The 54485-nt window shown below is 73.9% G+C and carries 55 protein-coding genes (2 of these 55 only partly in view); 22 read left to right on the top strand and 33 right to left on the bottom strand.

Going from position 1 to position 54485, the window contains the following annotated elements; genetic code table 11:
- Window positions 1–1254: the 3' portion of a sensor histidine kinase gene (locus ACIP5K_RS29870; RefSeq protein ID WP_401414502.1), read on the top strand. Its footprint begins 57 nt before the window's first position; 1254 of the gene's 1311 nt are visible here — the last part of the coding sequence; its start codon lies off the left edge, out of view; its stop codon occupies window positions 1252–1254.
- Window positions 1251–1907: a response regulator gene (locus ACIP5K_RS29865; protein WP_401414500.1), complete on the top strand. Its 657-nt coding sequence runs from the start codon at window positions 1251–1253 to the stop codon at window positions 1905–1907. Before ACIP5K_RS29870 ends, ACIP5K_RS29865 begins: the two co-directional genes overlap by 4 nt.
- A gap of 46 nt (window positions 1908–1953) precedes the next feature.
- On the opposite strand, the gene ACIP5K_RS29860 is transcribed toward ACIP5K_RS29865, so the two are convergent.
- Window positions 1954–2502: a TetR/AcrR family transcriptional regulator gene (locus ACIP5K_RS29860; RefSeq protein ID WP_401414498.1), complete on the bottom strand. Its 549-nt coding sequence runs from the start codon at window positions 2500–2502 to the stop codon at window positions 1954–1956.
- A 112-nt stretch (window positions 2503–2614) separates the two neighbouring features.
- Here ACIP5K_RS29860 and ACIP5K_RS29855 point away from each other — a divergent pair, with 112 nt between their 5' ends.
- The gene (locus ACIP5K_RS29855; RefSeq protein WP_401414497.1) at window positions 2615–3025 is read left to right on the top strand and encodes a nuclear transport factor 2 family protein; all 411 of its coding nucleotides are present in this window, start codon (window positions 2615–2617) and stop codon (window positions 3023–3025) included.
- Window positions 3025–3921, top strand: a complete 897-nt coding sequence (locus tag ACIP5K_RS29850; protein WP_401414495.1) for an SDR family oxidoreductase — start codon at window positions 3025–3027, stop codon at window positions 3919–3921. Before ACIP5K_RS29855 ends, ACIP5K_RS29850 begins: the two co-directional genes overlap by 1 nt.
- Before the next feature lie 52 nt (window positions 3922–3973).
- On the opposite strand, the gene ACIP5K_RS29845 is transcribed toward ACIP5K_RS29850, so the two are convergent.
- The 4 genes from ACIP5K_RS29845 to ACIP5K_RS29830 all read right to left on the bottom strand — a co-directional run bounded on the left by ACIP5K_RS29845 (window position 3974) and on the right by ACIP5K_RS29830 (window position 7434).
- Entirely contained in the window at window positions 3974–4969 is a 996-nt protein-coding gene (locus ACIP5K_RS29845) for an aldo/keto reductase (protein WP_401414494.1), read from the bottom strand.
- A gap of 155 nt (window positions 4970–5124) precedes the next feature.
- On the bottom strand, window positions 5125–6000 hold the full coding sequence (locus ACIP5K_RS29840) for a class I SAM-dependent methyltransferase (RefSeq protein ID WP_401414492.1): 876 nt from the start codon (window positions 5998–6000) through the stop codon (window positions 5125–5127).
- Between the two features lie 146 nt (window positions 6001–6146).
- Entirely contained in the window at window positions 6147–6752 is a 606-nt protein-coding gene (locus ACIP5K_RS29835) for a helix-turn-helix domain-containing protein (protein ID WP_401414490.1), read from the bottom strand.
- 64 nt (window positions 6753–6816) lie between these two features.
- Window positions 6817–7434, bottom strand: a complete 618-nt coding sequence (locus ACIP5K_RS29830; RefSeq protein ID WP_401414489.1) for a TetR/AcrR family transcriptional regulator — start codon at window positions 7432–7434, stop codon at window positions 6817–6819.
- Window positions 7435–7652: 218 nt separating this feature from the next.
- On the opposite strand from ACIP5K_RS29830, the gene ACIP5K_RS29825 reads away from it, so the two are divergent.
- The 3 genes from ACIP5K_RS29825 (at window position 7653) to ACIP5K_RS29815 (ending at window position 11658) form a co-directional block, all read left to right on the top strand.
- A complete protein-coding gene (locus ACIP5K_RS29825) occupies window positions 7653–9149 on the top strand; it encodes an APC family permease (RefSeq protein ID WP_401414488.1) in 1497 nt (498 codons plus the stop codon).
- Window positions 9149–10249: an alcohol dehydrogenase catalytic domain-containing protein gene (locus ACIP5K_RS29820; protein WP_401414486.1), complete on the top strand. Its 1101-nt coding sequence runs from the start codon at window positions 9149–9151 to the stop codon at window positions 10247–10249. The genes ACIP5K_RS29825 and ACIP5K_RS29820 overlap by 1 nt, the downstream gene beginning before the upstream one ends.
- 74 nt (window positions 10250–10323) lie before the next feature.
- Window positions 10324–11658, top strand: coding sequence for an NAD-dependent succinate-semialdehyde dehydrogenase (locus ACIP5K_RS29815; RefSeq protein ID WP_401414485.1), 1335 nt, complete (start codon window positions 10324–10326; stop codon window positions 11656–11658).
- Between the two features lie 109 nt (window positions 11659–11767).
- On the opposite strand, the gene ACIP5K_RS29810 is transcribed toward ACIP5K_RS29815, so the two are convergent.
- Both ACIP5K_RS29810 and ACIP5K_RS29805 read right to left on the bottom strand, forming a co-directional pair.
- Window positions 11768–12382, bottom strand: a complete 615-nt coding sequence (locus tag ACIP5K_RS29810) for a GNAT family N-acetyltransferase (protein ID WP_401414484.1) — start codon at window positions 12380–12382, stop codon at window positions 11768–11770.
- Window positions 12375–14453 (bottom strand): penicillin acylase family protein, encoded by a 2079-nt coding sequence (locus tag ACIP5K_RS29805; RefSeq protein WP_401414482.1) that lies wholly within the window; start codon window positions 14451–14453, stop codon window positions 12375–12377. Before ACIP5K_RS29805 ends, ACIP5K_RS29810 begins: the two co-directional genes overlap by 8 nt.
- A gap of 80 nt (window positions 14454–14533) precedes the next feature.
- Here ACIP5K_RS29805 and ACIP5K_RS29800 point away from each other — a divergent pair, with 80 nt between their 5' ends.
- Together ACIP5K_RS29800 and ACIP5K_RS29795 are read left to right on the top strand one after the other, a co-directional pair.
- Window positions 14534–15256: a siderophore-interacting protein gene (locus ACIP5K_RS29800; protein ID WP_401414481.1), complete on the top strand. Its 723-nt coding sequence runs from the start codon at window positions 14534–14536 to the stop codon at window positions 15254–15256.
- 45 nt (window positions 15257–15301) lie between these two features.
- Window positions 15302–15742, top strand: a complete 441-nt coding sequence (locus tag ACIP5K_RS29795) for a PPOX class F420-dependent oxidoreductase (protein ID WP_401414479.1) — start codon at window positions 15302–15304, stop codon at window positions 15740–15742.
- Window positions 15743–15775: 33 nt separating this feature from the next.
- On the opposite strand, the gene ACIP5K_RS29790 is transcribed toward ACIP5K_RS29795, so the two are convergent.
- On the bottom strand, window positions 15776–17608 hold the full coding sequence (locus ACIP5K_RS29790) for an ABC transporter ATP-binding protein (RefSeq protein ID WP_401414478.1): 1833 nt from the start codon (window positions 17606–17608) through the stop codon (window positions 15776–15778).
- Window positions 17605–19299: an ABC transporter transmembrane domain-containing protein gene (locus tag ACIP5K_RS29785; RefSeq protein WP_401414476.1), complete on the bottom strand. Its 1695-nt coding sequence runs from the start codon at window positions 19297–19299 to the stop codon at window positions 17605–17607. Before ACIP5K_RS29785 ends, ACIP5K_RS29790 begins: the two co-directional genes overlap by 4 nt.
- 130 nt (window positions 19300–19429) lie before the next feature.
- Between ACIP5K_RS29785 and ACIP5K_RS29780 the strand changes: the two genes are divergently transcribed.
- Window positions 19430–20014 (top strand): DUF6328 family protein, encoded by a 585-nt coding sequence (locus tag ACIP5K_RS29780; RefSeq protein WP_401414548.1) that lies wholly within the window; start codon window positions 19430–19432, stop codon window positions 20012–20014.
- Between the two features lie 110 nt (window positions 20015–20124).
- Window positions 20125–20388, top strand: a complete 264-nt coding sequence (locus ACIP5K_RS29775; protein WP_401414474.1) for a GlsB/YeaQ/YmgE family stress response membrane protein — start codon at window positions 20125–20127, stop codon at window positions 20386–20388.
- A 432-nt stretch (window positions 20389–20820) separates the two neighbouring features.
- On the opposite strand, the gene ACIP5K_RS29770 is transcribed toward ACIP5K_RS29775, so the two are convergent.
- Window positions 20821–21417 carry a TetR/AcrR family transcriptional regulator gene (locus tag ACIP5K_RS29770; RefSeq protein ID WP_401414473.1) on the bottom strand — a complete coding sequence of 199 codons (597 nt, stop codon included), beginning with the start codon at window positions 21415–21417 and terminating at the stop codon, window positions 20821–20823.
- A gap of 357 nt (window positions 21418–21774) precedes the next feature.
- Here ACIP5K_RS29770 and ACIP5K_RS29765 point away from each other — a divergent pair, with 357 nt between their 5' ends.
- The 4 genes from ACIP5K_RS29765 to ACIP5K_RS29750 all read left to right on the top strand — a co-directional run bounded on the left by ACIP5K_RS29765 (window position 21775) and on the right by ACIP5K_RS29750 (window position 26096).
- Window positions 21775–23364, top strand: coding sequence for an MDR family MFS transporter (locus ACIP5K_RS29765; protein WP_401414546.1), 1590 nt, complete (start codon window positions 21775–21777; stop codon window positions 23362–23364).
- A 205-nt stretch (window positions 23365–23569) separates the two neighbouring features.
- A complete protein-coding gene (locus tag ACIP5K_RS29760) occupies window positions 23570–24028 on the top strand; it encodes a MarR family winged helix-turn-helix transcriptional regulator (protein ID WP_401414471.1) in 459 nt (152 codons plus the stop codon).
- Window positions 24025–25464: an MFS transporter gene (locus ACIP5K_RS29755; RefSeq protein WP_401414470.1), complete on the top strand. Its 1440-nt coding sequence runs from the start codon at window positions 24025–24027 to the stop codon at window positions 25462–25464. Before ACIP5K_RS29760 ends, ACIP5K_RS29755 begins: the two co-directional genes overlap by 4 nt.
- 62 nt (window positions 25465–25526) lie before the next feature.
- The gene (locus ACIP5K_RS29750; RefSeq protein ID WP_401414468.1) at window positions 25527–26096 is read left to right on the top strand and encodes a cysteine hydrolase family protein; all 570 of its coding nucleotides are present in this window, start codon (window positions 25527–25529) and stop codon (window positions 26094–26096) included.
- Between the two features lie 112 nt (window positions 26097–26208).
- Here ACIP5K_RS29750 and ACIP5K_RS29745 read toward each other — a convergent pair whose 3' ends face one another.
- Window positions 26209–26949, bottom strand: a complete 741-nt coding sequence (locus ACIP5K_RS29745; RefSeq protein ID WP_401414466.1) for an alpha/beta hydrolase — start codon at window positions 26947–26949, stop codon at window positions 26209–26211.
- Between the two features lie 251 nt (window positions 26950–27200).
- Between ACIP5K_RS29745 and ACIP5K_RS29740 the strand changes: the two genes are divergently transcribed.
- A complete protein-coding gene (locus ACIP5K_RS29740) occupies window positions 27201–28418 on the top strand; it encodes a metallophosphoesterase (protein ID WP_401414465.1) in 1218 nt (405 codons plus the stop codon).
- A gap of 11 nt (window positions 28419–28429) precedes the next feature.
- On the opposite strand, the gene ACIP5K_RS29735 is transcribed toward ACIP5K_RS29740, so the two are convergent.
- The 7 genes from ACIP5K_RS29735 to ACIP5K_RS29705 all read right to left on the bottom strand — a co-directional run bounded on the left by ACIP5K_RS29735 (window position 28430) and on the right by ACIP5K_RS29705 (window position 34305).
- On the bottom strand, window positions 28430–29566 hold the full coding sequence (locus tag ACIP5K_RS29735; protein ID WP_401414463.1) for an LCP family protein: 1137 nt from the start codon (window positions 29564–29566) through the stop codon (window positions 28430–28432).
- Between the two features lie 43 nt (window positions 29567–29609).
- Window positions 29610–30170, bottom strand: a complete 561-nt coding sequence (locus ACIP5K_RS29730; protein WP_401414461.1) for a transglycosylase SLT domain-containing protein — start codon at window positions 30168–30170, stop codon at window positions 29610–29612.
- A gap of 496 nt (window positions 30171–30666) precedes the next feature.
- Window positions 30667–31356, bottom strand: a complete 690-nt coding sequence (locus tag ACIP5K_RS29725) for a GAF and ANTAR domain-containing protein (RefSeq protein WP_401414460.1) — start codon at window positions 31354–31356, stop codon at window positions 30667–30669.
- A gap of 55 nt (window positions 31357–31411) precedes the next feature.
- Complete coding sequence (locus ACIP5K_RS29720; protein WP_401414458.1) at window positions 31412–31762, bottom strand: PRC-barrel domain-containing protein; 351 nt, start codon at window positions 31760–31762, stop codon at window positions 31412–31414.
- Between the two features lie 68 nt (window positions 31763–31830).
- Window positions 31831–32754: a sucrase ferredoxin gene (locus ACIP5K_RS29715; RefSeq protein WP_401414457.1), complete on the bottom strand. Its 924-nt coding sequence runs from the start codon at window positions 32752–32754 to the stop codon at window positions 31831–31833.
- Window positions 32755–32764: 10 nt separating this feature from the next.
- Entirely contained in the window at window positions 32765–33976 is a 1212-nt protein-coding gene (locus tag ACIP5K_RS29710) for a cupin domain-containing protein (RefSeq protein WP_401414455.1), read from the bottom strand.
- On the bottom strand, window positions 33973–34305 hold the full coding sequence (locus ACIP5K_RS29705; protein WP_401414453.1) for a hypothetical protein: 333 nt from the start codon (window positions 34303–34305) through the stop codon (window positions 33973–33975). The genes ACIP5K_RS29710 and ACIP5K_RS29705 overlap by 4 nt, the downstream gene beginning before the upstream one ends.
- Before the next feature lie 430 nt (window positions 34306–34735).
- Here ACIP5K_RS29705 and ACIP5K_RS29700 point away from each other — a divergent pair, with 430 nt between their 5' ends.
- The 4 genes from ACIP5K_RS29700 to ACIP5K_RS29685 all read left to right on the top strand — a co-directional run bounded on the left by ACIP5K_RS29700 (window position 34736) and on the right by ACIP5K_RS29685 (window position 37242).
- The gene (locus ACIP5K_RS29700) at window positions 34736–34939 is read left to right on the top strand and encodes a cold-shock protein (RefSeq protein ID WP_401414451.1); all 204 of its coding nucleotides are present in this window, start codon (window positions 34736–34738) and stop codon (window positions 34937–34939) included.
- Between the two features lie 124 nt (window positions 34940–35063).
- Window positions 35064–36518 (top strand): DEAD/DEAH box helicase, encoded by a 1455-nt coding sequence (locus tag ACIP5K_RS29695; protein WP_401414449.1) that lies wholly within the window; start codon window positions 35064–35066, stop codon window positions 36516–36518.
- A gap of 105 nt (window positions 36519–36623) precedes the next feature.
- A complete protein-coding gene (locus ACIP5K_RS29690) occupies window positions 36624–36854 on the top strand; it encodes a hypothetical protein (RefSeq protein ID WP_401414447.1) in 231 nt (76 codons plus the stop codon).
- Between the two features lie 79 nt (window positions 36855–36933).
- Window positions 36934–37242, top strand: a complete 309-nt coding sequence (locus ACIP5K_RS29685) for an SCO5918 family protein (RefSeq protein WP_401414445.1) — start codon at window positions 36934–36936, stop codon at window positions 37240–37242.
- A gap of 90 nt (window positions 37243–37332) precedes the next feature.
- On the opposite strand, the gene ACIP5K_RS29680 is transcribed toward ACIP5K_RS29685, so the two are convergent.
- On the bottom strand, window positions 37333–37716 hold the full coding sequence (locus tag ACIP5K_RS29680) for a hypothetical protein (protein ID WP_401414443.1): 384 nt from the start codon (window positions 37714–37716) through the stop codon (window positions 37333–37335).
- 160 nt (window positions 37717–37876) lie between these two features.
- Between ACIP5K_RS29680 and ACIP5K_RS29675 the strand changes: the two genes are divergently transcribed.
- The gene (locus ACIP5K_RS29675) at window positions 37877–38209 is read left to right on the top strand and encodes a MerR family transcriptional regulator (protein WP_401414441.1); all 333 of its coding nucleotides are present in this window, start codon (window positions 37877–37879) and stop codon (window positions 38207–38209) included.
- 15 nt (window positions 38210–38224) lie between these two features.
- Here the strand turns inward: ACIP5K_RS29675 and ACIP5K_RS29670 are convergent, their stop codons facing one another.
- Entirely contained in the window at window positions 38225–40006 is a 1782-nt protein-coding gene (locus tag ACIP5K_RS29670) for a serine/threonine-protein kinase (protein ID WP_401414439.1), read from the bottom strand.
- A gap of 340 nt (window positions 40007–40346) precedes the next feature.
- On the opposite strand from ACIP5K_RS29670, the gene ACIP5K_RS29665 reads away from it, so the two are divergent.
- A complete protein-coding gene (locus ACIP5K_RS29665; RefSeq protein WP_401414544.1) occupies window positions 40347–40994 on the top strand; it encodes a phosphatase PAP2 family protein in 648 nt (215 codons plus the stop codon).
- Window positions 40995–41001: 7 nt separating this feature from the next.
- On the opposite strand, the gene ACIP5K_RS29660 is transcribed toward ACIP5K_RS29665, so the two are convergent.
- The 13 genes in view from ACIP5K_RS29660 to ACIP5K_RS29600 are tightly spaced (at most 7 nt apart) and all read right to left on the bottom strand, a layout consistent with a single transcriptional unit that may run on beyond the window.
- On the bottom strand, window positions 41002–42327 hold the full coding sequence (locus ACIP5K_RS29660; RefSeq protein WP_401414437.1) for a glutamate-1-semialdehyde 2,1-aminomutase: 1326 nt from the start codon (window positions 42325–42327) through the stop codon (window positions 41002–41004).
- A 7-nt stretch (window positions 42328–42334) separates the two neighbouring features.
- Window positions 42335–42886, bottom strand: a complete 552-nt coding sequence (locus tag ACIP5K_RS29655) for a dTDP-4-dehydrorhamnose 3,5-epimerase family protein (RefSeq protein ID WP_401414436.1) — start codon at window positions 42884–42886, stop codon at window positions 42335–42337.
- Window positions 42883–44115, bottom strand: coding sequence for a polysaccharide pyruvyl transferase family protein (locus ACIP5K_RS29650; protein ID WP_401414434.1), 1233 nt, complete (start codon window positions 44113–44115; stop codon window positions 42883–42885). The genes ACIP5K_RS29655 and ACIP5K_RS29650 overlap by 4 nt, the downstream gene beginning before the upstream one ends.
- On the bottom strand, window positions 44112–45059 hold the full coding sequence (locus ACIP5K_RS29645) for a glycosyltransferase family 2 protein (RefSeq protein ID WP_401414433.1): 948 nt from the start codon (window positions 45057–45059) through the stop codon (window positions 44112–44114). Before ACIP5K_RS29645 ends, ACIP5K_RS29650 begins: the two co-directional genes overlap by 4 nt.
- Window positions 45056–46348 (bottom strand): hypothetical protein, encoded by a 1293-nt coding sequence (locus ACIP5K_RS29640; protein ID WP_401414431.1) that lies wholly within the window; start codon window positions 46346–46348, stop codon window positions 45056–45058. The genes ACIP5K_RS29645 and ACIP5K_RS29640 overlap by 4 nt, the downstream gene beginning before the upstream one ends.
- Window positions 46349–46353: 5 nt before the next feature.
- Window positions 46354–47628, bottom strand: a complete 1275-nt coding sequence (locus ACIP5K_RS29635) for a DUF4910 domain-containing protein (RefSeq protein WP_401414429.1) — start codon at window positions 47626–47628, stop codon at window positions 46354–46356.
- Entirely contained in the window at window positions 47625–48650 is a 1026-nt protein-coding gene (locus tag ACIP5K_RS29630; protein WP_401414428.1) for an NAD-dependent epimerase/dehydratase family protein, read from the bottom strand. Before ACIP5K_RS29630 ends, ACIP5K_RS29635 begins: the two co-directional genes overlap by 4 nt.
- Window positions 48651–48653: 3 nt before the next feature.
- The gene (locus tag ACIP5K_RS29625; protein WP_401414426.1) at window positions 48654–49301 is read right to left on the bottom strand and encodes a PIG-L deacetylase family protein; all 648 of its coding nucleotides are present in this window, start codon (window positions 49299–49301) and stop codon (window positions 48654–48656) included.
- Window positions 49298–50092 carry a glucose-1-phosphate cytidylyltransferase gene (locus tag ACIP5K_RS29620; protein ID WP_401414424.1) on the bottom strand — a complete coding sequence of 265 codons (795 nt, stop codon included), beginning with the start codon at window positions 50090–50092 and terminating at the stop codon, window positions 49298–49300. Before ACIP5K_RS29620 ends, ACIP5K_RS29625 begins: the two co-directional genes overlap by 4 nt.
- Window positions 50089–51342 (bottom strand): class I SAM-dependent methyltransferase, encoded by a 1254-nt coding sequence (locus tag ACIP5K_RS29615; RefSeq protein WP_401414422.1) that lies wholly within the window; start codon window positions 51340–51342, stop codon window positions 50089–50091. Before ACIP5K_RS29615 ends, ACIP5K_RS29620 begins: the two co-directional genes overlap by 4 nt.
- Window positions 51339–52580 (bottom strand): glycosyltransferase, encoded by a 1242-nt coding sequence (locus tag ACIP5K_RS29610; protein ID WP_401414420.1) that lies wholly within the window; start codon window positions 52578–52580, stop codon window positions 51339–51341. Before ACIP5K_RS29610 ends, ACIP5K_RS29615 begins: the two co-directional genes overlap by 4 nt.
- Window positions 52581–52582: 2 nt before the next feature.
- Window positions 52583–53878 (bottom strand): O-antigen ligase domain-containing protein, encoded by a 1296-nt coding sequence (locus tag ACIP5K_RS29605; RefSeq protein ID WP_401414418.1) that lies wholly within the window; start codon window positions 53876–53878, stop codon window positions 52583–52585.
- Window position 53879: 1 nt separating this feature from the next.
- A protein-coding gene (locus ACIP5K_RS29600) for a right-handed parallel beta-helix repeat-containing protein (RefSeq protein ID WP_401414416.1) crosses the window boundary here: on the bottom strand, window positions 53880–54485 show its end. Its footprint extends 939 nt past the window's final position; only the last 606 of its 1545 coding nucleotides appear in the window; its start codon lies beyond the right edge, outside the window; its stop codon occupies window positions 53880–53882.

The raw sequence follows: 54485 nt of genomic DNA, 5'->3' as shown, positions 1-54485 counted from the left end.
CTGGGCGGGGCGGAGCGGCCCTCGGACGTGATGGTGATGCGCGCGCTGAGACGGCTCATGGAGGCGGACCGGAGCCACGCGTGGGTCAGGGGCTGGGGGGTGCCGCTGCTCTGCCTGCTCTTCGGCATCCCGGCCCTCCAGAACGCGGACTCCGGCCCGGGACCCGGCGCACCCGTGCTGCTCGCCCTGATGGCCGCCTTCTGCGTCCCGCTGCTGTGGCGGCAGCGGCGGCCCATCCTGGTCTTCGCCCTCACCACGGCCGTCGCCGTGGTGAGCAGCGTCCTGGACGCCAACACCGGGTCCGCGGCGGCGCCGGTGGTGGCGCTGCTCAACGTGGGGCGCGTGGTGCGGCCCGGTTCGCTCGCGGTCTGTGTGGCGATCGCCGCGGCGCAGACCGCCCTGTCCACGGTGGTCCGCGGCGACGTGGACGACATCGGCCTCCAGACCTGGGTGGTGGCGCTCATCCAGGCCGCCCTCGTGGTGGCCGTCGCCGCGGCGGGCCTGGTGGCCCGGGTCGTGAACGCGTACATCAGCGCCCTGCACGAGCGCGCCGTGCAGCTGGAGGTCGAGCGCGACCAGCGGGTCCGGCTCGCCGCCGCCACCGAACGGGCCCGGATCGCCCGGGAGATGCACGACATCCTCGGCCACACCCTCGCCGTCATCGTCGGGCTCGCGAACGGCGCCGCCGGGCTGACCGAGGCGAAGCCCAAGCGGGGCGCCGACACGCTGCGCCTCATCGCCGAGAGCGGGCGCGGCGCGCTGGCCGAACTGCGCCGCCTGCTCGCCGTCATCGGCGACGACGACCGGGTCACCCAGGAGGGCACCCCGCTCGCGCCCCAGCCCGGTCTCGGCGATCTGGAGCCGCTCCTCGACCGGGTCAGGGCCGCAGGACCCACGGTCACCCTGCACACCGAGGGGCCGCTGCCCGACCTGTCGCCCGGCCTGCAACTCGCCGTCTACCGCGTCGTCCAGGAAGCACTGACGAACACCCTCAAGCACGCGGCACCCGACACCACCGTCCACATCACGCTCCACCACGACGACACGGCCCTGCGCCTCGCGGTCGAGGACAGCGGGCCGGCGCTCACGGCGCGCGCCAACGACGACGGCCGCGGCCTGGTCGGCGTGCGCGAGCGGGCCGCGCTGTACGGCGGGACCGTGACGGCCGGCCCCAACGACCGGGGAGGATGGAGCGTGCGGGTCCGCTTCCAGACCGCGACCACCTCTGCACCCACGGAGAAGCACTCCTCATGACCACCGTCCTCATCGTCGACGACCAGGCGCTGCAACGGCTCGGCTTCAGCATGCTCATGGAGCAGCACCCCGACGTGACGGTGGTCGGCGAGGCCACCCACGGCGCCGAGGCGGTGCGGATGGCAGCCGAACTCCGCCCCGACGTCGTCCTGATGGACGTGCGGATGCCCGGCATGGACGGCATCGAGGCCACCCGGCGCATCGTGCGCTCCGGGGGCCGTTCCCGGGTCCTGGTGCTGACCACCTTCGACCTCGACGAGTACGCCTACGCGGCGCTGCGCGCCGGAGCGAGCGGGTTCCTGCTCAAGGACGCCCGGCCGGACGAACTGATCGCGGGGGTACGGGCGGTGGCCGGCGGCGACGCCGTCATCGCCCCCGGTCTGACCCGCAAACTCCTCGACGCCTTCGCCGACCGGATCCCGGGCCGCAGCGCCGAGCAGGAGGCCCGTCTCGCCGCGCTGACGGACCGCGAGCGCGAGGTGCTGACCGCGATGGCGGGAGGCTGGAGCAACACCGAGATCGCGGACCGGTTCTCGCTGGCCGAGTCCACGGTCAAGTCCCACGTGAGCCGGGTGCTCGCGAAGATCGGCGCGCGGGACCGCGTGCAGGCGGTGATCTTCGCCTACGACGCGGGGCTCGTGAAGCCGTCCTGACGGCGCCCGGTGACCGGCGCGCGGCGGGCCGCCCGCCGTCGCCGGGTCAGCGCGGCCGTGCGGCCGGGTCGAGGAGGCGGCGGGCGAGCGCTTCCAGGTCGCGGCGGATCGCGTCGCCCGACCGGCCGGCGGCGAGCAGTTCGTCGATCAGGTCCACCCGCAGGGCGCCGAGCAGGACGTGCGCCCAGTAGGCGGCGCTCTCGGCGGCCTCGGCGCCGATCGGTGCGATCAGCGCGACCAGCGTCTCGTGGGTCCACACGTAGTGCGGTGAGCGCAGGAGGCGGGTGCCGGGCTGCTCCCGCGCCGCGGCGAGGTGGCGGTTGTCGAGCTTGAACAGCGCGAGTTCGTCGAGGACGGCCAGGACCCGGTCCAGCGGCGGCACCGAGGGGCCGACCCGGGATCCTTCGCGGGCGAGTTCGGCCCGCAAGGGGGCGGCGCGGGACAGGAAGAGGGCGTCGAGCAGGCCGTCCCGGCTGCCGAAGGCGCGGAACAGGGTGCCTTTGCCCACCCCGGCCGCCGCCGCGATGTCGTCCATGGTCACGGCCTTGGGCGCCGGGGACTCGGCGAACAGGCCGTCGGCCGCCGCGAGGACCACCGCACGCGGGAACGGGGGGCGTCCCGGACGCCTCTTCCCTTTTTCGGACTGCTGGTCCGTAATGCTGTTACCGTGTTCAGGACTCACGGTCCGAATTCTACGGGAGATCCTTGTGCCGACTGATGTGACCACGGACGACGTCCCTTCCTGGCTGGTCGACGCCCTGACCGGGCTGGCCGCGGGCGACATCGACGCCTGGCTGGGGGCGTTCGCCGAGGACGGCGTCCACGAGTTCCCGTTCGCCACGGCGCGGGAGGTGCGGCGCCTGGAGGGCAAGGAGGCGATGCGGGCCCATCTCACCCGGGTCGCGGGAGGCGTGCGCTTCGGCAGCCTCGACGACCTCCGGGTGCACGCGACGCGGGGCGGCCTGGTCGTCGAGGCGGAGGGGCATCACGAGGACGCGGCGACGGGCGCGCCCTTCGACCTGCGGTATGTCTGGATCATCACCCACCGCGCGGGCCGGATCACCCTCCTGCGGGACTACATGGGCCCGCGGCGGCCGCGCCGGACGGAGGAGGTCTGATGCGCGTCTTCCTCACCGGTGGCACCGGGTTCATCGGCTCCGCCGTCGTCGCCGATCTGCTCGGCGCGGGCCACACGGTGCTCGGCCTTGCACGCTCCGCCGCCTCCGCGAAGGCCCTGGAGGCGGCGGGGGCCACACCGCACCGCGGCAGCCTGGAGGACGTCGAGAGCCTGCGCGCCGGGGCGGCCCGGAGCGACGGCGTGATCCACACGGCGTTCGGCACCACGGATCTCGCGGCCTTCGTCGAGAACAGCCGCATCGAGCGGGCCGCGCTGGAGGCGATCGGGGACACCTTGGCGGGCAGCGACAGACCGCTGGTCGTCACGGCCGGATTCGCCTTCCTGACCCCCGGCTCCGTCGCCACCGAGGACGACAGGGGGCCCGTCCCGGCGAACCCGGTGGGCCGCGCCGCCGAGGCGCTGGCCACCTCGCTGGCCGAGGAGGCGGGCGTCCGCACGTCCGTGGTCCGCCTGCCGTGCGTGCACGGCACCGGTGACCGGTTCACCGTGCCCCGGTACATCGCCGTCGCCCGCCGCACCGGAGTGTCGGCGTACATCGGCGACGGCCTCAACCGCTGGTCCGCCGTCCACCACACCGACGCGGCGCGCGTGTACCGGCTGGCCCTGGAGCGGGCCGCGCCCGGCGCCCGCTATCACGCCGTGGCGGAGGAGGGCGTGCCCTTCCGGCGGGTCGCCGAGGTCATCGGCCGCCGCCTGGGGCTGCCGGTGCTCAGCAGGACGCCGGAGGAAGCGGACGCCCACTTCGGCATCGACGCCTACTTCGCCGGGGCCGACGTCCCCGCCTCCAGCACGCTCACCCGGCGTCGCCTCGGCTGGCGGCCGCTCGGCCCCTCGCTCCTGGCCGACCTCGACCGGGACGGCTACTACACCGCCTGAACCCGCGTGACGCGGGTCCGGGCGGTGTGCGGGACCGGATCGGGGTGCGGGACTACTGGTCCACGGCGGACATGCCCCGCTCGTCGTAGCGCTCGCCGGCGGCCTCGGGCACCTCGGCGTCGATCCGGGCGAGGTCGTCCGCGGTGAGCTCGACGTCGAGGGCGCCGACGTTCTGTTCGAGGTAGGTCCGGCGCTTGGTGCCCGGGATCGGGACCAGGTGCTCGCCCTGCGCCAGCACCCAGGCGATGGCGAGCTGGGCGGGCGTGACCTCCTTCTCGGCGGCGATCTCCTTCACCTTCCCGGCGAGCCGGAGGTTCGCCCGGAGGTTGTCGCCGGTGAAGCGGGGACCGGTGCGCCGGAAGTCGCCCTCGTCGAGCTCCTCGGGGGAGGAGAAGCGCCCGGCGAGGAACCCGCGGCCCAGCGGGGAGTACGGGACGAAGCCGATGCCCAGCTCACGGCACGTGGGCAGGATCTCGGCCTCGGGGTCCCGGCTCCACAGCGAGTACTCCGTCTGGACGGCCGTGATCGGGTGCACGGCGTGCGCGCGGCGGATGGTCTCCGCGCTCGCCTCGCTCAGCCCGATGTGGCGCACCTTGCCCTGCGCGACGAGTTCGGCCAGCGCTCCGACGGTCTCCTCGATCGGCACCCGGGGGTCGACGCGGTGCTGGTAGTAGAGGTCCACGTGGTCGGTGCCGAGCCGCTGGAGGGAGCCGTCGATCGAGCTGCGGACGTGCTCCGGCGAACCGTCCTGCCGGCCGACGGTGCCCGGGTCGCCGGGGACGGCGTCGTCCATGCGCAGGTTGAACTTCGTGGCGATCACGTACTCGTCGCGATGTCCCCGCACCGCGCGGCCGACCAGCGACTCGTTCGTCAGCGGGCCGTATATCTGAGCGGTGTCCAGGAAGTTCACCCCCAGTTCGAGAGCGCGCCGGACGGTCCTGATGCCCTCGTCCTCGTCGGCGGTGCCGTAGAAGGCCGACATCCCCATGCAGCCGAGCCCGAGCGCCGACACCGGAAGGTCCCGGAGGGTGCGTGTCGTGTGCGTCATCTTGATGTGCCGCCTTTCCGCGTGCGTGTGACCGGTCGCCCTCCCATGACACAACGGCCGCGGCCGCGCCGCCTCCCTGCGGGCGGTCGCGGCACGGGCCGTGACCGCGGGCGGGCTTCTCCGCCCCGACGCCCCGTCTGGGCCGCACGCACGCGTCACACGCGGCGCGCGGCCCAGACGTGGCGTTCGGTGCGCACCGCGAGGTCGTCGCGGCGGGTGATGCCGTGCGGGCCCCCGGTGTCGAGGAGTTCGTCGAGCGCGGCCAGGTCCTCGGCGCCGAGCGCCGGGGCGGCGGTGTCGCGGAGCCGCGACAGGCTGCCGTACGCGTACCGGCCGATGGCCGGGCTGCGGGAGCCCTCGATGGCGACGGTGACGGTGCGCCGGTCCTCCACGGTGAATCCGGCGGCGGCCAGCATCGGCCCCCAGTCGGCGCCGCGGTGCGGCACGTGCTCGGCGTGGAAGCTGTCGGACGCGGCGTGCACGCGCTCTTCGAGTCCGGGCCGGCCGGCGGGCGCGTCGGCGGGCAGGAAGCGGGGGAAGCCGTCCAGTTCGACGACGGCGAACAGAGCGCCCGGGGCGAGGAGGCGGTGTACGGCGGCCAGGGCCCGGTCGGGGCGGGCCATGTGGTGCATGGAGGCGGAGGCCCACACGAGGTCCGGCGCGCCGAGGTCGGGCCAGTCGTCGGCGTCGAGGTCGGCCTGCACGGTGCGCACCCGGTCCTGCACGCCGCGGGCGCACGCCTTCTCCCGCAGCAGCCGGAGATGGCCGGCCGAGGCGTCGACGGCGGTGACGCGGGCCTCGGGGAAGCGGTCGAGGAGGGCGAAGGTGCCCGCGCCGGTGCCGCTCCCCAGGTCCACGACGTGGCGCGGCGCGTTCGTCAGCGGCAGCCGGTCGGTGATGGAGGCGATGTGCTCGGCGAGGACCTCGGCGTCGAGGTCGAGGATCTCCGCCTGCGCGGCGTCGTCGTGCGCGGAGTGGCGGTGGTCGTGCGGGTCGCCGTGGTGGGGGGTGTGCTGATGCGCTGAGGTCATGGCGTCACCGTAGAACCCTCATGCCTCGATCGCACGATCGGTTGCGTATGAGGCAAGAAGGTGGTGCTCCGCGCTGCTCCGGGCGCAAGATCGGCGGGTGCCGCAGCCGCCCCGGGCCGCGCGCCGGGACCGTCCGCACCCGTCGCTCACCCGGCTCCCCGCGCGTCGTCGCAGTCGCCTTCCGTGCCGTCGGCGCCCTCTTGGTGCCCGCGGCGCGCGTCACGGTCGAAGATCCCCAGGATCTCGCACGGCCCGCCCTCGGCGCCGATGGCGTGCGGCATCATCGTCGGGAACTCCGCGGCCTGGTTGGTCTCGATGCGGAAGCGCCGGTGCCCGAGCATCAGGATCGCCGTGCCGGACAGGACGACGAGCCATTCGCGGCCGGGGTGGGCGCGCATGCGGGCGGGGTTGTCGGGGGGCGGCTGCGTCATCCGCTGGCGCATGACGCTCATGCCGGGCTCGTTCTTGATCGGCCAGCGCATCAGGCCGTGCCGCACGTCGATCAGCGGGCTGATGACGACGTCCTCGGCCGCGTTCTCCACCAGCTGGTCCAGGGTGGTGTCCAGGGCGCGGGCGAGCGTGACGAGCTGGTCGAGGGCGAGGCGGCGCTGCCCGTTCTCGATGCGGCTCAGGGAGGACTGGCTGAGGTTGGCCCGGCGGGCCAGCTCTTCCAGGGAACAGCCCTGAGCGACGCGCAGGGCCCGGATCCGTCTGCGTACGAGGCTGTCGAGCTGCCCGTCTTCTTGCGTCATGGGCACGAGCGTATGCCCCGACCGCAAACCAGGCCCGCCGTCCCCCGGGAGCACGGGCGCCGCGTCAGGCGCGAGGCGCCCGCAGGCCGCCCGCGGGGAGCTCCAGTTCGGCCTCCGCGAGCGTGCGGGCCAGGTCCGCCAGGGGATCCGTGCGCCGGTCCGCGGTGGTGTTGATGTAGGCGCCGGCGCCGTCGACCACGGCGAGGATGCGCACGGCCGCCCCCCACGGGTCGCCGCAGGCGAAGTCCCCCGCGCGGACGCCTTCGGCGACGATCTCCTCCAGCCGGTGGCACCAGCGCAGCTCCTGGCCGACGACCTGCTCGTGCAGCACCGGACGGTAGCGGGCCAGGTGGCGCGCGTTCAGCCAGAGCCTGCTGATGTCGTCGAACTCGGCGCCGGAGATGAGGGTGAAGAAGCGTCGCAGGGCGTCCAGGGCGCCGGGCCCTTCGCGGCCGGGGGCCGGTTCGGGCAGCAGGCCGTCCAGCTCGGCCAGCGTGGCCGCGGCGAACGCCTCCGCCACGAGTTCCTCGACCACCGGGAAGTAGTGGTGGATGAGGCCGGGCTGCACCCCGAGGTCGTCCGCGATGCGCTGCCGGGTGACGCACTCGAGACCTTCCTGGAGCGCGACCCGGGTCGCCGCCGTGACGATCTCGTGGCGGCGCTCCGCCGCGGACTTGCGCACGCGTTTCCCTGGACCCCTTGACGTCATGGCGATGATGCTATTGGCTAAGCAGCCAATGATCAATTGGCTGTACAGCCAATTAGCGGCCGGTCCTCAGGACGACCGCCGTCGCCCGGCCCGCAGCGGGATGCGACGGCGCACCGGAGGCCGACTCCCCTCTCTGTGCGAGCGGCGCCGTACGGCGCACGCCACGCCCGTAGCGATGCCAGGAGAAGAACGTGGACCACACCCGCGCCGACGCCGGTGAGCTGGCGGAATACGGCTATGAGCAGGAGCTGAGACGCACCCTGTCCCCGTGGGCCGTCTTCGCGCTCGGCTTCGCGACGATCTCGCCCGTCGTCGGCATCTACGCCGTCGTCCAGCTCGGGTTCGTCTCCGCGGGGCCCGCCTGGATCTGGGCGGTCGTCGTGGCCTTCCTGGGGCAGCTGCTGGTGGCCACCGTCTATGCGGAGCTGTCCTCGCAGTTCCCCGTCACCGGGGGCGTCTACCAGTGGGTCCGGCGACTCGCCGGGCCACGCCTCGGCTGGCTGGTGGGCTGGATCTACCTCGCCTCCGCCATCGCGTCCCTGACCACCGTGGCCTACCTCGGCGCGTCCTGGCTGCACCTGCTCGTCAGCGACGCGGCCCTGTCGCCGGGCACCCACGTCCTGCTCGGCGTGGTCTTCATCGCCGTCGCCCTCGGCATCAATCTGCTGGGGGTCGAGCCGGTCAAGCACTTCCTCAACGCGGGCATCGTCGCCGAGGGCGTCGCGTCGATCGCCGTCAGCGTGGTGCTGCTGCTGTTCGCCCGCAACAACGGGTTCGGCATCCTCTTCGACACCCTGGGCGCCGGGTCGGGCGGCTCCGCCGCGGCCGGGTTCGTGACCTGTCTGGCGGTGGCGGGCTGGGCCTTCCTCGGCTTCGACGCGACCACGCAGGTCGCCGAGGAGACCCGCCGGCCGCGCCGCAGCGTGCCCCGGGCCCTGCTGCGCTCCTACCTGTTCGTGGCCTTCACGGTCCTGCTCACCTCGATCGCCGTGACCCTCTCGCTGCGCAGCCCCGGGGACGCCGTCTCGGGGAAGACCGCCGACCCCGTCTTCGAGGCGGTGACGCGAGGGCTCGGCGACTGGAGCGAGAAGCCCTTCATCGTCGTCGTCCTGATCGCGTTCTTCGCCTGCGCCATCTCGATCCAGACCTACATCGGCCGGGCCGTGTACGCCTTCGCCCGGGACCGGCAGCTGCCCTTCTCCGCCCGGCTCGCCGTCGTCGGGCGCCGCCAGATCCCCTGGGTCTCGCTCACCGCGACGGCCGTCCTCGCGGGCCTCGGCCTGGTGCTCGGCCTCAACGGCAACGCGGCGGCCACCCTGATCTCCTTCGGCTCCGGCGGCTTCTACCTCATCTTCCTCACGGTGGCCCTCGTCGCGCTCGTCGCCCGCCTGCGCGGCCGCTGGGACCCGTCGGCGGGCGAGCTGCGCCTGGGCCGGACCGGGCTGGTGGTGAACGTGCTCGCCGTCGTGTGGCTGCTGTTCGAAGCGGTCAACATCGCCTGGCCCCGCGCCGAGCTCGCCCCGCCGGGCGGCAGCTGGGTACAGGTCTGGGCCGTGATCGTGGTCTTCTCCGTCCTGCTCGTCCTCGGCCTGGCGTATGTCCTGACCGCCAAGCCGCACACCCGGCCGCCCGGCCGCACCACCCCCTCCGTCACCGTCCCTGCCACCGAAGAAGTCGAGGCGTCCTGATGTCCGCGCACACCTCCCCCGCCGTCACCTACGACCCCGTGGCGGGGCTGCACACCCGGCAGGTCACCGTGCGGCCCCCCGGGCCGGGCGAGGTCGGGATCGACGTCCGGGCCGCCGGGGTCTGCCACTCCGACCTGCACATCCTCACCGGCGACTGGCCCAGCGACCGTCCGCTGGTCCTCGGCCACGAGGCGGCCGGGGTGGTCTCGTCCGTCGGGGCGGGGGTCACCGGGCTGGCCGTGGGCGACCACGTGGTGCTGTCCTGGTTCGCGCCGTGCCGCCGCTGCCGCAAGTGCCTGGCCGGGATGGCGTGGCTGTGCACCGGCACCCGGGCCGTCGCCAACACCCTGCCCGACGGCACGACGCCGTTCACGGACGAGCGGGGCGAGGAGATCTGGCCGTATCTGGGGCTCGGCGCCTTCACGAGCCGGCTGGTCGTCCCCGAGTCGGCGGCGGTCAAGGTCCCCGACGAGCTGCCGTTCGGCATCGGGGCCCTGCTGGGCTGCTCCATCTCGACCGGCGTCGGCGCGGCCATGAACACCGCGCAGGTGCGGCCCGGCGAGTCCGCGGTCGTCATCGGCGCCGGCGGGGTCGGCCTGTCCGTGGTGATGGGCCTGCGCCTGGTGGGCGCCGACCCCGTCATCGCCGTGGACCTCTCCCCCGAGCGCCGCGCCGCGGCCGAGCGGTTCGGGGCCACCCACACCCTCGACGGCGCCGCGACCGACGTCGCGGCCTGGTGCCAGGAGAACCTCGGCGGGGTCGACTACGCCTTCGAGGCCATCGGCAGCCCGAAGGTCATCGAGACGCTTCCGGGCATGCTCACCTCCGGCGGGGCGGCCGTGCTGGTCGGGATGGCCGCCACCGGCGCGACCGGCGCCTTCGACCTCTTCGACCTCGCCGACCAGGGCAAGCGCATCCTCGGCTGCAACTACGGCTCCAGCGTCGGCGCCCTCGACATCCCCAGGCTGGCCCGCCTCTACCTGGCCGGCCGGCTGCCCCTCGACGAGCTGATCGGCAGCGTGCGTCCCCTGGCGGAGGCAGCCGCCGCCTTCGAGGACCTGAGGTCGGCCGTCGGGACCCGCACCATCCTCGAACCGTAGGCTTTCCGCAGAGCCGGTCCGCGGCGCGGACCGGCCCGGCACCTCCCCCACCCGCTGCTTTTTCTGGAGACACGATGTACGCCGTCACCGACCCGACCACCGGCACGACCACGCAGACCTACCCCACCGCCACCGACGCCGAGGTCACCGCCGCCGTCGAGGCGGCCCACGCGGCCACCGCCTGGGGCCGCGACAGCACGGTGGGCGAGCGCGCGGCGCTGCTGCGCCGCCTCGGAGACCTGCACGCCGAGCACCGCGACGAGCTGGCGGCCGGGATCGTGCGGGAGATGGGCAAGCCGCTCCCGGAGGCGGAGGGCGAGGTCGACTTCTGCGTCGACATCTACCACTACTACGCCGACCACGCCGAGGAGTTCCTGGCCGACGAGGAGCTCGACGTCGTCTCCGGCCCGGGCCGCGCCGTGATCCGGCGCCGGCCGGTCGGCGTGCTGCTCGGGATCATGCCGTGGAACTTCCCCGCGTACCAGGTCGCGCGGTTCGCCGCCCCGAACCTCGCCCTGGGCAACACCATCGTGCTCAAGCACGCCCCGCAGTGCCCCGGCACGGCGGCGCTGCTGGAGAAGCTGTGCGCCGAGGCGGGCTTCCCCGCCGGCGCCTACGTGAACGTCTACGCCACCAACGAGCAGATCGCCGACGTGATCGCCGACCCGCGCGTCCAGGGCGTCTCCCTCACCGGCTCGGAGCGGGCCGGTGCGGCCGTCGCGGAGATCGCCGGCCGCCACCTGAAGAAGGCCGTCCTGGAGCTCGGCGGCTCCGACCCGTTCATCGTGCTGTCCACCGACGACCTGGACTCCGTCGTGGAGTCCGCCGTGGCGGCCCGCCTGGACAACACGGGTCAGGCCTGCAACGCGGCGAAGCGTTTCGTCGTCGTCGCCGACCTGTATGACGCGTTCGTGGAGAAGTTCACCGCCCAGCTCCTCGCCGGACAGTCCGGGGCCCCGCTGTCGTCGGTCACCGCCGCCGAGACGCTGGCCCGGCAGGTGGACGCCGCCGTCGCGGAGGGGGCGACGCTGCACACCGAGGGCGAGCGCAAGGGCGCCCACTTCCCCGCGGGCGTCCTCACCGGCCTGACCACCGAGCACGCCGCCGCACGCCAGGAACTCTTCGGGCCGGTCGCCATGGTCTTCTCCGCGGCCGACGAGGACGACGCCCTGCGGATCGCCAACGACACGCCGTACGGCCTCGGTTCGTACGTCTTCACCACGGACCCCGCGCAGGCCGAGCGGGTCGCCGCCGGCATCGAGGCCGGGATGGTCTTCGTCAACGGCGTCGGGGCCGAGGGCGCGGAGCTGCCCTTCGGCGGCATCAAGCGCTCCGGCTTCGGCCGGGAGCTGGGCCGCCCGGGCATCGAGGAGTTCGTCAACAAGAAGCTCGTCCGCACCGTCAAGTAGACGTAGCGGGCGCGGGACACGCACCGGGCGGGCGGGTGCGCGCGGGCTCCGGCCCCGGCCGTGGATCACGGTCGGGGCCGGAGCCCGTCGTGGCGGTCGTTCCCGGCCGTCAGACCAGCAGGTCGGCGACGGCCTCGCGGCGCAGGAAGGCGAGTTGCGCCCGCTTCTGCGGGAGGAAGACCTCCGGCAGGTCGATCTCGGGCAGGACCACAGCGGGCCCGGCGGTGAAGCCCAGGCGGAGGAACCGCTGGACGGCCTTGTCGTTGCGGACGTCCGGGTCCACGACGATGCGGCTGCGGCCGGGCAGGCCCAGGACGTACCGCAGGAGGGCCCGGGTCAGGGCCGCCGTCCAGCCGGCCCGGCTGCCCGCCGCGTCCGCGGGGGCGAGCAGCAGATGGATGCCGATGTCACCCGGTTCGACGTCGTAGCACTCGCTCACCCGGTCGGCCTCGGGCTCGTAGGTCTGGAGCAGCGCGACGGGGGTGCCGTCCTTGAGCACCAGGAACGCGTGGTGGGTGTCCAGGGTCGCCATGTGCGCGTACACGTCGGCGACCTGATCGCGCGTCAGGCCGGTCATGCCCCAGAAGACAGCGCGTTCCTCGCTCACCCAGCCGTGGACGACGTCGGCGTCGCGGGCGGCGTCCAGGGCGAGGATCCGGACGGTGCCGAAGCCGTCGAGGGTGTGCTCGGAGAGGGTGGTGCGGGAGGCGTACGGGTCAGACATCGGTTTCCTTGGTCAGTAGGGCGAAGTCGGTGACGACGGGGACGAGTGCGCCGGTGAGCCACAGGGCCTGCTGGTCGGCGCGGTGCGGCGAGTCGGTGGGGCCGCCGGCGCCGTGCGGCACCACCCATCCGCTGTGGCGCCGGTCGGCCAGGTCCCACACGTAGCGGGCGGCCGGTCCGCGCGCGGCGCGGTCGGTGAGGCCGGGCACGGCGGAGGTGCACAGCACGCAGTCGTGGTCGCCCGCCAGGCCGGGTTCCGCCGCGTCGGGGGTCCGCGGGTCGGGCAGGGCCCGCCAGGGGGCGAGCCGGTGGCTCTCGCCCCAGGCCCGCGGGGTGGTGGCGGCGACGTCCGCCAGTGCCTCGCGGACGAGCGCGGCGCGGTCGATGCCGTACAGGTCGTCGGCGCGCAGCAGGTGTTCGAGGGCGTAGCCGACCCGGACGACGAAGGCGAGCCACGGCTGGAACACCTCGGGGTGGGGCGGCGGTTCGGCCACCGCGGCGAACGCCGGGTGCGCGGCCAGTCGGCGTACGACCGCGCCGCGCAACGCCGAGTAGGCGGCGGCGTCCGCGCTCTGGGCGTCCATGTGGCGGTCCCAGGCCAGGAGGCGGTCGCGCAGTGCGGCGGCCGCGGGGTCCGGCGCGGTGACGGAGGCGACCAGGTCGAGGAGGGGGCCGGCGGAGCCCAGGAGGGTGTCCATGTGGATCGCCGCCATGTCCGCCGCCGTCCACCGGTCCTTCCGTGCGAGCAGGGCGGTGATGCGGTCGGCGCGGTGCGGCGGGGCGAACTCCACACCGAGCGGGGCGGACGGTCCGCGCTGGTTGGCCATGACGGCGACGCCGTCGGTGAGTCCGGCGCGGGCCGGGGTGTGCCAGCCGCGCCAGGTGTACCGCTGGTCCCAGGCCGGGACGGGGCCCTGGCCGTTGGCGGCGGCCCGTACCGGAACCCGGCCCGCGACCCGGTGCAGGAGGCCGCCCCCGGTGTCGGCGGCCTGGACCACGTTGACCGGCTCGACCCAGCCGTCCAGGGCCCGGTCGACGTCGGCGACCCGGCGGGCCCGCAGCAGCGGCAGCAGGGCGCCGAAGCCGAGGTCGCCGGTGACGCGGGGCGGGTGGCGCAGGCTGAGCGCGGCCGGGGACGGGTCGTCCGCGCCGTCGGGCCCGCCGGCGACGACGGGGCCCCGGTCGGTCTCGACGACCTCGACCTCGACGGTGTCGCCGCCCGCGACGTGGATCAGCTCGGTGTGCCGCTCGGCGCGGTGCCAGGCGCCGTCCGGGCCGAGTGCCTCGACGCCGTCCCCGGTGCGGCGCAGCCGCTCCTCGTACAGGTCCTGGTAGTCGGCCATGGCGTTGGTGATCGACCAGGCGACGGTGCCGGTGTGGCCGAAGTGGGCGATGCCGGGGACCCCGGGGACGGCGAGGCCGACGACGTCGAACTCCGGGCAGGACAGGTGGATCTGCTGGTAGACGCCGGGGTCCTCGATCCAGCGGTGCGGGTCGCCGGCGAGCACGGCGTGGCCGGTGGTGGTGCGTTCACCGGCGACCAGCCAGCCGTTGCTGCCCGCGGTGCCCGGTCCGTCGGCGGCGAACAGGCCGACGGCGTCCGGACCGAGGTGCGCGCTGACGTGGGCGCGCCAGAGCTTGGCGGGGAATCCGGCGAAGAGGATGTGGGTGGCGAGCCACACGGCGAGCGGTGTCCAGGGTTCCCAGCGGCCGGGGGCGAGGCCGACGCGGGCGAACTCGGCGCTCGGCGCGGTCTCTTCGGCCAGCCCCTCGTTGACCCCGTCGACGTAGGCGCGCACCCAGTCGGCCGTCGCGGGGTCGGTCTTCTCCAGGTCGGCGAAGCAGCGGCGGGCGGTGTCCGCCAGCCGTGCGCGGCGGGCGAGCCGGTCCCAGGCCAGGGCCTCGGGTCCGAGGAAGGAGGCGGAGGTGCCCGCCGCCCGGTGCCGCTCGACCTCCAGCTGCCAGGCGCGGTCGCGGGCGGTGACCCGGCCCTGGGCGCGGGCGAGTTCGTCCACGTCGTCCGCCCGCAGATGGGGGATTCCCCAGGCGTCGCGGTATATCTCGGCGCTCACCCCTGCGTCCCTACTTTCTTTAGGTTAGGCTCACCTAACTATTGTCCGTGTCGAGATCGTACGCGAAAGGTGAAGAAGTGATGGCGCAGGGGCGGGGCTGGGAGGGCGCGGTACTCAAGTTGATGCGCGCCAAGGACTTCTCCTTCACGGTGACGGAGGCCGAGGACGTCACGCCGGACTTCCGGCGGCTCCGGCTGACCGACGGCGGCATGCTCGCCGCGACCGGGGTGCATCCCACGATGTGGGTGCGGCTCTGGTTCCAGAACGGGGGCAGGCCGCACCAGCGGGCCTACACGCTGGTCGACCCCGATCCGCGGACGGGGACCTTCGGCCTGGAGTTCGCCCTGCACGAGGGGTGCGCGAGCGACTGGGCGCGGGCCGCGCGGCCCGGCGACACCATCGAGGCGACCGTCCAGGGAACCGGGTTCGAGGCACCAGCGCCCGCGCCCGGCCGGCTCTTCGCCGTCGCCGACCCCGCCTCGCTCCCGGCGCTCAACTCCCTGCTCGACACGCTGGGCCCGGTCCCCGCGACCATCTGGTTCGAGGGCGATCCCGCCGGCCTCCCGCTGCGCGCCGATCCCGCACGGCACGAGGTCCGCGCCGTGCCGCGCCGCGAGGCCGGCCGGCACCTGGTCGAGGAGGTGCGGACCGCCCTGCCCGCGCTGCTGCGCCGGGCGCCGGAGCCGTATCTGTGGATCGCCTGCGACACCGCGACGACCCGCGCGCTGTCCTCGGCGGCCCGCAAGGACCTCGGCCTGCCCAGGCAGCGGGTGCACGCGCTGGGCTACTGGCGCGCGAGCTGAGCGGCGCCGGGGAATCCCCGGTGCCGCGGGGGCGTTGGGCTGGGCATGACTGATCCTCAGGCGCACGAAGACGCCCTGCTCCAGCTCGCCGTCGACATCGAGGAGGGCGTTCTGGTCACCCTGAAGCGCGACGGCCGCCCGCAGCTGTCCAATGTGTGGCACGTCTACGACCCCGCCGCCAGGACCCTGCGCGTCTCCGTCACCGAGGACCGCGCCAAGACGAAGAACCTCCGTCGAGATCCCCGCGCGTCCTATCACGTCACCAGCGCGGACCGCTGGGCCTGGACGGTCGCCGAGGGCACCGCGGAGCTGTCGCCCGTCGCGGCGGATCCGCACGACGACACCGTGGAGGGCCTCGTCGCCCTGTACCGCGACCGCAACGGCGAGCACGAGGACTGGGACGACTTCCGCCGCGCGATGGTCCGGGACCGGCGCGTCCTCCTCACGCTCCATGTGGAGCGCGCGTACGGGCAGTCGGCGAGCTGACCGGCCGCTCGACGGAGCCGGCGACCGGGTCGGTCACGGTTCCCGGGCGGGCCGTTCGCCGGACCAGGCGGCCCAGAGTTCGGCGTAGCGGCCGCCGGCGTGGGCGAGGACCGCGTGCGGGCCGCTCTCCACGACCCGGCCGCGCTCCAGGACGACGACCCGGTCCGCGGTGACGGCCTGGGTGAGGCGGTGGGCGACGATCAGCGCGGTGCGGCCGTGCAGCGCCCGGCGGGCGGAGCGTTCCAGGACGCGGGCGCCCGCGCTGCCGGCCTCGGCCGTCGCCTCGTCGAGCACGGCGACGGCGGGGTCGGCCAGGACCAGGCGGGCCAGGGCGAGTTGCTGGGCCCGCACGGCGTCGAGGGCGTGGCCGCCGTCGCCGACGACGGTGCCGAGTCCGTCGGGCAGTTCCCGCGCCCAGTCGAGGGCGCCCACCGCCGCCAGGGCGGCGTGCAGCGCGGCGTCGTCGGCGTCCGGGCGCGCCAGCCGGAGGTCGTCCGCGAGCGGCCCGGCGAACACGTGCAGTTCCTGGGAGACGAGGACGGCCGCAGGCCCGGCGCCGGGGCGGGCGGCGACACGGGTGACCGTGCCGTCGGTGGGGTCCTGGACCCCGGCGACGATGCGGGCGAGGGTGGACTTGCCGGCGCCGCTGGCCCCGACGAGCGCCACGTGCTCGCCGCGGCGCAGCGTCAGGGAGACGTCGGCGAGGACGGGTGAGCCGGTGCCGTAGCGGTGGCCGACGCCTTCCGCGCGCAGGACGGTCTCCCCCGGTCCGGCCGCGTCGCCGCCACCGCCAGGACCGGCGGCCGGGGCACCGGCGAGGTCGGTGACGCCGACCAGCCGGGCGAGGCCCGCCAGGGCGGACTGCGCGTCGTCGAGCAGGACGAGGGCGGCGTTGACGGGGCCGAACAGGTTGTGGAAGTAGAGGGCGGCGGCGGTGGCGGTGCCGATCGACACGGCGTCGGCGCGCACCAGGACGAATCCCGCGTACAGCACGGCGACGAGCCCGATGTACTCGGCGATGTGCAGGCGGCCGTAGAAGCCGAGCACGAGGCGGGTGCCGCGCAGGCTCAGGGCGACGGCCGCGCGGGAGCGCCGCGCGATCTGCTCGGTGTGGGCCGCCTCCAGCCGGTGGGCGCGGACGGTGTCGGCGCCGCCGAGCGTTTCGAGGAGTTGCTGCTGCTGCGCTCCGTCGGCGACGCGCTGGGCCGCGTAAAGGGGGACGGCTTTGCGGACGTACCAGCGGGCCGTGAGGATCTGGACGGGGGCCGCCAGGAGGGCGGCGAGCAGGAACCGCCAGTCGAGCAGCAGGAGTGCGCCCAGGGTCAGGACGATGGTCAGGCCGCTGCGGACGAGTTCGGGCAGGGCCGAGCCGACCGCTTCGGAGACCCGGGCCACGTCGGTGGTGACCCGGGCGGTGAGGTCGCCCGCGCCGGCGCGTTCGAGGCGGTCGGCGGGCAGGGCGAGCGCCCGGCGGACGAACCGCTCCCGGAGCCGGGCGAGCGCGGTCTCGCCCAGCCGGCCCAGCAGGGCGAGGCCGAGCATCGTGGCCACGCCCTGGGCGAGTGCGACGAGGGCGACGAGTCCCGCGGTCAGCAGGACGTCGTGGGCGGGGCGGCGGTCGGCGACGAGGTCGACGACGCGGCCGATGAGGGGCTGGGTGAGCAGGCCGATCGCGGTCGCGGCGACGAGCAGAGCGGCGGCGCGCAGGGCGGCGGCGCGGTCGGGGCGCAGGAGTTCCCACGCGGCGGCCCGGGTCCGGCGGGCGTCGGCCACCGGCAGGAGGTCGTGCGGTGCGGGCCGCGCCGAGGGCCCGTCCTCGGGTGCGCGCGGCGGGGCCGGTATGTCGGTGCGGGGCGTCGTCGTCATGCGAGCACCGCCGAGCGGTACGCGGCGTGGGACCGGACGAGTTCGTGGTGGGGGGCGTCGGCGGTGACCCGTCCGCCGTCCACCAGGACGACCCGGTCGGCGGCGGCCAGGAGGGCCGGGCTGCTGGTGACGAGCACGGTGGTCCGTTCGCGGCGCAGGGTGCGCAGGCCGGTGGCGATGCGCGCCTCGGTGACCGCGTCCACGGCGGTCGTCGGGTCGTGCAGGACGAGGACGGGCGGGTCGGCGGCCAGCGCGCGGGCCAGGGCGACGCGTTGGCGCTGGCCGCCGGAGAGCGCGCGGCCCCGCTCCCCCACGGGCGCGTCGAGGCCGCCGTCCAGGGACGCGGCGATCTCGTGGACGCCGGAGGCGCGCAGGACCTCGTCGAGGCGGAGGCCGGGCGCGGCGGCGGCGGCGGTGACGTTGTCGAGGAGGGAGCCGGAGAACAGCGCGGCGTCGTGGGCCGCCACGAGGAGGCGGGCGCGGGCGGCCCCGCTCGCGGCTCCGTCCAGGGCGACGCCGTCCAGTTCGACGTGTGCGGCCGTCCGGTCCGCGCGGCCGGTGAGGCAGCGCAGGAGGAGGGAGGCGTGGGCCGGGGCGATGACGACGCCGAGCAACTCGCCGGGTGCGGCGTGGAGTTGGAGGCCGGCGAGGTCCTGTCCGGGCAGGCCCCGCACGGTGAGCGTGCCCGCGCCGGGGGCGACCGGCCCGGTGGGCGCGGGCGGCACGGGCGGGGCGCCCGCCGCGTCGGCGTCGGCGATCCGGCGGGCGGAGGCGCGGGCCCGGGCGAACTCGGCGGTCGCCCAGGCCATGCCCTCCAGCGGGCCGGGCAGGAACAGCGCGAGGCCCACGGCGGCGACCAGTTCGCCCAGTCCTATGCGGCCGTCCAGCGCGAGCAGCCCTCCGGTGTACGCGACGAGCGCGATGAAGACGCCGGTGAGGGTCTGCATCAGTCCGCTCTGGAGGGCTTCGGCGCGGGCCGCGCGCACGGTCGCCCCAAGTGCCCGGCGGCTGCTGAGGCGGTAGCGTTCGGCCGCCGCCGCGTGCGCTCCGAGTCCTTGCAGCACCCGGACGCCGACCACCAGGTCGGTGGCGACGGAGGCGGTCTGTGCGGCGCGGGCCTGTTCGGTGTGGCTGCGCTGCTCCAACGGGCGGGCCAGCAGGTGGCCGAGGAACATCAGGACCGGGGTGCCGAGCAGGATGAGCAGGCCGAGCGTCACCGAGGTGCGCAGCAGGAGCACGGCTCCGGCGCCGACCCCGACCAGGGCGCCGACGGCGATGGGCACGGCGACGCACAGGGCGCCCAGGCGGCGCGCGTCCTCCGTGGCCACGGTCGTCAGGGCGCCGGGCGTGTGCTCCGGCCCGGCGCGCTCCGCCCGGGCGAGGGCCCGCTCGACGAGTCCCATGCGCAGGGTGTGCGCGGCGCGTTCGGCGGCCTGCTCGGCCAGCCGGGAGCCGAGCCGGAACCCGCCCGAGAGGTACACGTACACGACGGCGAGCACCCCGGCCCACCGTGCCAGCGCGATCCCGTCGTGCGGGACCACGGCTCGGTCCACCACGACTCCGATGAGTACGGGCACCAGGGCTTCACCGATCTGGTGAGAGATCCCGAGGACACATCCGGCGGCGACGGCACGGCGCTCTCGGCGCACCACCGCGCGCAGGACACGTCCGGCCCCCTTCGACTGCTTCACGACCCCACCCCAAACACAAAGGTGAGGCTAACCTAACTCACCGGATTGTTTTCGGCCACGTCGGTACGGAGGGCGGGCCTGAACACCCGTTCTGCGGGCAACCGCCTCTTAGTCACGAGGTCGAGGGAGGCTGTCGGTGAGTACGGGTGAGTCGGCGAGAGCGGTGGCGGTGCGGGACAGGATCCGCGAAGAGCCCGGCGCGAGGGGGCGTGCCGAAGAGGCGGCCCGCGCGGAGCAGGAGCACGCGGAGGAGGCCCACGAACGCACCAACCGGCGGTGGGCGGAGATCCTCCAGGAGACGCGCGTGGCCCAGACCGGCGTGCAGATCCTCTTCGGTTTCCTGCTGAGCGTCGCGTTCACTCCTCGGTTCGGGGACCTCGGCGCCTTCGACACGACCGTGTACGTGGTCACCGTGATCCTCGGAGCCGCCGCGACCGGCGCCCTCATCGCCCCGGTCTCCCTGCACCGGCTGCTGACGGGCCAGCAGATGAAGGACGACCTGGTGACCGTCGCCGGGCGGCTGATGGTCACGGGCCTGGTGCTGCTCGCGCTGACCATCAGCGGCACGGTGCTGCTGATACTGCACGTGGTGCTGCCCGACCTGCTCGCCGAGATCCTGGCCGGCGGGATCCTGCTGTGGTTCGCGCTGTGCTGGTACGTCCTGCCGGTGTGGCTCAAGAAGCGCTCCGCGCGCCATCAACAGGGCGCCGCCTGACGGCTTTCCGGGACAACGGGGCCGTCACCCACGCGTGCTCGACCGCCCTCGGGGAACGTGTCATCCGACAGACCGTCGGAGCGGCACTCGGAGCGGAAAGAGGCACACTCATGGAGATCTCCGGCATCCTCACCGCGATCGTGATCGGCATCGTGATCGGGCTCCTGGGCCGTCTGGCGCTGCCCGGTCGCCAGCACATCGGCATTCTGTGGACGCTTCTGGTCGGCATCGTCGCCGCCCTCGTCGGGACGGCCCTCGCCGGCGCGTTCGGCGTCGCCGACACCAAGGGCATCGACTGGATCGAGATCATCATCCAGATCGCGCTCGCCGCGGTCGGCGTCGCCGGTGTCGAACAGCTCAAGGGCCGCCGCTGAGCGGTGCGTCCGGGCCCGCGCCACACCCATGGCCGATGTGACGCGGGCCGTGGGTGTGGCGCGGGCCCTGACGGTGTGTTCGCCCCTCGGCGCCCCGGCGTCCTGAACCGGGCCGACAGCGCGTCGGCCCGCCCGCTCCGCGGCACCCCGCGCGGCGCGCCCACCGGCGCCCACGACCGGGAGCGGCCAGGGCGGTCCGTCGTCGGGCCGGATCGGCTCGGCCCGGTCGGCGGGGGCGCCCGCAGCGCGGCACCGGGCGGCCGGTCGCACCGCTCACCCCGTCGTAGGACCCCGGAGGCCGGCCGCGCGGATCACCCGCCCACCGGCCGACGCGGACCTCCGCAGCACCGCCCCCGCGACAGCCGCGGCCGCCTCCCGGTGCGGCACGGCGCGCCGGTCACCAACTGAAGGCCGACCGCGCCGGGGAGAGGGTCAGCCGGCGCCGGTCGTGTCGCCGTCCAGATCCGCGACGAGCCGCTGGGCGATGTCCCGGGTCACGCGGACGATGTCGGCGTCCGAGGTGTCCAGGTCGTGCGCGGCCAGCAGCACGATGTTGGCGCTGAGCAGCGCGGAGCGCAGCCGCAGCACGTCCTCGGCCGGGGCGTCCGGGCCGAGGACGACCGAGCCCAGCTCCGCGAGCCGCTCGAAGGCGCTCGCCCCCTCGTCCGGGCGCAGATCGCGCATCACCCGCTGGTTGGCGAGCGCGAACCGCATGACGGACCGGCCCTCGCCGGTCATCAGGGCCACCATCCGGTCGACCACGGCCCGGCGCAGCTCGGGGCCCAAAGGCTGCTCGCGGGCCCAGTCCAGCAGGCCGTCGAGCGCTTTGAGGTGGTCGCTGAACAAGGACCGGACGATGTCGTCCTTGTTCTTGAAGTGGTAGTAGAGAGCGGCTTTGGTGATCCCGAGACGTTCGGCGATCTCCCGCAGCGACGTCGCTTCATAGCCCTGCCGGGTGAAGAGCTCCAGGGCGACCTCGCGGATCTCGGCCCGCGTGTCGCTGCCCCGGCGCCGCCCTGGGGTCGTCATGAACGTGGCCTCCCTTCGTCACGGAGCGCCGCACACGACGACGCTCCGTCAGTGATCGTGACCGCGATCCCGCTCGTTGCCAACTTACCGTGCGGCAAGTAAGCTACCAACCGGCCGGTAAGTAAGTGGCGCGTTCCGCGCGCCCTCCGCAGCCGCGACCGGCGAGGACGTCCGTTCCCGCACGGCGCACCCGCGGCACGGCCCGCGGCCATCGGCCACCACCCCCCGCGCCCCCACGGGGCCGCTCCGTGCGCCCCCGTTCCCGACCGAAAGGCATTCGCCGTGACACAGACCGCGCCGGCCCCGGCCGAGGCGGCAGCTCCGCCCCGCCTGTCGCACCGCGAGATCCTGGTGACCATGAGCGGTCTGGTCATCGCCATGCTGCTCGCCATGCTCGACAATATGATCGTGGCGCCCGCGCTGCCGACGATCGTGGGCGACCTCGGCGGCCTGGAGCACCTGGCCTGGGTGACCACCGGCTATGTGCTGGCCTCCACCGTCTCCACCCCCATCTGGGGCAAGCTCGGCGACCTGCTCGGCCGCCGGATCACCTTCCTCTCCTCCATCGCGACCTTCCTGCTCGGCTCCGTGCTGTGCGGCATGGCGCAGAACATGGGCGAGCTGGTCGGCTTCCGCGCGTTGCAGGGCCTGGGCGCCGGCGGTCTGATGGTCGGCGTCATGGCGGTGCTCGCCGACATCGTGCCGCCCCGCGACCGGAGCAAGTACCAGGGCGTGATGATGGCGGTCATGCCGGTCGCGATGATCGGCGGCCCGCTGGTCGGCGGCTTCATCACCGATCACCTCAGCTGGCGCTGGGCGTTCTACGTCAACCTGCCCCTGGGCGTCGTGGCGCTCCTGGTCTGCTGGTTCACCCTGGCGAAGCTGCCGCGCGGCACGGGCCGGGTGCGCATCGACTGGCTGGGCACGGCGCTGCTGACCGTGTGGATCACCGCGCTCGTCCTGATCACGACGTGGGGCGGCAGCGAGTACGACTGGACGTCCGGGGTGATCCTCGGGCTCGCCGCCCTCACCGTGGCGGCCTTCGTCGGGTTCGTCCTGGTCGAGCGGCGCGTCGCCGAGCCGATCATGCCGCTGTCCGTCTTCGCGAGCCGCAACTTCACCCTGGCCGGAGCGCTCAGCTTCGTCGTCGGGTTCGCGATGTTCGGCGGCATCACGCTGCTGCCGCAGTTCCAGCAGTACGTACAGGGCTCCTCGGCGACCAACAGCGGTTTGCTGCTGATGCCGATGATGATCGCCGCCATGGTGCTGTCGCTGGCGGGCGGCGCCCTCACCTCCAGGACCGGCCACTACAAGTCGCTGCCCATCGTCGGCAGCATCACGATGACCATCGGCCTGGGCCTCTTCGCCACCATGGGCACCGGCACCGGCCGCTTCACCACCGGCGTCTACATGGTCGTCCTCGGCATCGGCATGGGCTGCCTGATGCAGACCACGATGCTGATCGCGCAGAACAGCGCCCCGCTGAAGGACATGGGGGCCGCCACCGGCGCCGCCACCTTCCTGCGCAACATGGGCGGTTCGCTCGGCGTCTCCCTGCTGAGCACCCTCTACACCAGCACGCTGACCGACTCCTTCGCCCGGGACGCCGGCGCGGCCGCCTCCGGGGCCGGGTCCGGAGGCTCCATCGCGAGCATGACCCCGGGCGTGCTGCACCAGCTGCCCGCCTCCGTCCAGCACGCCTTCCAGGCCGGGGTGACCGACGGCATCGGCTCGGCGTTCACGTGGGGCGCGGCCGTCTCGGTCGTCGGCATCGTGATCGCCTTCTTCATCCGGCAGGTGCCGCTGCGCGGCTTCGCGGGCGCCGAGAGCGCCCCGGCGCAGGCCGCCCCGGCCGGTGGCCTCGCCACGGTGGGCACGGGGACCGCGGGCGACCTGCGGACCCCCGCGCCCTCGGCGTCCGGCCCGGACCCGCGCACCGCGGACTGACCCGGCCGCCCGTCGCCGTACGCCGGGCATCGCACCAGGCCCCCTTCGCCCCGCCGCCCGCGGAGCGAAGGGGGCCTGTCGCGCTCACCGGCGCCCGTGACGGCCGGGGCCGGGTCCGGGTCCGTGCCGGTGCGGCCGGTCCACGGGTTCCCCACATATACAGTCTTAGTTGCGCAGTTCAATCTGTAGAAGTTAGCGTGGGGGCATGAACGAGACCGAGGAGGGCGCCGACGGGGTGTCCGCGTCCGCCGCGCAGGCGGCGCACGAGGTGCGCGTGGTGTTCAGCCGGCTGCGGCGGCGCCTGCGCGAGACGTACAGCAGCGGCGACCTGACCCCGTCGCAGACGGCCGTCCTGAGCCGGCTCGACAAGGACGGGAAGGCGTCGGTCAGCGACCTGGCCGCCGCCGAGGGCGTACGTCACCAGTCGGTGGCCACCATCGTCGGCGTGCTCGTCGAGCGGGACCTCGTGGACCGTCGCGCGGACCCCGGGGACGGCCGGCGCCAGCTGGTGTTCGTCACGGACGCCGGGCACGCGTTCCTGGAGGACCGCCGGCGCGCCGGGGAGGGCTGGCTCGCCCGCGCCCTGGAGAGCGAGTGCACGGAGTCGGAGCGCCGCACCCTCCTGGAGGCGGCCGCACTGCTGGAGAAGGTCGTCCGGTCATGAGCGCGGGCGCGACCGGCGTGCTGGCCCGGCTGCTGCCCGGCCGCGGCAGGCGGCCCTCGGACGGATTCGACCGGCGCCTGCTGGCCCCGATGATGACGGGGGCGGCCCTCAACCCGGTCAACTCCTCGATCATCTCGGTGTCGCTGGTGCCGATCGGCGCCGCGTTCGGCGCGCCGCCGTCCCGGACCGCGTGGCTGATCTCCGCCCTCTACCTGGCGACGGCCATAGGCCAGCCCGTCGTGGGTCGGCTCATCGACCTCTTCGGGCCTCGTCGTCTCTTCCTGGCGGGCACCGCGCTGACCGGTGTCGCCGGCGTGGTGGGCATGTTCGCGCCCAGCCTCGGGGTGCTCATCGCCGCTCGGGTCCTGCTGGGCTTCGGGACCTGCGCCGGTTATCCGTCCGCCATGTTCCTGATCCGCAGCGAGGCCCGCCGCACGGGGCGGGAGAGCCCGGCGGGCGTGCTGACCGCGCTCGCGATCACCACCCAGACCATCTCCGTCGTCGGCCCCAGCCTCGGCGGCCTGCTGATCGGCGTCGGCGGGTGGCGCGCCACCCTCGCGGTGAACATCCCGCTCTCCCTCCTGGGCCTCTACCTCGGCGCCCGCCGCATCCCCGCCACGCCCGGATCGCGGCCCGCGGACGGCCGCGGTCCGCTCAGGAGCCTGGACCTGCCGGGCATGGCCCTGTTCGCCGGATCGCTCGTCTGCCTGCTGCTGTTCCTGATGGATCCGGGCGGCGGCACCTGGTACCTGCCGGCCCTGGCCGCGGTCGCGGGCGCCGGTTTCGCCTGGCGCGAGCTGCGCGCCGAGGAGCCGTTCATCGACGTGCGCGTCCTCGGCGGCAATCTGCCGCTGCTCACCACCTACGGCAGGGCCCTGCTCTCCTACATCGTCACCTACGCCTTCCTCTACGGCTTCACGCAGTGGATGGAGCAGGGCCGCGGCCTGTCCGCCTCCCAGGCGGGTCTGGTGCAGCTCCCCCTGTTCGCCATGGCGATCGTCGTGTCCGCGATCACCGGCCGCCACCAGGCGATCCGCGGCAAGCTCGTCGTGGGCGCCGTCGGCCAGATCGCGGCCTGCGCCCTGCTGCTGTTCCTGCACGCCGACAGCCCGGTGTGGACGCTCGTGGGCATCGTGCTCATCCTCGGCATCCCGCAGGGCCTCAACAGCCTCGCCCTCCAGAACGCCGTCTACCACCAGGCCGACCAGGACCGCATCGGCTCCTCCGCGGGTCTGCTGCGCACCTTCGGCTACCTCGGCGCCATCGTCGCCTCCGCCGCGAACGGCGCGCTCTTCGGCGAGCGCGCCGACACCGTCGGCCTGCACGAGCTGGCGGCCTTCATGCTCGTCGCCAGCCTCCTGTTCTTCGCGGTGACGGTCCTGGACCGCTCGCTGCGCCGCATCGGACGCGAGCCCGGCGCACCCGCCCGAGGGTGACCCGGACCCCGCGCCCGACCGCACGCCCCACCCGCCCGCCCCCACCCGGTCAAGGAATCACCGTGCCGAACCCAGCCCTGCTCGTGATGGACCTCCAGAAGGGGATCGTCGAGCGCGTCCCCGGCCTCGAAGCGGAGTTCACCCCCCGCCTCGCCCGCGCGATCGCCGCGGCGCGCGGCGCGGGCGTCCCCGTCGTCCACGTGGTCGTCGGCTTCCGTGACGGCCGGCCGGAGACGAGGTCCAGCCCGCTCTTCGGCGCACTGCTCGACGGCGCCTTCACCTCCAGCGACCCCAAGGCAGCCATCCACGACGACGTCGCGCCCCGGCCCGGCGAAGCCGTCGTCACCAAGAAGCGGATCAGCGCCTTCACCGGCAGCGACCTCGACCTCGTCCTGCGCGGCGGCCGCATCGACCACCTCGTCCTGACCGGGCTCTCCACGAGCGGCGTCGTCCTGTCCACGGCGCGCCGGGCCACCGACCTCGACTTCGGGCTCACCGTGCTGTCCGACGGCTGCGCCGACCCCGACCCCGAGGTCCACCGCGTGCTGACCGAGAAGGTCTTCCCCCACCAGGGCGCCACGGTCACCACCGTCGACTCCTGGATCGCCGGCCTGGCCCGCACCGACGCCTGACCCACGCCCGACCGACGCCTGACAGCGCGTCGACGGGTGCCCGGCCCGGCGGAGCGCCGGGCCGGGCACCCGTCGTCCGCCGGGCGGCCCCGCAATCCTCGGATGCCGGTGGTCAGCTGCCGGTCCTCAGGTGCCGGTCGAAGAAGGCCGCCGCCGCGTCCCCCGCGTGCGCCGGGACCCCGGTGTGCCCGCCCATGTTGGCGGTCAGCGTCTTCTCCTTGGAGGCGAAGGCGTCGAACAGGTCCAGGGACGCCCGGCGGTCGTTGCCCCGGTCGTCCCACTGGAGCAGGACATGGAGCGGGACGGTGACCCGGCGCGCCTCCTCGTTCATGACGCGCGGTACGAAGCTGCCGGCGAAGAGGACGGCGGCCGTGATGCGCGGCTCGACCCCGGCCAGGCGGGTGCCGATGGAGATCACTCCCCCGGAATAGCCGACCGGACCGTCGATCCCGGGGAGGGCGAGGAGGGCGTCGAGGACGGCTCGCCACTCCGGCACGGCCTGCTCGGTCAGGGGCAGTACGAGCCGGTCCACGAGGTCGTCGGTGACGGGCTCGCCCGCCGCCAGCGCCCGCCGCAGCTCGGCGCGGGCCCCGTCGGTGACGGCCGACCGGGGACGGTCGCCGCTGCCGGGGAGTTCGACGGTGGCCGCGGCGAAGCCCTGCGCCACGGACTGCCGGGCCCGGGCCACCAGTCGCGGCCGCATGGTCTCCAGCCCGCCGGGATGGCCGAGCAGCACCAGAGGGGTGGGCGCGGGCGCGGCCGCGGGCGTCCAGAGGATGCCGGGAAGGTCGCCGAGGGTGAAGGCGCGCTCGACGACACCGTCGTCGAGCCGTCGTTCGGAAGTGAAGTGCACGGTCGTGCCTTTCGGGAGTGCGGGGAAAACGGCGCTCCCGGGCGGCCTAACGCCCGACCGTGGCTCCGGAGGAGAGCACCCTGATGTCTGCGGTCACGGGTACCACCTCCTCGTTCTGTCGCACGGCCTCCCGAAAGCTAGCAGGGCCCCGCGGACCGTGCCAAGCGCGTTCCGCATGCCCGGGAAGGGGTGCGGCGCCGCACCGGATAAAGTGCGCGCGACGGCAGCCCGGATGCTTCAGGAGGGGTCACGTGACCGACACCAGCGAGACCCGACCCGCCGACGGCGCGGCGCGCCCGCCCGAGCCGAACCGGCTGCGGCGCGTGCTGCGCCACATCCCCCTCATCGCGCCCGTCCTGCTGTGGGCCGTGCCCTGCTGGGTGCTGCTGTACGCGGGCCAGCACTGGCCGCCCGCCGTCACGGTGGGCGGAACCGTGCTCTTCGCCGCCGGACTGGTCGCCATGCCGCTCACCATGGCGCGCGGGCACGGCCGCCGCCAGCAGGACGCCGCGGCCATCGTCGGCGACACCCTCCTGGGCTCCAGCTGGGTGCTGTTCACCTGGTCCGTGCTGCTCGGCGTGCTGCTGCGGCTCGCCCTGGTCGTCGCCGGAGCGGGGGACGGGCAGGACCGGGCGCGGATCGTCACCTGGGCGGTCCTCGGCGTGTCCGCCGTGCTGCTCGGCTGGGGGTACGCCGAGGCGCGCCGGGTGCCGCGGGTGCGCCGCCTCGACGTGGAACTGCCGCGCCTGGGCGCCGGGCTGGACGGCACGCGCGTCGCGCTCATCACCGACACCCACTACGGGCCGCTGGACCGCGCCCGCTGGTCGGCGCGGGTCTGCGAGACGGTCAACACCCTGGAGGCCGACCTGGTCTGCCACACCGGCGACATCGCCGACGGCACGGCCGACCGGCGCCGCGCCCAGGCCGCACCGCTCGGCACCGTGCGCGCCACGCGGGCCCGGGTGTACGTCACCGGCAACCACGAGTACTACAGCGAGGCCCAGGGCTGGGTCGACCTGATGGACGAGCTGGGCTGGGAGCCGCTGCGCAACCGCCACCTGCTGCTGGAGCGCGGCGGGGACACCCTCGTCGTCGCCGGTGTCGACGACGTCACCGCCGAGTCGTCCGGCCTGGCCGGGCACGGCGCCCACCTCGCCGGAGCCCTGGACGGCGCCGACCCCGGGCTGCCCGTGCTGCTCCTCGCGCACCAGCCGAAGTTCGTCGACCGGGCGGCGGCCGAGGGGATCGACCTCCAGCTCTCCGGGCACACCCACGGCGGGCAGATCTGGCCCTTCCACCACCTGGTCCGCATCGACCAGCCCGCCCTCGCCGGACTCAGCCGGCACGGCGCCCGCACCCTCCTCTACACCAGCCGCGGCACCGGCTTCTGGGGCCCGCCCTTCCGCGTCTTCGCGCCCAGCGAGATCACCCTGCTCGTGCTCCGCTCGCCGGGGCACCCCGCGCCGTAGCGCCGCGCGGTCTACGTTCCCGGGACGACCGGTGAGTCGGTCCGGTCGCCCACCGAGTCGTGGGTCGCCGACTCCGGGACGGGCCGGTCGTGGCGCAGGGCCGTCCACACACGCTGCGACGCCTTGTCGAGGGGCAGCACCCGGCCCGCGTCCTGCGGGTCGTAGGTGACGGGCATGGTGACCATGTCGGTGCGGTCGGGGCTGATGCCCTTCAGTTCCTTGCCGAGTCCGATCAGCTTGCCCGCGGAGGCGAGGCCGGAGTCGGCGCTGATGCTCTTGGTCGCCGTGTCGGCGAGCTCGTAGGACGACGCGGGGCTGCCCAGCGGGTCCACCGTGTCGGCGCGGTGGATCAGCGCCTTGACGAAGGCCTGCTGGAGCTGGATGCGGCCCAGGTCGCTGCCGTCGCCGACGCCGTGCCGGGTCCGTACGAGCGCCAGCGCGTCCTTGCCCTTGAGCCGGTGCTTCCCGGCGTCCAGGGAGAGGCCGCTGTCGGGGTCGCGGATGGCGCTGCTGGTCGTGATGTCGACGCCGCCCAGTTCGTCGATCAGCTTCTGGAAGCCCTTGAAGTCGACTTCGAGGTAGTGGTCCATGCGCAGGTCCGACATCTTCTCGACCGTTTTCACGGCGCAGGCGGGGCCGCCGAGCGCGTAGGACGAGTTGAACATGGCCTCGTGGGCGGCCGGGGCGGTGCCGCCGCCCGTCCGGTCGCAGGCGGGACGCCGGACCAGGGTGTCGCGGGGGATGCTGACGACCGAGGCCTTGTGGTGGGACTTGTCGACGTGCAGGACCATCGCCGTGTCGGCGCGGGCGCCGAGGACGTCGCCGCCGTACCGGCCGTGGGTCCCGGCCCGGGAGTCGGAGCCGAGCAGCAGGATGTTCATGGCGCCGCCGCGCTGCTCGTCCGGCCGGTCGCCGCCGAGCGCCGCGTCGACGTCGGTGCCCTTGATGTTGCCGTCGAGGTGCTGCCAGGCGTAGGCCACGCCTCCGCCGCCGACCAGGGCCGCGCCGAGGGTTCCCCAGGCGATCCAGCGCAGGGCGCTCCTGCGCCTGCGGTGCCGGGAGCGGCGGACCCGCGCGGGCCCGTAGGCGGGTGCCGCGGGCTGGTCGGCCGGGTGCGCCTGGTGCGCGTACCCGCTCTCGTGCGGCATGTCCTGCCCTTCGTCGGTGACCGGTGGCTGTGCGGCCGGCGGCTCAGTACGCGGAGTCGACGTTGTCGATGGAGCCGTACTTGTCGGCCGCGTAGTTGGCGGCGGCGGTGATGTTGGCGACCGGGTCGGTCAGGTTGTTCTCGGTCCCGTTGACGTGGTACGCGTCGAACGTGGGCTGGATCACCTGGAGCAGGCCCTTGGACGGGATGCCGTTCTGCGCGTTGATGTCGTAGCCGTTGACGGCGTTCGGGTTGCCGGAGGACTCGCGCATGATGTTGCGGTGCAGTCCCTCGTAGGAGCCGGGTATGCCCTTGGCCTTCATGATGTCGAGCGACTCGCGGATCCAGCCGTCGAGGTTGTCGGCGTACGTCTTGGCGGGCTTGGCGGGCGCGGCGGGCTTCGCGGGCGCGGCGGCCTTGGCGGGCGCCGCCGCGGGCTTCGCGGCCGGGGCGTTCTTGGCGACGGCGGGCTCGGCGGCCTGTGCGGATCCGGGGACCAGCGTCAGTGTCATCGCGGCGGCGCCCGCCGTGGCGGCACCGGCCGCCGAGAACCGGCGGAAACGGGCGGTGCGACCGGGGCGCGGCAGCGTCGGGGTGATGGCCATGCTGACTGACTCTCCAGAGGTACGGGGGGTCGGGCGGGCCGAGAAGGGGCTGCCCGGGGACATCAGTCAGAGTCAGCGAGGGGGGTGCCGTGCCGCAAAGATGTGACCTACTACCCCGGTACGCAGAAGAGGCGGGGCGGGCGCGCGCATATCGGTCGGTTTCCGGCGCGCCGCGTCTACTACCGCCGGTCGCATGTGCCGTGGCTCATATGGGTGGGCTCACAGGCGAAGGCCCCGGAACGGCACATTCCAGGCTCTTTCCGGCTCCTCGGAAAGGGGTGCGCGGGCCTCGCGTCGGCGCGCCGGACGGGTGACGGTCGGCGGCGGGCGAGGGTGATCAGGCGCGGAATCAGGTGTGGAAGGCGTGTGGCGGGTTACTCCGGGAGCACGGCGCGCGCAGCAGTGAAATCCCTCTGGGGGTCTGCCGCGTCCAGGTTCTCCTGGTTCAGGCTGTAGCCAGGAGAACCGCCCCCCTTCGTGCGGCGGGGCGCGGCCGTCACGCCTCGTGCAGGTCGCCCCGCTCGCAGACGAGGGCGGCGACCTCGCGGAGTTTGACGTTCTTCTCCTGCGAGTAGCGGCGCAGCACGTCGAAGGCCTCGCGCTCGGAGAGCTGGTGGCCCGCCATGAGGATGCCCATGGCCTCGCCGATGGTGTGCCGGCTGGCGACCGCCTTCTCCAGCTGCGCGTGCTGCCGGGCGCTGGCGAAGGCCACGGCGGCGTGGGCGGCCAGCGTCCAGCCGGCCGTCTGGCTGTCCTCGGTGAAGGCGCCGGGTTTCGCGGAGTAGACGTTGAGGGCGCCCAGGTCCTCGTCCTCGGTGTAGAGCAGGAACCCCATCATGCTGCCGATGCCGAGGGCCTTGGCCCGGGGCGCGTAGGCGGGCCACCGGACGTGCTCCTCGGTCAGGTCCTCGATGCGGAAGACCGGGTGTCCCGTGCGCGCCGCGTCGAAGCACGGTCCCTCGCCCAGCTCGGCCTGGAGCGCGTCGCTGTCGTTGACGAGCCGGTCCGTCGGCGCCAGGGTCTGCGCGGTGCCGCGGCTCAGCAGCAGGACGCCCGCCGCCGTGCAGCCCTCGATCAGGTCCAGGGCGGAGTGGGTCACCCTGTCCAGGGTGGCGTCGACGGAGTCCGCCGCCAGCAGCTCCCGCGCCGTCGCCGCCAATCGCACGGCGAAGTCCTGCCAGTCCATGCGCCCTCCCGGTGCCCCCGCGTGTCGGCTCCCAACCTCCCACGGACTCCGGTGCTCAGCGCCGTGCGAGGCGCCGCGTGCTGCCCGGACCGTAGTCCAGACCGTAGTGGGCGAACACCTCGCGCTCCAGGTCGGCCAGGAGTTCGCCGTCGGTGTCGATGGACGGCGCGTCCTTGACCTGCTGCCGGGGCCACGCCACCTTGAGGTGGGCGGGCGCCACGACGGCCTTCTCCAGGGGGACGAAGGTGATCCGCCTGCGGGTCGGCAGGCCCACCGTCACCGCGGCGAAGGCCGGCTGGTCGGTGGCCGTGTCCACGTAGACCGACTCCAGGGAGCCGATCTTGCGGCCCTCCTCGTCGACGACGTCGTGGTCCCGCCAGTCGCGAATGTTCTCTGCCTCGAACATGTGATCCTCCGATGAGCGCCCAGTGCCTCTCCGCCCTCCACCTGACCCCTCCCCCGGTCGCACAAACCTCACGTGCGCGAACGGCCCGTCCGGGGCGGGCCGACGCCGATCGACAGGGCCTCGTAGACGACGGTCGAACTCACGGAGAGACCCCGGCAGGTCAGCTGACGTGCGGGGGTGCGGTGGGACGTGACACCGACGTCGTACACCGGCGAGCGGGGCGCGCGGCCCGCGACCCGGACGAGCCAGCGGTCGGGGGTGCGGACCGTCTCCTCGATCACGTAGTGGTGGCGGCCCGCCGGTCCGAAGCGCCGCAGGAGTGCGGCCACCGCCGTCTGCTGGGGCGGGAAGAGGTCGGTGTATCCGCGCAGGTGGTCGGCGCGCACCCGGTCGGCCAGATGGTCCGCGACGACCTCGACGGACGACGCGGCGTCGAGGTTGCCGTAGTAGACGCCGTCGGGCGCCACCACGATGTTGGCGGCGAACCTGTCCCCGCCGATGTGGGTGCACTCCCAGACCAGGTCGGGCCAGCGCTCGCTCAGCGCCCGCCCCACGGGCCGGCCGCGGACGGCGCAGCACGCGTCGTGCAGTCCGTGGGCGCAGACGAGGACGACGGGCGGGCCGCCGAGGTCGCCGGGTGCGGCGAGGGCGCCGACGATCCCGGTCAGGTCCTCGTCGCGGGTCCAGGTGCCCCAGGTCTGGCGGTGGACGCCGTCGGTGCCGTGGCGCAGCACCGCCCAGCGGCGCGGGCCGTCCGGCGCGCGGCGGCCGTGGCGCCGGATCAGCAGGATGCGAGCGCGCACCGCCTGGGCGGCGGAGAACACCAGGTCCTTGGTGCCCGGCTCCAGGGGGAGGCCGTCGAAGCCGTTGGGCGGCCAGCCGCCCCGGTACTCGACGAGGATCCAGGTCGATCCGTACGGCGCCGTGCCCGCCAGCGGGTCGGCGCGGGAGCGGGCGGCATCGGAGCAGAAGAACCTGGACGCCTGTGTCACTGCTCCCCCGTCATCGTCCGGCCGGCACCACGACGCCCGCGCGCAGGAGTCGCTCGGTGAGGGCGAGGCCCAGGTCGTGCGCGGTGTGGTCGTGTCCGTCCGCCAGGAGGCGGCGCACGGCGGGCAGGTCGGAGCCGGGGAGGTCGAGCCAGCCCACCCGGGTGTGCAGCCGCCGGTCCTCCAGGCGTGGCTCCAGCGCCCCGCGCAGTCGCACCGGCGTGTCGGGGGCGAGGCCGTCGACGGCCTGGAGCTGGGCCAGCGGTCCCAGGGGCGCGGGCCGGGCCTGGCCGCGCCGGGTCCGGTGGAAGAGGGGGGCGGGGTCGGTCTCGGCGAGGGCGGCGGCGAGGCGTTCGCGCACCAGGGCGAGATCGGCGTCGGCCGGTCCGTCGGTGCCCAGCGGCAGGGACGCGCGCATGACCGGGTCGTCGCGCAGTGCGCCGAGGGCGGCGCGGACCAGCTGCTCGGCCAGCGCGTGGCGCGTCGAGGAGTGGACGCCGAGCGTCAGGTGGATGGAGACGGCGCCCTGCGCCTGCGCCGCGTGCAGCCAGCCCCTCGGCAGGTACAGGACGTCGCCGGGGGCGAGGACGGTGTCGAGGTACGCCGGGCCCCGGGCGGCCTCCTCGACCTCGGTGCGCCGCTCGGTCCAGGGCTGGTCCCGCAGCGGGTCGGGGTGGACCGGCTCGTGGATGATCCAGCGTTTGGTGCCGGAGATCTGGAGGACGAAGACGTCGTGCACGTCGTAGTGGTCGTCGAAGCCGCGGTTCTGCGGCGGGGTCACGTAGGCGTTGGCCTGCACGGGGTGCCCCAGCTCGGTGCCGAGCCGGCCGACGAGGTCGGCGACCGGCTCCCAGGTGCGCTGGAGGGCCTGGAGGACGAGCGTCGCGCCGTCGGCGAAGCCGCGCCACAGGGCCGTGTCGTCGAGCTGGTCCCCGATCGTCGCGCCGACCCCCGCCGGTGCGGTGAACGATGCGTCGGGGAGGGTGGCGCCGTCCTTGGCCATGCGCAGGAACGGCGTGCGCAGGCCGCGCCGGGAGACCAGTTCGTCGACGGCGTCGGCGGAGAACAGGTCGGTGAAGTCACTGGCCGCGCGGGTGAGCAGGGGCGTGCGCGCCCAGTGGTCGCGGGCGAACGCCTCGCGGGTCAGGTGGATGAGGCGGGTGTCCAGGACGCCGGTGCCCGGACGGGCACCGGCGTCCTGGGACCTGAGGGGAGTGATGCTCAAGCGCCACTGCCGGACTCGTCGGCCGCCCCGTCGGCACCGCCGTCGTGGACGCCCGGGGTGCCGGACGCGCCGCCGTCCGCGGGGCCTTCCGCACCGCCGTCGGCGCCGCCGTCGTGCACGCCGGGGGTGCCCGCCGCGCCACCGTCCGCCGGGCCCTCGGCGCCACCGTCGGCGCCGCCGTCGTGCACGCCCGGCGTGCCGGCCGCGCCACCGTCCGCGGGGCCCTCGGCACCGCCGTCGGCGCCGCCGTCGTGCACGCCCGGGGTCCCGGCCGCACCGCCGTCCGCGGGGCCTTCGGTCTCGTTCGGGTCCTGCGCGGGGTTCGTCATGTGTCCTCCTGAGGGATGGGCGGTCGGGACGGGGTGACGCCTCTGCGTGTCCCCTGTTCCCCACTCTTCAACCAAACTCACCCACCCGGTTCCGGCCAGCAACCGGAGCGGGAGCCGCCCCTACCCGGCTGCCGCGCGTCCAAGCGGAAGATATCTACCGGCGCCGGGTGAGAATTTCACCGAATGCGACACAAGCATTTTTCCTCTCAGATTCAACGGAAAGGAAATAGCTGCAAAATCCGACACGGACTGCTACTGTCTACATCAGTTGCAGTTGTGGTTCCCGAAACTTCAAGTGCCCCGCCATCCCTCATGGGACCGGCGAGGCCAGTTTTATTTTCCGGTGCTTTTCTCCGGGTGGGCAATCATCGCGGCGACTCGGAGCGTGCGCAGTGCACGTTCCGATCACTGCTCCGAAGGAGACAAAATCATGGCTACTGGCACCGTGAAGTGGTTCAACGCCGAAAAGGGCTTCGGCTTCATCGAGCAGGACGGCGGCGGCCCCGACGTCTTCGCCCACTACTCGAACATCGCCGCTCAGGGCTTTCGCGAGCTCCAGGAGGGCCAGAAGGTGAACTTCGACATCGCGCAGGGCCAGAAGGGCCCGACGGCGGAGAACATCGTCACCGCCTGACGCAGTCGTTCGCTTCCCGGCTCGGGGCCCGCACTCATGGGTGCGGGCCCCGAGCCTGTTTTTCTCGCGGCGCACCCGGACGGCGGAATTTCCTGGACTCGTGCCGCCCAAAGGAAGGTTCCGCATGAACCGCACAGGTGTGAACGCCCAGGCCCCCCGCACGTCCCTCACCGCTCCGCAGGCGCCGGCCCCGCGCCGGACCCCCTCCGCACGCGGCGAGTTCGCGCTGCCGCGCTCCGCGACCCCCGAGCTGGAGGCCGTCGAGTCGTTCGCCGACCTGGCCATGCCGGAGCCCCTGCTGGCCACGCTCGGACACCAGGGCGTGCGCGTGCCCTTCCCGATCCAGGCGGCGACGCTGCCCAATTCGCTCGCCGGGCGCGACGTCCTGGGCCGCGGCCGCACCGGCTCGGGCAAGACCCTCGCCTTCGGGCTCGCCGTGCTGGCCAGGACCGCCGGGCGGCGCGCCGAGCCGCACCGGCCGCTGGCCCTGGTCCTCGTCCCGACCCGCGAGCTGGCCCAGCAGGTCACCGAGGCCCTCACCCCGTACGCCCGCGCCGTGCGGCTGCGGCTGGCCACGGCGGTCGGCGGTACCCCGATCGGCGGCCAGATCCGCGCGCTGCGCTCCGGGGCCGAGGTCGTCGTCGCGACGCCGGGCCGGCTCAAGGACCTCATCGACCGGGGCGCCTGCGACCTGGGCGAGGTGGGCGTCACGGTCCTCGACGAGGCCGACCAGATGGCCGACATGGGGTTCATGCCGCAGATCACGGCCCTGCTCGACCAGGTGCGGCCCGGCGGACAGCGGCTGCTCTTCTCGGCGACGCTCGACCACCACGTCGACCGGCTGGTCCGCCGGTACCTGAGCGACCCCGTGGTGCACTCCGTCGACCCGGCCTCGGCCTCCGTCGGCACCATGGAGCACCACGTGTTCTCCGTGCAGGCCACGGACAAGCTCGGGACCACGACGGAGATCGCGGCCCGCGACGGCCGCGTGATGATGTTCCTCGACACCCGGCACGGGGTGGACCGGCTGACCGAACAGCTGCTGGCCAGCGGGGTGCGCGCCGCGGCCCTGCACGGCGGCAAGACCCAGGGGCAGCGCACCCAGACCCTCAGCCTGTTCCGGGCCGGCCGGGTGACGGTGCTGGTGGCGACGAACGTCGCGGCCCGCGGCATCCACGTCGACCACCTCGACATGGTGGTGAACGTGGACCCGCCGAGCGACCACAAGGACTATCTGCACCGCGGCGGCCGCACCGCCCGCGCCGGCGACTCGGGGATGGTCGTCACGCTGGTGACGCCCCGGCAGCGGCGCGGCGTGGACCGGCTCCTCACCCGCGCCGGGATCTCCGCCACCACCACGCACGTACGCCCCGGTGACGCGGCGCTGCACCGCATCACCGGCGCGCGGCTCCCCTCGGGGGAACCGGTCACCCTCACCGTGCCGGACACCACCCGTGCCCGCAGGAGCGGCGGCACCGGAGCGCGCGGCGGGCGCAGCGTCGCCGCCACGGCCCGGCGCAGGGCCCGGATGGCCGGACGGGCCGGAGAGCACCTGCCGGCCTCCGAGACGGCCGCCTAGACCCTCCCCCGGGCGCGCCGGGAAACCCCGCCGCGTCCCCCCTCGTCACCTCCGTACCCGTTCCCTGCCGCAGGAGGCCCGCCCATTCACGTCCAGGAGACGCCCATGACATTGCTTCACATCCCGCAGCACACGCCCGGACCGCAGGTCAGGGACGACATGACCGTCGAGGTCGCGCTCTCCGTCCTGGCCGGAGCACGCAGCGGCCATCTGGTTCTGTGCGACGATGACGACGCCCGCACCGGTGTGATCACCCTGGCCCAGCTCACCGCTGCACGCGCCACCCCGACGTACACGGATCATGTCCGGTTGCGCGACGTCGTCGGCATCGGCTGAGCGTCCGCCCAGGTCGCCCCGCCCGCCCCGACCCGTCCGACCTGCGGTTCCGCCCTTTTCTTCTCGTTTGTGAGGCATCATGCGCTGCGTCATCGCCCGCTTTCCGTTCGACCTGACCCACAGTGGTGTGCTGGCCACGATGCAGGGAGTCAAGGCCGAGCCGGTCACCGGCGCGTATGTGATCATCGGCCGTCGCCGCTACCCCGCCAAGCAGGTCGGCCGGCTCGTCACCGGTCAGGACCCCCGCGACTTCGCCACCGGGGAGGTCGTCCGCGCCATGACCCGCCTCGGCTTCACCTGCCGCACCGCCGAGGAGCCCGCTCCGCAGAGCGACCTGTCCGCCGTGCAGGCGGCGTCGCGCATGCTGGGTGAGCCCTCGGCGCGCTGAGCACCGGGCTGATCCGCCCGACACGGACGAGGGGCCCCGCCGGTATCCACCGGCGGGGCCCCTCGTCCGTTCGTGTCGTCCGTTCGTCGGTCAGTGCTCGGAGTAGGCGAAGTCGCCCACCGTCCAGGCGGTCACGTCGTCGAGGGCGACGCGGTACATCCCGCCCGTCTCCGGGATGCCCATGGTCCCTTGCAGGATGCGGGCGCGGTGGAAGTGCAGGTGGGTGGGGTCCGCGGCGGGTTCGGGCGGCGCCGTGCCGGGCTCCTTCGCGGGCAGCGGGAACACCCGGGCGAGCGCGCCCAGTTCGGCGGAGTCCGTCAACACCTCGGAGACCCGCTGTCGCCACACGGACTCCGGGGCCAGCAGACCGGTGATGACGGCGCCGCCGACGACCACGGTCAAGGACATGCGATGAGTCTGCTCGGACTCCACCGTGGCGGCGAGATCGACGAGCAGTGCGTCAGGCTTGGACATGGCCGCAGATTCTATGCAGCGCCGGGCCCGCGCGCAGCTTGTGTCGCCGTCGGCCCGCCGCCGCGCGGGAGCGGGACCCGCGCATGGTGTTGAATTTCCCCCGGGGCCTCGCTGCCGTACGGCGCCGGGGTCTCTCGACGGATGAGACCTTGAAGGTGGAATGACGGCAGACAACCCGCTCAGCGGCCGGCTGGACGACGACGACTACCCCGCGTACTCGATGGGCCGGGCGGCCGAAATGCTCGGCACCACCCCCGGCTTCCTGCGGGCGCTCGGTGACGCCCGCCTGATCACCCCGCTCCGGTCGGACGGCGGCCACCGCCGCTACTCGCGCTATCAGCTGCGGGTCGCCGCCCGCGCCCGGGAACTCGTCGACCAGGGCACGCCCATCGAGGCGGCCTGCCGCATCGTGATCCTCGAGGACCAGCTCGAGGAGGCGCAGCGGCTGAACGAGCTGTACCGCCGCGCGGCGCACGGCGACACGCCCGCCTGAGCCCCGTCCCCCGGGTCAGGACCGCTGTGTGGAGAAGGTCGTGCAGTTCGCCCCGTAGACCAGCCCGTCGAGGTGGTCGGGGGTCGAGCTGTCGTACGTCGCCGACAGGTTGACCGCGGCGTAGCCGGGCGGCTGGTCGATCCAGTGGCTGGCCCGGAGGGTCAGCACGCCGCCCGTGTACGTCCCTTCCATCGCGAACGAGCCGCGGGGCACCCCCGGGTTGGAGGGCGCCGGGTAGAACGAGAACACGGCGTCGGCGCTGCCGTCGCCGTGCTGCTCGACGGTGAGCGACAGACCGGTGATGCCCTGGTTGCAGAGATAGCTGCCGTCCCACCGGCCCGACAGGTCGTCCGTCTCCTCGGAGTCGGAGGGCGTCGGGCTGTCCGACGTGCTCTCGTCGGGGGTCGGGGACGTACTGGGCGAAGGGCTGGAGGACGGGCTGTCCGTCGCGGGCACCACCGGTGCGGAGTCCGAGGGCGACGGCGTGTCGGAGTACGACGGCGAGGAGGGCGAGGAGGGCGAGGAGTACGACGAGTACGAGGAGCCCGACGAGGGGCTGCTGGAGCTTCCGCCCGCGTTCGAGCCCCCGCCGAGGACGGCGTCGGCCTGCCAGGCGACAAGACCGATGGCCAGCACCCCGGCGAGAGCCGCGGCGACCACGCCCGCCCGCCGGCCGCGCGACGGCTTCCCGGGCGGTCCGCCGGGGCCGCCGGGCAGCGGCGCCGGGCGGGTCGCCGTCGGCGGCCCGAAGCCGCCGGTCGCCGACCCGGCGAAGGCCGTCGGCGTGTAGGCGGGCGGCGGCGTCGAGGGCACCGGGGGCGCCTGCGGCCGCGGGCCGGTGACGGTCGACGCGCCGTACGGCGGCGGCGTCCGGGGCGGCGGCGGTGTGCCGCCCCGGAACGGCGGCGCACCGTCGCGCACCGCGCGCACCCCGGCGGCGACGGCCGCCGGGAGCCAGTCCGCGCTGGTGAACAACAGCGTCGTGCGGGTCGCGTCGGTCAGCTCGGCCAGCAGCTCCCCGACCCGCGGCCGGGCCGCCGGGTTCTTGGCCAGGCAGCGCGCGAGCAGGGGCCGCAGTGCGGCGGGCACGGGCGTCAGGTCGGGTTCGCCGTGCACGATGCGGTACATGAGGCCCTGCGCCGAGCCGGTGCCGAAGGGGCCCGCGCCGGACGCGGTGAACGCGAGGACCGCGCCCAGCGCGAACACGTCGCTGGCGGGTCCGACCGGCTCCCCCGTCAGCTGCTCGGGCGACATGAAGCCGGGCGTCCCGATCACCACTCCGGTCCGGGTGATCGCGCTGGCCTCGGTCGCCGTCGAGATGCCGAAGTCGATGACGCGCGGCCCGTCCGCCGCCAGGAGGACGTTCGACGGCTTCAGGTCGCGGTGCACGAGCCCCGCCGCGTGGATGGCCTCCAGCGCCTCCGCGAGGCCCGCCGCCAGGGTGGCGACCGGTTCCGCCGCCCATGCTCCGTGCAGCGCCACCGCCGCGTCGAGCGAGAGGCCCGGCACGTAGGCGGTGGCGAGCCAGGGCGGGTCCGCCTCGGCGTCCGCGTCCACCACCCCCGCGGTGAACACCCCGTTCACCCGGCGCGCGGCGGCGACCTCCCGCGCGAACCGCGCCCGGAACTCCCGGTCCTCCGCCAGCTCGGGACGCACCACCTTCACCGCGACCGCGCGGCCGCCCTTGGAACGCGCCAGATACACCCGCCCCATGCCGCCGGCCCCCAGCCGGCCCACCACCCGATACGGTCCGATCCGCTCCGGATCGCCCGCCCCGACCGCCTGTGTTCCTGCCACCGGTCCCCCAAGGTCCACCCGCGCTCCTGTCCGCGCAGGGCAGACATCATGGCGCCAGCAAGCGCTTGTGGATGTCTGTTTACCGCAGACTCGGACCGACTCGTGACACTCGCGCGGGGTTGCGCCGAGTTGGGCTGCTCGCCCCGGGCGCATCAGCTGACGAATCATCTGGTTTCCGGCACGGGAACGGCGTTCGAGGAGCGATGATGGGCGCTGGACGGTCGGCCGGACACGACAGGGAGCACACGCGGTGAATCGCCTGGCAGAAGCAGACCTGGACGGCGGGCACGAAGGCCACCCGCACCGGGCGGGGACCGACGGGCCGGCGACGCCCGAGGCGCTGCACCGGCCCTCGCGCGCGCCGCTCGGCCTGGTCGCCGCGCTCGCCGCGGTGGTGGTCGCCGTCCTCGCCGTCATGTACGCGGACCACACCGCGCCCGGCACCGTGGACCGGTGGTTCATCGATCCGACGGCGGACAGCGTGGGGCAGCCGTGGCGGCGCATCGCCCTGGGCCTCGACTTCCTCGGCGAGCCCGTGGGGTCGGTGGCGCTGGTCGTGCTCCTCGTCGCGGGCTGTCTGCTGCTGCGGCGGCCCCGGTCGGCGGCGCTCGTCGTCGCGGGTGCCGTGGTGTCCGTGGTCGCGACGACCCTGGTCAAGCACGTGGTGGGCCGCACCATCCACGGCCCCGGCAACCTCTCGTACCCGAGCGGCCACACCGCCTTCGCCACCGCGCTCGCGGTGGCCCTCGCCCTGTGCGCGGCCGGCCTGCTCGGGCTCGGCCGCGCGGCGGGGCTCGCCCTGGTGCTCGGCGTCGCGCTGGCCGGCGGCGCCACGATGGGGTGGGCCCAGGTCGCCCTGGGCGCGCACTACCCGACGGACGTGCTCGGCGGCTGGTGCACCGCGCTCGTCCTGGTCCCGGCGACCGGGTGGCTGATCGACCGGACGGCCGGCCGGATGTCCGGTGCCGGCCTCCCGGTGCGTCACTGACGGCCGCTCACACCAGGCGGCGGAAGACGGGCCTGACCGGCCGTCCGCCCAGCCAAGGGGTGGGATCGCCCGCGTCCAGTGCCGTGCGGTAGACCGCGCAGGCAGCGGCGACGGCCTCCACGGTCTGCTCGATGTCGGCGTCGGTGAGCGCGCTGCTCACCACGAACGACGGCGCCAGCACGCCGCTCGCGAGGAGTTGCCGCAAGAAGAGCGTGCGGTACTCCTGCGAGGGCCGCAGCTTCTCGTCGAGGGTGCCGAAGACGAGGTTGCTGGCCCGGCCGCGGACGACGACGTGGTCCGCGACGCCCGCCGTGGCCGCGGCCTCCCGGACCCCGGCGGCGAGCCGCTCGCCGAGGGTGTGCAGCCGCGCGGTGATGCCCTCCTCGACGTAGGTGCCGAGCACGGCCATGGCCGCGGCCAGGGAGTGCGTCTCCGCGCCGTGCGTGGTCGACAGCAGGAACACCCGCTCGTGCGGATGGCGCAGGCCGCCGTGCTCCATGAGGTCGCGCCGTCCGGCGAGGGCGGAGACCGCGAACCCGTTGCCCAGCGCCTTGCCGAACGTGGAGAGGTCGGGCACGACGCCGTACAGCCCCTGCGCACCGGCCTCGGACCAGCGCAGGCCGGTGATCATCTCGTCGAACACCAGCAGGCAGCCGTGCCGGTCCGCCAGCTCGCGCAGGCCCGCGAGATATCCCTCCGGCGGCTCGGAGTGGCCCGCGGGTTCGAGGATCAGGCAGGCGACCTCGTCCCGGTACCGGGTCAGCAGTTCCTCGGTGGCGGCCAGGTCCCCGTACGGGAACGTCACCGTCAGCTCGTTGATCGCGTCCGGGATGCCGGCGGCCATCGGGGTGGTGCCGATGAACCAGTCGTCGACGGAGAAGAACGGCTGGTCGGCGCAGATGGCCACGCGGGCCCGCCCGGTGACCGCGCGGGCCAGCCGGACCGCGGCGGTGGTCACGTCCGAGCCGTTCTTCGCGAACTTCACCATGTCGGCGGTCGGCACGGTGGCCAGGAACCGCTCGGCGGCCGCCACCTCCACGATGGAGGGCCGCACGAAGTTGCTCCCCCGGTCCAGTTCGCGCCGCACCGCCTCCAGCACCCGGGGATGGGCGTGGCCGAGGCTGACCGACCGCAGGCCGGAGCCGTACTCGACGTAGCGGTTGCCGTCGACGTCCCACACCTCGGCGCCCCGGCCGTGGCTGATGACCGGTGCCAGGTCCTCGGGGTACTGGTCGTCGCCCTTGGCGTACGTGTGTGCGCCGCCGGGGATCAGCGCGTGCAGTCGCTCGTTCGCCGCCAGGGATCGGGGCAGCGCGAAGTCGTTCTGGTGCAAGCCGGCGTCATCCTCTCTGGAGTTTCAGGACCTCGGCGAGGCGGGGCGCCTCGCGGTCCCGCGGGGACATCGACGTGACCGGCAGCGGCCAGGGAATGGCGAACTCCGGGTCGTCGAAGGCGATCGTCACGTCCTCGGACGGATCGTGGGGGCGGTCGATCCGGTACGACGTGTCGGCGGTCTCGGTGAGCGACTGGAAGCCGTGCGCGCATCCCGCCGGGATGTACACGGTCCGCTGGGTGTCGCCGGACAGTTCGAAGAAGGCGCGGTTGCGGTAGGTCGGCGACGCGGGCCGCAGGTCCACGACGACGTCGAAGATCTTCCCGTGGGAGCAGCGCACCAGCTTGGCCTCGCCCGCGCCGGAGCGCAGGTGCAGGCCGCGCACCACGCCCCGGACCGTGCGGGACACGCTGTCCTGCACGAAGGCGTTCGGGTCGAGCCCCACCGAGCGGATCACCTCGGCGTCGAAGGTGCGGCAGAAGAAGCCGCGTTCGTCGGTGTGCGGGGTGGGTTCGAGGAGGAACGCCCCGTCGATCTCGGGGACTTCGATCGCCTTCATGCCGTCTCCCGCAGGGCCTTGGCGCGAGGGTGCGCCGGGAACAGGGTGGTGGTCAACGCGCGGAACTGGTCGGCGAGTTGTTCCGTCGCCGTGCGATTGGTCGCGACGAGGGTCCGCCGCAGTTCGGCCGCGTCCTTCTCCAGGGCGCGGAACTGTTCGAGCAGCCGGTCGGCGTCGACCTCGCGCGCCGGGTGGCAGTGGGCGCCGAGGCCCATCCGCTCCATGAGCGCCTCGCTCTTCGTGGCGTAGCAGAGGGCGAGGACGGGGACTCCCGTCTTCAGGGCGCAGATCAGATTGTGGTAGCGGACCGCGACGACGGCGTCGGCGGCGGCCATCTCGGCCATCAGGTCGGCCAGGGAGGCCGGTTCGGCCGCGGTGACCAGGGGCGAGTCGACGGCGGCGAGGATCGCGTCGACCACCGCCGTGTCGCACCGGTCGCCGGTGAGCAGGCGCACCGGCCGGCCCTCGCCGGTGAGGGTGCGCACGAAGCGGATGGTGCCGTCGAGGTAGCGCCGGTGGATCTCGTCGGCGCGGGCCCGGTCGTCGTTGCCGCCGTGGAAGTCCATGACGCCGAGGCAGACCGTGCCGGGCGTGCCGGTGGGCGCGTCCGGTCGTGGCGCCGGGAGGGAGAACGCGAGGTCGGGGTAGACCTCGTCGCGGCCGGTGTCCACGCCCATGGCCCGCATCGCGTCGCGGGACGGGCCGTCGCGGTACGAGCGGTAGGCGGCGCAGCGGGCGGACCAGCGGACCAGGGCGCGGGTGGGCCGGCTGCGGATCTCGGCGGCGCCGACGCCGACGAGGGCGACCGGGGTGCGCTGGAGCCGTCCGCTCGCGCAGAGCAGGAAGAGCGAGTACGGGAAGCCCCACGGCCGCAGCGGGAGGGTGGCCTCCAGGACGCCCATGCCGGGGACGATGACCACGTCGTGGCGGCGCACCCAGGCGGCGGTGCGGAAGACGTCGACGAGCTTGCCGGCGCCCTTCGCGGCGACGGAGCCGAGGCGGGAGGCGGTCCGGTACTCCGCGCGGTTCCAGTGCAGCCGAGTCGCGGGGATGCCGAAGCGGGCCGTGACGGCCTCGGGTCCGCCGCAGAGCGCGTCCACGACGGCGTCCGGGTGATCGGTGCGCAGGTAGCGCAGGACGGCTTCGAGGGATCCGTCGTTGCCCAGGTTGCCCGAGCCGAGCAGCCCGAACACCCCCACCCGCACGGGCCGGCGCGGTGCGGCGCTCATGTCCGCCTCCCCTCGCGGCCGGCGACGATGTCGTCGACGGAGACCGTGAGCTGCGCCGGGTCGACGGGGGCCCGGTCCTCGACGCGTTCACCGGCGCCGGGCCGCACCCGGCTGGTCGTCCAGGCGGCGAGGTGGCGGTAGCAGGCGCGCCGGTCGGCCGGGGACAGCGGGGCGCGGCGCACCGCCGAGGCGAAGCCCCACAGGTATTCGGCGAGCAGCCGGGGCGTGGGGTGCAGCGGGCCCGCCCGGCGCGGGTCGAGGTTGACGCACCGGGAGCGCTTGGAGGGGTTGGCCCGCTCGGCGCGGCCCGGGTGGTCGCGGCGGAAGTACAGCAGCTCCGGCACCTGGTGGAAGCGGCCGTGCAGGGTGATCTCGGCGACGTAGGTGCGGTCCGCGTGGTGGTAGCTGTCCATGGGCTTCACGCGGCGCAGCACGTCGGTGCGCAGGACGCCGTAGAAGTCGTCGCCGCCCGGCTCGAAGAGCAGGCTGCGGAAGCGCTCCGGCGCGTGCGGGGAGGCGGTCTTGAGGGTGTACTCGTAGGGGACGGTCACCCTGCCGCCGCCGTCGATGACGGCCTGGTCGGTGTGGGCGAGGATGACGTCGGGGTGCTCGTCGAGCGCCTCGACGCACCGGCGCAGGAGGTCGCGGCCGTAGAGGTCGTCGTGCGAGGCCCACTTGAACAGTTCGCCGCGGGCCTGGTCGAGCAGCCGGTTGTGGTTCGGGGTGGCGCCGATGTTGCGGGGCAGCCGCTGGTAGCGGATCCGGGAGTCCTTGGCCTCGTACAGGCGGCAGATGTCCTGGGTGCCGTCGGTGGAGGCGTTGTCCGAGATGATCAGCTCGAAGTCCTCGTACGTCTGGCCCAGCAGCGCGTCGAGGGACTCGGCCAGGTACTCCTCGCCGTTGTAGACGGGCAGGCCGACGCTCAGCCTGGGGTGGGGGGTCATGTGTTCCTCACTTCGGGAATGGGGTGGTGATGGCGCAGGCCCGACCGCAGGGACAGCCACCACACGGCCGAGCCGATCAGCGTCGCGACGGCGACGCCCCAGGCCGAGCCGACCGTGCCGCCGGCGACCGCGCCGCCGAGGCCGCCGCTGACGTAGCAGGCGGAGGCGAACAGCTGGGAGCGCAGGCTCAGCCGGGCCGCGCCGAGTGCCCGCAGACCGGCCGCCGCGCCGGTACCGAGGCCGGCGCCCGCGACGCCGAGGGTGATCGGCACGATGAGCCGGGAGGCGGAGTGCCAGACGTCGCCGAGGACGAGGTCGCCCGCCCGGTCGGGCATCAGCAGCAGCGCCGTGCCCCACAGCAGCGCTCCGGCGGCCTGGCCGCCGCCGAGCAGGAGGCAGAAGCGGTAGAGGCGTTGCGGGGCCTGCCGCAGCACCCGGGCCGCCTCGGGGACGGTGACGAGCGAGAGGCCCATCAGCACGGCGAGGAACGGGCCCATCAGGAGTTCCGCGCCGCGGACGGCGCCGACCGCGCTGACGCCGACGATCGCGCCGAGGCCGTAGGCGCGCACCTGGCTGGCGCCGCTGAGGCAGGTGTTCTCGACGAGGTAGCGGTAGCCGAGGTCGCGCTGTTCGCGCAGCCAGCCGCGGGCGCGGGTGACCCGGGGCAGGATGCCGGACTGGACGTAGCCGTAGGCGCCCGCCACGGTGGCGGAGGCGCCCCAGGCGACGACGAAGGCGGCCACGGTGTCCACGCGGGCGGCCACGACCATGGCCGGGACGAGGGCCACGCCCCACACGACGTCGTTGAGGAACGCCTTGCGTCCGACGCCCGCGGCGAAGAACGAGTACCGCCAGGCGTCCTGGAGCAGCAGCCCCGGGAGCATGACGCCGAGGCAGGCGAACGCGGGCCCGACCCGGCCGCCGGCCGTCAGCCCGGCGGCCAGGCACACCACGCCGAGGACGGAGCCGACGCCGAGCGCGGTGCCGGTGGACCGGGCCACCGCCCCGCGCCAGGTGTCCTCGGCGACCCCGCTGAAGCGGACCACGAGCGGGTCGGTGGCGAGCCCGCGCGAGATGTTGAGCACCACGCCGTACGTGACCCAGGCGAGGCTGAAGACGCCGAAGGCGGCCACCCCCAGCGAGCGGGCCACATAGATGCCCACCACGAAGTTGGAGATGCTGGAGGCCGCCTGGTCGGCCAGGCCCCAGGACAGGCGTCCGAGCAGGGCCCGCTTCGCCGAGCCCGCCGGCTGCGCCGTGATCCGCGCGCTCTCCCCCTCCGTGGCCATCGGCGTCACGCCTTGACCAGTCCGGCGCCGTGCAGGGCGGCGGCGGCGTCGGCGACGGTGTCGAAGGGCAGCCCGGAGCGCTCGGCGACGTCCAGCAGCGTGTGCGCGCCGTCGGACAGGCTGAGCACCCAGAGCATGGCCATCTGCGCCTGCTTGGTGTCGCTGCGCCCGCCGAGCGCGTCGTACAGTCCGCGCCGCCCCAACTGCGGCTCGCCGTACGGGCTGAGGTTGACGTAGGCGCGGTTGCGGTCGAGGACGCCGAACGCCTCCCGGAGCACCGCGAGGGTGTCCGTCATCGCCTCCGGGGCGACGAAGTCGAGGTCGTCCGCGGAGGTGTGGTACTCCGGATATCCGGCGTACGGGGTGCGGGTCAGCGAGCCCACGCCGAGGTCGAAGCCGGGCGAGCAGTACTGCCGCTCGTCGTATCCGTACGGCGTGAACTCGTTGACCCGGTGGGGGCGTTCGGAGGTGCGCAGCACGTGCCGCAGCACCCGGTCGATCTCGGCGTCGCCCCTTCGGCTCTGCTTGTACGTGAGTTGCCCCCTGTCCCCGGCGCAGGCCAGCACGATCCCGTGTCTGACCCGCTCGACCCGCTCGGCGTTGCGGGCGAGCCAGGTGATGGCTCCGATGGTGCCGGGCGCGTAGATGAACCGGTAGGTGTAGTACGGGTTCCGCTCGGCGAGTTCGCGGGCCAGGAAGGTCGCCACGGCGATGCCGGCCAGGTTGTCGTTGGCCAGCGACGGGTGGCAGGTGTGGCAGGAGACGATCACCTCGTCGGACACCTGGCCGGGGACCACGTGCTCGGCGTAGGTGAGGTGGCCGTCCGCGAGGGTGGAGTCGACGCGCACCTCGTAGTCGCCGTCGGGCAGCGCGTCCAGGGTCTCCTGGGCCAGGCAGAATCCCCACTCCGGCTTGTAGTAACTCGTGCGGTAGGGGACCCACTCGGGCCGGTCCGGCAGGGTGTGCAGGTGGGCGCGCAGCTCGGCGAGCGGCATGGTCCGCGCCACCGGGACGCTGTAGCCGAGCACGTGCAGGCTGGACGCCGCGAAGTCGACGACCCTCCTGCCGGTGCTGTCGGCGATGTACGCGTCCCGGATGTTCCACTCCTGCGGCACCGTCCAGTCGAGCACCTGGGTGCCGGTCGGCACCTCGTGCACCTGGAGCGGGACGTACTCCCCGACGATGTCCAGGGTGGCGCGCACCCCGTCGCCGGTGATGCTCCGGCAGAGCGGGTACATCCGCTCCACCAGAGCATGCATCTCCTCGCCGGCAGAGCTCATCGGCGCCACCGCAGGGTGTCGTCGACGGCGCCGGACCCGGACGCCGCGCGCAGCACGGCGAGCCGGGTGAAGCGCTGGTCGAAGTCGTCCTTGGTCAGCTTGTGCTCGCGGTACCTGTCGGCGAGTTCGCGGGCGCCCCGCTCGACCGTCCACGCGCAGTCGAAGCCGGGGATCGCGGCGCGGAAGCGGGAGAAGTCCACCCGGTACGAGCGCGGGTCGGCGCCGTTCTCCCCGGTGATCCGCACCTTCGCCCCGGCGACCGCCTCGGCGACCTGGTCGGCGATCTCGGCGACGGTGACGTTGTTGACCTCGCTGCCGATGTTGAACGCCCGGTCGTGCACCGCCTCGCGGGGCGCGGTCAGGGCGGCGGTGAAGGCCTGCGCGATGTCGGCGGCGTGCACCAGCGGGCGCCAGGGCGTGCCGTCGGACAGGACGAGGACCTCGCCGGACAGCAGCGCGTGTCCGACCAGGTTGTTGAGGACGATGTCGGCGCGCAGCCGCGGCGAGAAGCCGAACGCGGTGGCGTTGCGCATGTACACCGGGGTGAAGTCGTCGTCGGCGAGCGCGTGCAGGTCGTCCTCCACCCGCACCTTGGACTCCGCGTACGGGGTCACCGGGCGCAGCGGGGCGTCCTCGGCGACCAGGTCGTCGCCGCCCGCGGCGCCGTACACCGAGCAGGTCGACGCGTACAGGAAGCGCCGCACCCCCGCCTCGCGGGCGAGCCGGGCCAGCCGGACGGACGCGTGGTGGTTGATGTCGTAGGTGAGTTCGGGTGCCAGGGAGCCGAGCGGGTCGTTGGACAGCGCGGCCAGGTGGATGACGGCGTCGACGCCCGCCACGTGTTCGGCGGTGACGTCGCGCAGGTCCACCCGGTGCCCCTGCGGGTCGTCGGGCAGCGGGCCGAGGACGCAGTCGGCGAACAGTCCGGCGTCGAGCCCGACGACGTCGTGTCCGGCGGCGGCGAGGACCGGCGCCATGACGGTGCCGAGATAGCCCTGGTGTCCGGTCAGCAGTACGCGCAAGGTTCAATCCCCCAGGTCGAGCGTGAGTTTGGTGACGGCGAAGGCCTCGGCGTAGCGCGCGTGGCATTCGATGCCGCGAATGCGGGCGAGGCCGAGGAAGGCCTCGCGGTCGTACCAGGGCCGGTGCCGCTGCGAGGGGTAGTGCTCCTGGAGCAGCGTGACCTTCTGTTCGGCGGTCTCCGGCGACAGCGGCTGGTACGCCGCCGGCCGGCCGAGGTCGCCGTCCCACTTGACGATCTCGTAGCCGAGCACGAGGTGGTCGCGGAAGGCCGTGGTCATCAGGCGCGCCAGGCCCCGGTGGTCCTGGTGCGCGTCGTCGGTGCGCGGGGCCAGGACGAGGTCCGGGTCGGCGCGCTCGCGCAGCTCCTCGACCGCGGCCTTGGCCTCCGGCCAGTACGCCGGGAAGCGGCCGTCCGGCATCTTGTCGACGGTCAGCCGCAGATCGGCGCCGGGGCAGAAGGCGGCGAGCGCGGCCCGCTCCTCCTGCTCCCGGTCGGTGCCGCCGCCGGACAGCACCAGCGCGTCGACCCGCAGGCCGGGCCGCGCCCGGCACAGGGCCAGCAGGGTGCCGCCGGCGCCGATGGCGATGTCGTCGCAGTGGGCGCCGACGGCGACGATCCGGTCGAGGGGACCGGCTCCGAGGCGGATCACCCGTGTACCCCCGCGGTGTCCTGTTCCCAGACGGCCCACGGGCGCTCGCCGCGCGCGTAGGCGGCGTCGAGGGCGGCACGCTCCTTCACCGTGTCGGTCGGCTTCCAGAAGCCGCGGTGGCGGTGGGCGACCAGGCGGCCCTCCTTGGCGAGCCGGCCGCAGCCGTCGGCGACCAGGTCGCCGTTCTCCGGGATGTGGTCGAAGACCTCCTGGCGGAGCACGAAGTAGCCGCCGTTCTCCCACAGCGGCATGTCGCTCACCGCGGTGATGCCGCCGACGAGTCCGTCCTCGGCGAGCTCCACGCAGTGGAAGGAGGACTGGGGCGGGACGACCATCATCGACGCGCCCGCGTCCCGCTCGGCGAACCGGTCGATCATCTCCGGCAGCGGGGCGTCGGTGAGCACGTCGGCGTAGTTGGCGAGGAACATCTCGTCGCCGTCGAGGTGGTGGCGGACCCGGCGCAGCCGCTCCCCGATCGGGGACTCGATGCCGGTCTGGGCGAAGGTGATGGTCCAGTCCGAGATGTCGGTGGACAGCAGCTCCGTCCTGCCGCCCCTGAGCACGAAGTCGTTGGACGTCGTCTCCTCGTAGTTGAGGAAGAAGTCCTTGATGTGGTGGGCGCCGTAGCCGAGGCACAGGATGAACTCCGTGTGCCCGAAGTGCGCGTAGTAGCGCATGACGTGCCAGATCAGCGGCCGGGGTCCGACCATCGCCATCGGCTTGGGCACGTCGTCGGTGGCGCCGCTGCGCATCCGCATGCCGTAACCGCCGCAGAAGAGAACGACCTTCATGCCGAGACCTCCTTCGAAGACGCACCCTCGACGATGCTCAGTTCCGGGACCGGGAAGACGAGCCGGCCGCCCCACTCGTGGACGAAGGAGAGCTGCTCGACGAGTTCGTCCCGCAGGTTCCACGGCAGGACGAGGACGTAGTCGGGCCGGTCGGCGGCGATCTGCTCGGGCGGCAGGATCGGGATGCGGGTGCCGGGGGTGTACCGGCCGTGCTTGTAGGGGTTGCGGTCGACCGTGTACGCGAGCAGGTCGGGCCGGATGCCGCAGTGGTTGAGCAGGGTGTTGCCCTTGCCGGGGGCGCCGTAGCCGACGACGCTCTCGCCGCGGTCGGCCGCGTCGATGAGGAACCGCAGCAGGTCGCGGCGGACCTTGGCGACCCGGGCGGAGAACTCGGTGTACCCGGAGAGCTCCTGGAGTCCGGCGGCCTTCTCGCGGGCCAGGACGTCGGTGACGCGCGGCGAGGGCTCGCCGGCCGCCTCGGCGGGACGCGCCCACAGCCGGACGGAGCCGCCGTGGGTGGGCAGCAGCTCGACGTCGACGAGGGTCAGTCCGCCGCTGGCCAGGGCCCGGATCGCGGACGCGACCGTGTAGTACTGGAAGTGCTCGTGGTAGATCGTGTCGTACTGGTTCTCCTCGATCAGGGTGAGCAGGTGCTGCACCTCGATGGAGACCCAGCCGTCGTCGGCGACGAGCGCGCGCAGCCCCTGGGTGAACCCGATGACGTCGGGTATGTGCGCGTACACGTTGTTCGCCACGACCAGGTTCGCCGGGCCGTGTTCGGCGCGGACGGCCGCCCCGGTCTCCGGGCTGAGGAACTCGGTGAGCGTGGGCACGCCCGCGTCCCTGGCCGCCGCGCCGACGTTCACCGACGGCTCGACGCCCAGGCAGCGGATGTCGCGGTCCACCACGTGCTTGAGGAGGTAGCCGTCGTTGCTCGCGACCTCGACGACGAAGGAGTCGGCGCCGAGCCCCGCCCGTTCCACGGCGTCGGCGACGAAGGTGCGCGCGTGCTCCACCCAGGAGGTGGAGAACGAGGAGAAGTACGCGTACTCCTTGAACGTCTCCTCGGGTGTGATGAGCGGTGGGATCTGCGCCAGCCAGCAGTCGGTGCAGACCCGCAGGTGCAACGGGTACGCCGGCTCCGGCTGGTCCAGTCGGTCAGCGGCGAGGAAGCTCTCGCACGGCGGTGTCGCCCCAAGGTCGACGACGCTCGCCATGGCTTCCGAGCCGCAGAGTCGGCATCGTGTCATGTACTTTCCCCATCCCCCCTGCTCGCGCGGGTGTCCCCGCCACGAGTCGGTGCTGCCCGCCCCGCGATCGCGGTGCGGTACTCCTCCATCAGGCGCTCCAGGCCGACGGCCGGGCTGAAGCCCCGCTCGTACCGGCCGCGGGCCGCCCGGCCCATCTCCTGGTTGCGGACCGGGTCGGCCGCGATCCGCTCCAGGCGGGAAGCGAGCGAGGCGGCGTCGCCCGGCCGGTGCAACAGCCCGGTGACGCCCTCCTCGACGAGTTCGACGAACGCCCCGTGGCCGGCGGCGACGACCGGCACGCCGGCCGCCATCGCCTCGACGGCGACCAGGCCGAACGCTTCGAGCCAGGTCGAGGGGGCCACCACGGCGACCGCACCCGCGGTCACCTTGCGGCACTCCGCCGTGTCCAGCAGGCCCGCGTGGCGCACGTCGTCGCGGCCCGCCGCCCAGGCGCCGACCTCGCGCTCCAGGGGCCCGGTGCCGGCGATCACGAGCGGCACGCCGAGGCCGCCCCGGGCCGCGAGCAGGTCCCACGCGGCCATCAGCAGGCGGATCCCCTTGGCCTCCGCGAGCCGGCCGAGGAAGAGCAGGTGCTCCCCCTCGCCGACGCGGCGGGCGCCGGGGTCGGGCACGAAGTTGTGCTTGACGGCCAGCCGGTCGGCCGGCATCCCCGCCGCCGCGAGCACGTCGCGCTGCGCCGCGGAGATGCACAGGAACCGCTCCACCCCGGACCACCAGCGGCGCCGGTTCACGGACAGGCTCACCGCGAGCGGCACGGTGGCGAGCCGGGAGCCGCGGTAGCAGCCGTGCCGGACGGCGGGCAGCGGGGTGCCGCCGACGCACTCGGTGCAGGCGGCGCCGTCCCGCTGGAGCGTGCCGGGCGGGCAGACCTGGGTGTAGTTGTGCAGCGTCGCGACGGCGGGCACGTCGGCGTCGGCGCAGGCCGCGAGGACCGCCGGCGACAGCAGCGGGAAGACGTTGTGGACGTGGACGATGTCCGGCCGCTCGGCGCGCAGCCGCGCCGCGAGTTCCGAGCGGACCGCGGGGTTCCACGGGACGAGCAGCGGCAGCGCGGCCTTGCCGAGCAGGGAGCGGCGGGCGATGTCGTCGCTGCGCCGCTCGAACACGTCGACCCGGTGGCCGGCCGCGCGCAGCAGCTCCACCTCCTGGTCGACGACCTTGTTCTCCCCGCTCGGCTGTGCCGAGGCATAGCGGTTGTGCACCACGAGGACGTGCATGCTCAGGTCACCTCCGGGCGTCGGGCCCAGCGCGGGATGTACGGACGGGACGAGGCGCGCGACTGCGGCGGCACCACGGGCGGCGGCGTCGGCGTCGGCCGGGTGCCGGGCCCGGCCAGCAGGGCCGCGGCCAGGCCGAGATGGAGCAGGTACGGGGAGGCGTCGCCGAGGCCGGCCTCGGTGTAGGACGCGATCGCGCAGTAGCTGATCAGGAAGATCGCGCAGGCCCGTTGCAGGGAGGGCGGCCGCAGCAGCGCGACCCCGGCCAGCACCAGGATGATCACGGCAACGATGGTGACGCCGATCATGCCCTGTTCGTTGTAGACGGCCAGCCAGCTGTTGTCGATGGGCAGTCCGCCGAAGGACTTGTCGCCCAGGCCCACGCCGAACAGCTCCTGGGAGACCGACCGCGGCTGGGCGAGCAGGGCGTCCCAGACCTTGGCGCGGCCGGTGAGGTTGGAGAAGTTCTCCTGGCTCTGCCCGCGCAGGAACCAGGCCTGGAGCGCGGAGGCGAAGCCCACGGCGAGGACCGTGGCGATCACCACCGTCCAGGTGAAGAACCGGCGGGCGGCGGCGCTGGTCAGCAGCAGCGAGCCGATCGCCAGGACCAGTCCGATGAGCAGGCCGAGGGTGGCCGTGCGGGTGTGGGTCAGCATGAGCAGGACGAGCGACGGCACGATGACGACCGTCGCGCTCCTGCGGTCGGTGCGCCGGCCCAGGAGCAGCAGCACGGTGAGGCCGATGATCACGGCGGCGTACTGGCCGATCTGCGGCGGGGTGAGCGGCCACAGGGCGCCGACGAGCCGTCCTCCGTAGATCTCGGGCATCGCCGCGCCGGGCGAGACGACCAGGCCCGCGGCGACCGTCCCGAGCACGGCGAAGTACACCCGGATGTGGTGCCGTACGAAGGTCAGGCCGCCGTCCCACCAGCGGGTGAGCAGCCACAGCGTGCCCACGAAGAGGGCGAGCCGGGTGCAGCGGAACAGCGCGCCGAACCCGGACTCCAGGTGGACGCTGGAGAGCACGCTCGGCACCAGCAGCAGGGTCAGCAGGAGCACGTACGCGCTGGGCCGGAACCGCAGCCGGAGGTTGACCGCGAGCGCGAGGGCGAACGCGGCGACCAGCGAGCCCATGGTGACCATCTGGATGAGCGAGCGGGGCAGCGGGATGATCGTCTTCGCGCCGGCGGAGCCGAGCGTGTTGAGGATCAGCAGCCCCCAGGCGACGCCGGCGAGCCGCGGCGGGCCCGCCGGGCGCGGCCCGGTGTCCCGCGCCGGGGTGTGGAGCGCCGCGGTCATCTCAACCACCCGCCCGCGGTTCGAGGGTGGAGCCCTTGTCCTGCCGGAAGCCCTGGCTCTTCCACTGCGAGAAATCGATGACCTTGCTCTGGTCCTGGACGACGAACTTCCAGGGTCCGCGGTAGACGTTGTCGTGCCAGCGGTTGTCCTGCTTGTGGGTGATCGCCTCGGCGACCTTCTCGCCCTGGTACGGCGACCAGTCGGGATAGGTGCCGTAGTTGGCGAGCACCGCCATGCGGTCGCACTTCTCGGTGCACTTGACGACGGACTTGTCGAGCACGAAGCGGTTGTCGTGGATGTCCACCCGCTGGGTCTTCCAGCGGCAGTCGCCGTACAGCGGTGCCTTGCCTATGCCCGGTTCGGCGCACCGCTTGGTCTTCTTCACCAGGAGGGTGCAGTCGCCGGAGGAGGTGTTGGCGGGGCTGTTGCAGAACCGGTCGGCGTTCTCCCAGAGGGTGATCCCGGACCAGTTGTCCTCCAGCAGGTTGCCGTAGATGTCGATCTTGTCGGTACGGGCCTTGATCCGTGGTTCGCCGCCGGACTCGGAGAGGTAGACGGTGGCGAACGGGAAGGTGTCACCGCTCCTGGCCGCCTTGCGGCCCTCGAC

The sequence above is a fragment of the Streptomyces sp. NPDC088785 genome (assembly GCF_044750685.1).
In the GTDB taxonomy this organism is placed as follows: domain Bacteria; phylum Actinomycetota; class Actinomycetes; order Streptomycetales; family Streptomycetaceae; genus Streptomyces.
This window is presented reverse-complemented; position numbering and strand designations above follow the sequence as displayed.

Coding starts and splice junctions, on each gene's coding strand:
- ACIP5K_RS29865 (WP_401414500.1), top strand. CDS start 1,251: ATGACCACCGTCCTCATCGTCGACGACCAGGCGCTGCAACGGCTCGGC.
- ACIP5K_RS29850 (WP_401414495.1), top strand. CDS start 3,025: ATGCGCGTCTTCCTCACCGGTGGCACCGGGTTCATCGGCTCCGCCGTC.
- ACIP5K_RS29845 (WP_401414494.1), bottom strand. CDS start 4,969: ATGACGCACACGACACGCACCCTCCGGGACCTTCCGGTGTCGGCGCTC.
- ACIP5K_RS29840 (WP_401414492.1), bottom strand. CDS start 6,000: ATGACCTCAGCGCATCAGCACACCCCCCACCACGGCGACCCGCACGAC.
- ACIP5K_RS29835 (WP_401414490.1), bottom strand. CDS start 6,752: ATGACGCAAGAAGACGGGCAGCTCGACAGCCTCGTACGCAGACGGATC.
- ACIP5K_RS29820 (WP_401414486.1), top strand. CDS start 9,149: ATGTCCGCGCACACCTCCCCCGCCGTCACCTACGACCCCGTGGCGGGG.
- ACIP5K_RS29815 (WP_401414485.1), top strand. CDS start 10,324: ATGTACGCCGTCACCGACCCGACCACCGGCACGACCACGCAGACCTAC.
- ACIP5K_RS29810 (WP_401414484.1), bottom strand. CDS start 12,382: ATGTCTGACCCGTACGCCTCCCGCACCACCCTCTCCGAGCACACCCTC.
- ACIP5K_RS29800 (WP_401414481.1), top strand. CDS start 14,534: ATGGCGCAGGGGCGGGGCTGGGAGGGCGCGGTACTCAAGTTGATGCGC.
- ACIP5K_RS29795 (WP_401414479.1), top strand. CDS start 15,302: ATGACTGATCCTCAGGCGCACGAAGACGCCCTGCTCCAGCTCGCCGTC.
- ACIP5K_RS29790 (WP_401414478.1), bottom strand. CDS start 17,608: ATGACGACGACGCCCCGCACCGACATACCGGCCCCGCCGCGCGCACCC.
- ACIP5K_RS29775 (WP_401414474.1), top strand. CDS start 20,125: ATGGAGATCTCCGGCATCCTCACCGCGATCGTGATCGGCATCGTGATC.
- ACIP5K_RS29770 (WP_401414473.1), bottom strand. CDS start 21,417: ATGACGACCCCAGGGCGGCGCCGGGGCAGCGACACGCGGGCCGAGATC.
- ACIP5K_RS29765 (WP_401414546.1), top strand. CDS start 21,775: ATGAGCGGTCTGGTCATCGCCATGCTGCTCGCCATGCTCGACAATATG.
- ACIP5K_RS29760 (WP_401414471.1), top strand. CDS start 23,570: ATGAACGAGACCGAGGAGGGCGCCGACGGGGTGTCCGCGTCCGCCGCG.
- ACIP5K_RS29755 (WP_401414470.1), top strand. CDS start 24,025: ATGAGCGCGGGCGCGACCGGCGTGCTGGCCCGGCTGCTGCCCGGCCGC.
- ACIP5K_RS29735 (WP_401414463.1), bottom strand. CDS start 29,566: ATGCCGCACGAGAGCGGGTACGCGCACCAGGCGCACCCGGCCGACCAG.
- ACIP5K_RS29730 (WP_401414461.1), bottom strand. CDS start 30,170: ATGGCCATCACCCCGACGCTGCCGCGCCCCGGTCGCACCGCCCGTTTC.
- ACIP5K_RS29725 (WP_401414460.1), bottom strand. CDS start 31,356: ATGGACTGGCAGGACTTCGCCGTGCGATTGGCGGCGACGGCGCGGGAG.
- ACIP5K_RS29720 (WP_401414458.1), bottom strand. CDS start 31,762: ATGTTCGAGGCAGAGAACATTCGCGACTGGCGGGACCACGACGTCGTC.
- ACIP5K_RS29705 (WP_401414453.1), bottom strand. CDS start 34,305: ATGACGAACCCCGCGCAGGACCCGAACGAGACCGAAGGCCCCGCGGAC.
- ACIP5K_RS29700 (WP_401414451.1), top strand. CDS start 34,736: ATGGCTACTGGCACCGTGAAGTGGTTCAACGCCGAAAAGGGCTTCGGC.
- ACIP5K_RS29695 (WP_401414449.1), top strand. CDS start 35,064: ATGAACCGCACAGGTGTGAACGCCCAGGCCCCCCGCACGTCCCTCACC.
- ACIP5K_RS29690 (WP_401414447.1), top strand. CDS start 36,624: ATGACATTGCTTCACATCCCGCAGCACACGCCCGGACCGCAGGTCAGG.
- ACIP5K_RS29685 (WP_401414445.1), top strand. CDS start 36,934: ATGCGCTGCGTCATCGCCCGCTTTCCGTTCGACCTGACCCACAGTGGT.
- ACIP5K_RS29680 (WP_401414443.1), bottom strand. CDS start 37,716: ATGTCCAAGCCTGACGCACTGCTCGTCGATCTCGCCGCCACGGTGGAG.
- ACIP5K_RS29675 (WP_401414441.1), top strand. CDS start 37,877: ATGACGGCAGACAACCCGCTCAGCGGCCGGCTGGACGACGACGACTAC.
- ACIP5K_RS29655 (WP_401414436.1), bottom strand. CDS start 42,886: ATGAAGGCGATCGAAGTCCCCGAGATCGACGGGGCGTTCCTCCTCGAA.
- ACIP5K_RS29650 (WP_401414434.1), bottom strand. CDS start 44,115: ATGAGCGCCGCACCGCGCCGGCCCGTGCGGGTGGGGGTGTTCGGGCTG.
- ACIP5K_RS29645 (WP_401414433.1), bottom strand. CDS start 45,059: ATGACCCCCCACCCCAGGCTGAGCGTCGGCCTGCCCGTCTACAACGGC.
- ACIP5K_RS29640 (WP_401414431.1), bottom strand. CDS start 46,348: ATGGCCACGGAGGGGGAGAGCGCGCGGATCACGGCGCAGCCGGCGGGC.
- ACIP5K_RS29635 (WP_401414429.1), bottom strand. CDS start 47,628: ATGAGCTCTGCCGGCGAGGAGATGCATGCTCTGGTGGAGCGGATGTAC.
- ACIP5K_RS29620 (WP_401414424.1), bottom strand. CDS start 50,092: ATGAAGGTCGTTCTCTTCTGCGGCGGTTACGGCATGCGGATGCGCAGC.
- ACIP5K_RS29615 (WP_401414422.1), bottom strand. CDS start 51,342: ATGACACGATGCCGACTCTGCGGCTCGGAAGCCATGGCGAGCGTCGTC.
- ACIP5K_RS29610 (WP_401414420.1), bottom strand. CDS start 52,580: ATGCACGTCCTCGTGGTGCACAACCGCTATGCCTCGGCACAGCCGAGC.
- ACIP5K_RS29605 (WP_401414418.1), bottom strand. CDS start 53,878: ATGACCGCGGCGCTCCACACCCCGGCGCGGGACACCGGGCCGCGCCCG.